Genomic DNA, 54,905 nt, shown 5'->3' with positions numbered 1-54,905 from the left:
TTCCGCACAGCGCCACGGCCTGGAGGAGTGCGGACCGTGCGTCGCCACGCCTGCCGAGCCGAGTGAGCATCTCGCCACGGACCGCGGGAAGCAGGTGCGAGCCCGCCAGTTCTCCGCGTGCGGCGATCGCCTCCACCAGCTCCAGTCCGTGAGCCGGGCCGGAGGCCATCGCGACGGCCACCGCACGGTTGAGTTCGACGACGGGCGACGGGGCCAGCCGGCCGAGGGCTTCGTAGAGGATGACGATCCGCTGCCAGTCCGTCTCGGCAACCGAATGAGCCACGGCGTGGCACTCAGCGATGGAAGCCTGGAGACCGTACGCACCCAACCCGCGTCCGGATCCCGCGGCCCGGGCCAGCGCCGCACGTCCGCGGCGGATCGCGGCCTGGTCCCACCGCCGTCGGTCCTGGTCTTCCAGAAGCACCGGGCGGCCCGACGCATCGAGCCGGGCCGGGAACCGCGCGGCGGTGAGTTCCATCAGCGCAATCAGCCCGAACACCTCGGGCTCCGGCGAGATGCGCACCAGTACACGGGCCAGGCGGCGGGCTTCGCCGGCCAGGTCCGTGCGGATCCATTCCGCGCCGCCCGAGGCGAACGAGCCCTCCGTGAAGATCAGGTAGATGACGTTGAGCACCGAGCTAAGACGTTCAGCCCGCTCGTGCGGCTCAGGCACCGCGAAAGGCACCTGGGCGGCGGCCAGCGTCTTCTTGGCACGGGTGATGCGTGCCTGGATCGTCGCCACCGGGACCAGGAAAGCCTTGGCAATCTCGTCGCTGCCCAGGCCGCCCACTACCCGTAGCGTCAACGCGATCCGGGCTTCCTTGGCCAGCACCGGATGGCAGGAGATGAACATCAGGGCGAGCACGTCGTCGTCGATCGCATCAGGGTCGAACAAGGCGTCCGCTCCTGGCTCCTCCGCCGAGAGGTCGCTGGCCAGCAGGGCGTACTTGTCGTCCCGTGCCGCCCGCCGGCGGAACGTATCAATCGCACGACGGCGGCCTGTGGTGAGGAGCCAGCCGGCGGGTTCGGCGGGTATCCCGTTGACGGACCAGGAGACGAGTGCTTCGGCGAGTGCCTCCTGGGCGAGATCCTCGGCCAGCGGGAAGTCGCCTGTATAGCGGGCCAGGGCGCCGACGATGCGGGCGGATTCCATCCGCCACACCGCCTCGACGGCGCCCCGAGCCTCAGCACCGCTCATTAACGGTCAGATCTGTCGGTCAGAGCTGCCTGCTCACAGCTGCCCGGTCTGCTCGCGCCAGGCGCGTTCCTTCTGGATCCATTCGTTGTCCTGCGGGAACTCGTCGATGGTGGGCACGCGGCGGATTTCGGTCTTGCGGCCGGCCGTGAGCGGCGCCCGCTTCGCCCACTCGATGGCTTCCTGCTTCGAGGCCACATCGAGGATGTAGAAGCCGCGGAACAGTTCCTTGGTTTCTCCGTAGGGGCCGTCGGTGACCACCGGTGTTTCGCCGGTGAAGTCGACCACAACTCCCTCCTTCGGATCCTCCAGGCCCTCGGCCGCCAGCAGGACGCCGGCGCGGATCAGTTCGTCATTGAACTTGCCCATGGCGTTCATCGCCTCGTCGAAGTCGACGTCCGTGAACTTCGCGAGGGACTCGTCGGTTTCCCGCATGATCAGCATGTACTTGGCCATCTCAATCTTCTCCTTGGTTGTGGAAGGTCGCCCTTCGACCTTCTCATCCATAGGTCGAATGGCGCGAGGCCGGATCGACACAAACCCAGGACTTTTTCCAACCGCTGAGCGGGCCCGCTGACTCTGGACCGGGGTGCTGTGGGGGTTTACGGTGGTTTCGTCCGGTGGACCGCACTCGACCCATCTGACTCCACCTGAAAAGGAGAAGCCATGGCCGGCGAACCAGCGTTCTTTGAAATCGGCGTCGAAGATCCCGAACGGGGCAGGGCGTTCTACGGCGCGCTCTTCGGCTGGGACTTCAGCCCCGGACCGTCCGACGAGGGGGGTCCATCATCGGCACCCCGGCATCCCGGGCGGGCTGCACGGCGGAGACAAGGGTGCGGTGCCCTACCTGTTCTTCCGGGTGGACGACATGGACGCCGCGCTGGCCCGGGTGCGTGAACTTGGCGGCTCGACGGACAGTGCGGAACTGGGCGACGAGGACCCGGCGGAGTACGGAAGATTCAAGCTCTGCAAAGATGATCAGGGCTCAACCTTCGGCCTGCACCAGCCGCCGGCGCCGTAACACGGCTAGTCTGGGCGCATGGAGACACCCACCACCGCGCTCGTAACAGGGGCAACCGCAGGGCTGGGAGCGGAGTTCGCCCGCCAGCTCGCGCAGGAAGGCCACCACATGGTGCTCGTGGCCCGCGACGCCGCCCGGCTCCAGCAGATCGCTGACGAACTCGAGCGTGATTACAGCGTTTCCACAGAGGTGCTGCCCGCCGACCTGACGGACGACGCCGGTGTGGCCGCCGTCGTCGGGCGCCTCACGGACGCTGCGCGGCCGGTTGAGGTCCTGGTGAACAATGCAGGGATCGGGCTGCTGCACTCGTTCGAAAAAAATTCCCTGGAGGACGAGAAAAGACACCTTCGCCTGCACGTGCAGACCCCCATGGAGCTCTGCCATGCTGCGCTGCAGGGGATGCTGGAGCGGCGCTCCGGCAGGATCATCAACGTGGCCAGCGTGTCGGCTTTCGCCAACCGCGGCAGCTACTCGGCTGCGAAAGCCTGGCAGGTCATCTTCAGCCGCTGGGCCAACCTTGCCTACGGACCGAGAGGCGTGCACGTCACCGCGCTGTGCCCCGGATTCACGCACACCGAATTCCATGACCGCATGGGCATGGACAAGTCGGTCGCCCCGCACTGGATGTGGCTGCGGGCGGACTGGGTGGTCCGGGACGGCCTGGCTGACAACGCCCGCGGCAAGGGCGTTTCGATCCCCACCAAACGCTACAAACTGGTGGCCGCCATCTCGCGTGTGCTGCCGGCGCGGTTTACGTCCGGGCCGCCGCGGCGTCCCAAGCAGTAGCCCTCCGCGGCGCACGGACGGCCACCACCACGGCGATACCGATCACGGCGCCCACAAAGGTCTCCACCGCGCGTTCGGTGACCAGCAAGCCCGGATCCGCGGGCGCCGCAAGCTGCGTCATAAGCAGGATCACCGGCGTGAAAAAGACCATGGCCCTGCCGTAGTGCCGCGCCATGAACAGCTCGGTGGGGAACTGGAACGCGATCACCAGCAGCGCCAGCACCGCGGCCGTGTGGCCGGGGAAATACTGCAGCGGGGACAACGGCCCAGGAAAGAGTACGACGGCGACCAACGCCAAACCGACGAACGTCCCCACGATGCGGTGGATCCCGCGGTGGACGCGGCTGGGCAGGTCGGCCCCCGCGAGCGGGACGGCGGCCGCGGCCATGGCCCAGTGCGGGTGGCCGCTGCCGCTCAGGACGCCGCAGGTTCCGGCGGCACCGACGGCCAGGACATAGCGGGCGGCGTGCACCAGCGCGGCCTGCCGGAGTTCACTGCTGGGACGCGGAACATCACGCACGGCGCCCGCCTCCCAGGCCCGGACCCGCAGCCAGCCGGCGAAGCCCACCAGGATCGAGAATGCGGCCGAGGCCGCGCCGATCAACACCGCCGTCAGGAACGGCACGCTCGTCGGGACCGAGGCGCAGGCGCCTAATGCGAGGATGCCGAAGAACGGTCCGTTGGGCTTGAGCCGCACCTTGTCAGAGAACAGGGATCCGAGGCCGGCCAGCAAGGCCTCCACGAGCACCAGCCACCAGGAGTGGATGTGGTTGACGGACAGGAACACGCCCACCGCGATGCCGCTGACCAGGACCAGTGCCGCCTGGGCCTGGTGCTTGAGGCGCAGCTGATGGGATTCCGAGCGTCCGTACATGCCGGTCAAGGCACCGAATACTGCGTACATGGTCAGCTCGGGACGGCCGATGGCCAGGAGTACCAGGGAGGGCACTGCCACGCTGAGGGCAACCCTTACGGCCGAGAGCCGGTCGTTGTTCGCCGGGCCCAGCGCGTGCAGCGTGCGGGCATGGGCCATGACTCTGCGCACAGCCAACACCACCTATCCTTTAGACCGTTGTTCGAAAATTAGCAGACGCCCGGAATGGCCACCATTAGTTGGGTCACAGCGCGTCGCTTGGGCGGGCCGGGCCGGGCGGGGCCGGGCCGGGCACGGCTAAGGCCCGCCCTGCGTGCTTCCCCCAAGGAAAGTGCGCGGGACGGGCCTTTGAGCGCGGGCTACAAGACGGCCCGGACAGGCCGGTATGTTGTTCGGTGCTTAGGCTGTGGTGCCTAGACTCCGGCCGGAACCTTAGCGGCCGCGGCATCGGTGACGTCCTGGGATTCGAACGGCATGTCGGCCAGGTCGATCAGCGGGTTCTCATCCTGGGTGGCCACGAGTTCCTTGGCCTCTGCCTGGGTGTCCACGCTGGGCATGGAGCCGGGCAGCGGACGCTTGGCTGATTCCTTCAGGAAGTAGATGGCCACAGCCCCGACGGCTGACGTCGCCATGAGGTAGTAGGCCGGCATCATGTCATCGCCGGTCGCCGTGATCAGCGCGGCCACGATGAACGGCGTAGTGCCGCCGAAGATGGCAACTGCGAAGTTGTAGGCGATACCCATGGCGCTGTACCTGTTGGCTGTCGGGAACTGTGCGGGCAATGCCGAGGCGAGGTTCGCAACATAGAACGTCACTGGGAACGCGATCAGCGAGAGGCCTGCCAGCGTGGACCAGACGTCACCGACGCCGATCAGCAGGAACGCCGGCGTAGCCAGCACTACGGTGCTGATGGCGCCGATCCAGAGGACCGGCCGGCGGCCGATGCGGTCGGACAGCTTGCCCGTCAGCGGGATGCACAAGGCCATGATGACCAGCACGGGGATGGTCAGCAGTGTGCCGTGGACGGGATCGTAGCCCTTGGACTCCGTGAGGTACGTCGGCATGTAGGACGTCAAGGCGTACCCGGCGGTGTTGGCAGCGGCCACAAGGATCATGGCCACGATGAGCGAGCGCCAATAGGCCTTGACGATTCCGACCGGACTCTTGGCGGCGTCCACGTCAGCTGCAGCGGCGGCCTGCCCGATGGATTCCTGGGCATCCAAGGTGGCCTGGAACTGAGGGGATTCCTCGATCTTGTTCCGGAAGTAGATGGCGATGAGGCCCAGCGGGCCGGCAATGAGGAAGGGTATGCGCCAGCCCCATTCCTCCATGGCTGTCTGGCCAAGGGTCAGCTGCAGGACAGAAACCAACGCCGCACCCAGGGCAAAGCCGAGGTAGCTGCCCATGTCCAGGAAGCTTGCAAAGAATCCACGGCGCTTATCCGGGGCGTATTCGCTCACGAACGTGGTGGCGCCTGCGTATTCACCGCCGGTGGAGAAGCCCTGGACAAGCTTCAGGATTACCAGCAGCGCAGCGGCCCAGATGCCGATCTGGGCGTATCCGGGCAACAGCCCGACGGCGAACGTACTGGCAGCCATAATCATCAGTGTTGCGGCGAGTACTTTCTGCCGCCCGATCTTGTCGCCGAGCCAGCCGAACACAACACCGCCGAGTGGACGGGCAATGAAGGTGGCAGCGAACGTTCCAAGCAGGAACAGCGTCTGGACGGACTTGTCGGCCTCGGGAAGGAAGACAGGTCCCATGGTGGTGATCAGGTAGCCGAATACGCCGACGTCGAACCACTCCATGGTGTTACCCACGATGGTTCCGCCGAGCGCTTTTTTCAGCATGGGCTGGTTTACAACGTTCACGTCGGACTCTTTGAGCCTGCGGCGTGCAAGGATCTTCGGTTTACGCGCACTTGGGAGTGCGTTATTTGGTGCTGCTTCGTTGGGTCGGCTGGCGCTGTTCACGCCTGCTGAAGAGTCGGTCGTGCTTCGGTCTGTGGGCATTTGGGCGACTCCTATGGAGGTCATTTGCTTGCGACTTGTAGCTGCCCCGCTCTGGGCAGGCTTTCAATTTTACGCGGATTCCATGGCAAATGAGAGTTTTATACCGTAAAGTGCCTTCCTTAGAGAGGGTTTCCAGCGGTTTTCAGGGATTTCTTTTGGCTGCTCTCGCCCCGTCATCATTGGGATTCGGACGGTTCGCCGCCATCGTTACCGAATCTTTTTGTTCACGACCCATTTTTTGTGCCATTTTTCCCCTGATTCGCGCGGAAAAGTGACGGCCGCCACGGCCGTTCGGGCACCAGTTCCGGCTGCCACCGTGCCCCTAGTACAGGCCGGAAACCGGGGGTTCACAACCGAGCCTGAAGCTGCCTATTGTTGATTCATGGGAACACTGATTTTTGAGTAGGCGGACGCCTGCGGCCTGGTACCACCGGCCCCGTCCATGCTGATCTCGTCAGACACACTGATTCTCCTCAGAAAGGTTCCACCAAATGACTGAAAACAACACTCCCAGCCAGCCCGAATCCGCGCAGGACGATGCCGAAGCCAAGGGCATCCGGGCCGGGCTGACCGAAGCGCAGCGGGCCATGCTGGCCAGCAAATCCAGGGGCGGCGACTCCGGGCTGCAGAGCGTCGGCAAGAACCACAAGCCCACCCATGTCAGCGGCAAGCAGGGCCCGGCAGAGAAGAAGGTCCGCTGGTAAATCCAGCGCCAGGACAGCACGCCAGACCTACTATTGGTAACCACTTCATTTCATTGCGGAAGGAAGAAAAAATGGCTGAAAAACATGCTGGAACAAAGATCGAACCGGAGGTCGCGGACCATCTCGCGGCAGCCATGGACACCCCGTCCATGCCGGACCCGGCCGCCATTGCGGTGACCACCGCGATGGCCGGCGAACGCCACTGGCCGGACGGAAACGGCAAGCGCCGGCACCCCAAAGAGCGGGGCACAGGCCACGGCCGCGTGGGCCAGGAAGCTGCCGTGACGGCCGTGCACCGTACGGGACGCCCGCAGATGCCTCACTCGTCCTAGAAACACCCTGGTGATGACGCGCATCTGATCTGACGACACACAAACGGCCTGGCGACACCCGAATTCGGGCGTCGACAGGCCGTTTGCGTGTCCCCGGGAAAATTTGCGCGTCGCCAACACAGCGCCACTAGCCCTCCGGCACCACTTCGTCGGCGTTCTTGTCCAGCCGCCAGCCCCGCCACACCGGATGCCTGAGCTTGCCGCTCCCCGTCCACTGGCCGAAGGTCACCTCGCCGACCAGCCTTGGCGTCACCCAATGGGCGTCCGAGGCATCCTCGCGGGGAACGTCGTCGAACGGTGACGTCTTGCGCGCCAGACCGTCCACCTTCTGCCGGAGCTCTTCCAGTTCGCGCATGCTGAACCCGCTGCCCACCCGGCCCACATACCGCAGCTTGCTGCCGTCGGGGATGCCCACCAGCAACGAACCCACCGAACCCTGCCGCCCGCCCTTGCCAGGCCGCCAGCCGCCCACCACCACTTCCTGGGTCTGCTCCAGCTTTATCTTGATCCACGTCCGGGTCCGCTGCCCGCTGACGTAGCGGCTGTCGGTCCGCTTGGCCATCACGCCCTCGAGGCCCAGCTCCCGCGCGCTCTCCAGGATGTGTTCGATCTTCTCGTCCAGGACGGCGGACAGCTCCACGGGACACTCCGACGGGTGGTGGAACTCCTCCAGCCGCTGCCGCCGCTTAGCGAAAGGCAGCAGGCGAAGGTCCCCGCGGCCGTCGGACAGCAGGTCAAAAAGCATCAACCGGACAGGGATTGCTGCGCGGGCCTTTGCGACGTCTGCCGGCCGGGTCAGTTTCATGCGTCCCTGGAGCAGTCCGAAATCGGGTCTGCCGGAAGGCCCGACGGCGATAATCTCACCGTCGCCGACGAACGGGCCCGCCGGCCAGCAGGCCCGGTCCGTCAGCTCAGGGTAGGTTGCGCTGACGTCGATTCCGTTGCGGCTGAAGACACGGACCTTCTCTTCGTCCGCGACCAGCAGGGCACGCACGCCGTCCCACTTCAGTTCGAACTGCCAGTCGCTGCCGTGAAGGTCGGCGGCGGTCCCGGACGTTGCCATCATGGGACCGAAATCCTGGGCACGCAGTGGGGAAGGCCCGGACGCGGCCGGGGAAACGTCCGCGGCAGGCTCAGCCCCGGAAGCGTCCGCCGCCGAATTCTCCGGCGCGTCCTCCACCGGTTCATCCGCGGAATCCGCCGCCGAATTATCCGCCGCGTCCTCCACCGGTTCATCCTCCACCGGAGCCCGCCGCGGATGAAAAGTGCGGTGGTCCTTGTCCATCAGGTGGATGAGCCATTGTCCTTCGGAGTCCCTGCCCTGCCCGCGGCCGGTGTGGATCAGGGCGAACTTTTTGGTGCCGCCCAGGCCGCCGCCGTCCGCGCCGGTCAGCGTGGCGATGACCTCCCGGCCGTTGATCCACTTCTCCAGTTCATACGTGCCGTGGTCCCAGATGGTCACTTCGCCGGCGCCGTACTGGCCCTTGGGAATGATGCCCTCAAACGTGGCGTAGTCCAAGGGGTGGTCCTCGGTCTGGACGGCCAGGTGGTTCTTCCCGCCGGACTCAGGGACGCCCTTCGGCAGGGCCCACGACACCAGCACCCCCTCGTGCTCCAGCCGGAAATCGAAGTGCAGCCTGCTCGCGTGGTGCTCCTGGATCACGAAGGTATCCCCGTTTCCCGAGGCGCCGGAGAACGGCTCGGGCGTCGCGTCCGGGTCCCGCATCGACCGGTAGCGCTCCAAGCGGGCGTGCGCGCCGCCGTCGTCCGTTCTCCCTTCCGGAGGGATCCCGCCGTCCCTCGGGTGCCCGGCACCGCGGGCGACGGCGGCGAACGGGTCCTTGCCCGCGTTCACCCGGCGCAGCACGGCGTTGTAGTCGAGGTGCTGGAGCTTGGGGGACCCGATCTCCTGCCAGGTCCGCGGGGCGGCCACCGTGGGCGTGAGGCGGCCGCGCAGGGAGTACGGCACGATGGTGGTTTTGGCGGCGCTGTTCTGGCTCCAGTCCACCAGCACCTTGCCTGTGCGCAGCGTCTTTTTCATGTCGCTCACGGCGAGATCCGGGTGGTCCGCTTCCAGGGCGCGGGCCAGTTCGTGCGCAAAGTCCGAGATCTGGTCGGAGGTCTGCGTTCCGTCCAGGCCCGCGTAGAGGTGGATGCCCTTGCTGCCGCTGGTCACCGGCACAGGTTCCAGGCCCACGTCCTGCAGGATGGCGCGTGCCAGCCTGGCAACCTCGGCGCATTCCTCAAGTCCGGCGCCGTCGCCGGGATCGAGGTCCAGGACCAAGCGGTCCGGGTTCAGCTGCTTGCCGTGGGAGTCCACCTGCCACTGCGGGACATGGATTTCCAGCGAATTGATCTGGCCGAACCAGGTGAGCGTGGCGGGATCATTCACCATCGGGTAGTAGATGGTCCGGTCCTTGTGCGTGATGGCGGCGCGGGGGAGCCAGCCCGGCGCTGAATCCTCCAGGTTCTTCTGGAAAAACACCTCGCCGGGATGCCCGGCGGTGCCCACCCCGTTGACCCATCGCTTGCGGGTGGCGGGCCGGTTGGCCGCGGCGGGAATCAGCACATGGGCCACGGCGGCGTAATAGGCCAGGACATCGGCCTTGGTGGTGCCGGTCTCCGGGTAGATGATTTTGTCCAGGTTGGTGAGGGTGAGTTCCCGCCCGGCAACCCTGACGCGCTCCTTAGGGCCGGCCATGGGTCTTCACCTCCGGCCCCGCGTGATGTTCACTTGAGGGATGAGAGCCATCTGGAAAGGTGCCATCGCGTTTGGCCTCGTCAACGTGCCCGTGAAGGTCTACAGCGCCACCGAGGACCACGACATCAGCCTCCACCAGGTCCACAATGCCGACGGCGGCCGGATCCGGTACCAGCGCCGCTGTGAGGTGTGCAGCAAAATCATCGACTATTCGGACATCGACAAGGCGTTTGAGGACGAGGGCCGGACGGTGGTCCTGTCCAAGGACGAGCTCAAATCCATCCCGGCGGAGAACAGCCACGAGATCGAGGTGGTCCAGTTTGTTCCGTCGGAGCAGCTGGAACCGATGATGTTCGAGAAGAGCTATTACCTGGAGCCGGATTCCAAGTCGCCCAAGGCCTATGTCCTGCTGCGCCGGGCGCTCGAGGATACGGACCGTGTGGCCATCGTCCAGTTCGCCCTGCGCGAGAAGACACGGCTGGGGGCGCTGCGCATCAAGGACGAGGTGCTGGTGCTGCAGTCCCTGCTGTGGCCCGACGAGGTCCGGGACGCCAGCTTCCCTGCGCTGGACACGTCCATCCGGATTTCCGCCCAGGAACGCGAAATGTCCGCCGCCCTCGTGGAGTCCATGGCCGCGGATTTCGAACCCGAGCACTTCACCGATGACTACCAGGTGCAGCTCCGGAAGCTCATCGAGGCCAAGCTGGAGAAGGGCGATTCGCTCGACACCGACGAAACGTTCGGCGCCGAAGCGGGCGGGGGCGGCAACGGCGAGGTCATCGACCTGATGGAGGCGCTGAAGCGCAGCCTGGAGCGGAAGCGCGGCAGCGGTAAGCCTGCCGCCTCTGAGGATGCGGATTCCGAGGACGCGGACGACGCCGGCACAGGAGAAAGTGCCGACAGTTCCGGCGGGAAGGCTCCCGCCAAAGCCGGTGCCAAGACTGCGGGGACGGGGACATCGAGTGCCAAGACGGCTGCGGCGAAATCCTCCGGGACCAAAACCGCCGCCTCGAATCCTGCGGCGAAGGCCACCACCACGCGGGCGCGCAAGGGTGCTTGATGCGGTCCGCGAAAAAGCGGACCGGGAATGCGTAGGCCGCGAGCACGCTGTGTTGGTGGGGATGGCAGCCGCCTAGGAGTTCCGCAGGGCGGAGATAAGCTCGCTCTTCTTTTTGGCTGAGTAGCCGGTGAGGCCTATTTCCCTGGCTTTGGCCTTGAGCTGCGGGACGGTCCAGTCCTCGTAGTCGCCGGATTTCCCGCCCTTGCGGCCCACCGCGGAGCGGCCTTTCTTGGCGGCCGCGTTCGAGATACGGGCGGCTTTCTGCTTGGACGCGCCGTCCTCGCGCAGTTCCTCGTAGAGTTCAGGATCTTTCAGGCTCGGGTTCTTCTTGCCGGGCATGTCGTCCTCCTTCACCGGGGCCGGGAAATCCTGGACGCCGTGGCGCCGTAATGGCTGGTCAGGCTTCCACGCTAATTCCGGGGTTGGGGAAACACAAGGAAACCCTAAGTTTGCTTGCTTCCGCGCCGAGTCCTAGCCCCAGACGCTTTACAGCCCGCCCCGCTGCGGCCACAATGGGTCGCATTGCAGCCCTGTGCAACAGCGTGCTGTCACTCGAAGCCTGTCAAGGGAAAAGCCTGCCAAAGGAGAGGGGCGCCACCATGAATGACAACGTGGACGTAGACGAGGCAGACCGGGCTCTGAAGCAAAAGCACCGGGCCATGTGGGCTTCAGGGGATTACCCCGCGCTGGCCAGTGAGATGCTCCTGGATCTCGGAGCCATCCTGGTGGATGCGTGCGGAGTCAAAGCCAAGCAGCGTGTTCTGGACGTCGCTACGGGTTCCGGCAATGCGGCCATCCCCGCTGCCATGATGGGTGCCCAGGTGATTGCCAGTGATCTGACTCCGGAGCTGTTCGATGCCGGGCGCCGGCAGGCTGCCGACCGCGGCGTAGAGCTGGAGTGGATGGAAGCAGACGCCGAGGCCCTGCCGTTCGAGGAGGACAGATTCGACGTGGTGACGTCCTGCCTGGGTGTGATGTATGCGCCGCACCACCAGGCCGGAGCGGACGAAATCGTCCGGGTGTGCAAACCCGGCGGCACGATCGGCCTGCTCAGCTGGACGCCCGAAGGCTTCATCGGAAGGATGTTTGCCACCATGAAGCCGTTCGCGCCGCCGCCCCCGCCCGGAGCCCAGCCGCCGCCGCTGTGGGGCAGTGAAGACCACGTGCGGGAACTCTTCGGCGACAGGATCACCGATATCCAGGCGAAAAAGCGCACGCTGGCCATCCGCAGTTTCCACCAGCCGGAGGACTTCCTGCGGTACTTCAAGTCCCACGACGGTCCCACCATCTCGGTCTACAAGTTCATCGGCGACGACCGGGAGAAGGCACAGGCACTGGACAAAGCCCTCACCGAACTGGCCGATTCGTTTGGCGAGGCCCACGGTGATGCCGTATGGCAAATGGAATGGGAATATCTGCTGTTGACCGCCAAGGAGGCCCGGTAGTGCCCGGGAACCTTGTGGCCACATCCACCATCACTATTGGTGCTCCGGCGGAGCGCGTCTGGAAGGTCATCACCGATCCGGCCGCCGTGAAGGAATTCATGTTCGGCGCGGACCTGGAGACGGATTGGACGGAGGGCAGCCCCATCGCGTGGCGTGGCGAGTGGGAAGGCAAGCCCTACGAGGATAAGGGCAAGATCCTCGAGGTGGATCCCGGCCGGAAACTGGTCCACACGCACTTCAGTCCGCTGGGCGGTCAGGAAGACAAGCCGGAAAATTACCACACGCTCACCTGGACCCTCGAGGACCAGGACGGTGCAACAACGCTCACGCTCTCACAGGACAACAACGCCAACGAAGACGCGGCGGAGCACTCCAAGGGCATGTGGGACATACTCGTGGCGGATGTCAAGAAGATCGCCGAACGCGGTTAACCACCCCAACTAGGTCGCACTTAACGTCGTGAAACCGCCGAATGACGACGTTATGTGCGACCCAGTTGGGTGGGGCCTTAAGAACCAGCGGCCGCCGTCGCACCTTCCCCAAAGAGGGGACAGGCGCGACGGCGGCCGCGGGCGTGAAGCCGCTACTCGGCGTCGTGATCCGTTTCCAGGATCTGGACCAGGCGCGCCAGGGCGTCATCCGCGCCGGTACCTTCGGCGCGGAGCACCACAACGTCGCCGTGGGCGGCACCCAGGCTCATGAGGGACAGGATGCTCGCGGCGTCCATTGCCTCATCGACAGGCTCGCCCTGGCGGGCGATGGTGATGTCCAGGTCGAACTCGCCGGCGGCCTCCGCAAAGATGGCGGCGGGGCGGGCGTGCAGGCCTACGCGGCTGGCGACGGTTGCGGTGCGTTCTGACATTCTTGCTCCTTTGTCTTTCGGCGCCTGTTGGTTCAGCGCCGTGGATCGTTGTTTGGTAAGGCGGGGTCAGACCGTTGCGGGAACGGTCTCCACGGTAGCAGCGGGCTCGCGGACGGCCCAGCGCTTGAGGGCGATGACTGCCAGCGCGCTGACCACGGTTCCGGCCAGGATGGCGACGATGAACATGATCAGGTTGCCGATGGCGAAGAACACGAAGATACCGCCGTGGGGTGCCTGCGACGTAACGCCGGTGGCCATGCAGAGGGCTCCGGTGAGGGCACCGCCCACCATGCTGGCGGGGATGACGCGCAGCGGGTCCGCCGCGGCGAACGGGATGGCACCTTCGGAGATGAAGGACGCGCCCAGCAGCCAGGCCGCTTTGCCGTTTTCACGCTCAGCCAGGCTGAAGAGCTTCTTGTCGAGCACGGTGGCCAGGGCCATCGCCAGCGGCGGGACCATGCCGGCAGCCATGACGGTTGCCATGATCTGCCACGGCGCCTGGTTGGTGGCGCTGCCGGCGCTCAGGCCGGCAACAGCGAACGCGTAAGCAACCTTGTTGACCGGGCCGCCGAGGTCGAAGCACATCATGAGGCCGAGGATGATTCCGAGGACGACGGCGGACGCGCCGGTCATGCCCGACAGCCAGGAGTTCAGTGCGGTGGTGAGTCCGGCGATGGGGCCGCCGAGAACCAGGAACATCAGGCCGGAGGCAAAGATTGAAGCCAGCAGCGGGATGATCACCACGGGCATCAGGCCGCGGAGCCAGCGCGGCACCTGCCACGTCCCGATCAGATGGGCCATGTAGCCCGCGAGCAGGCCGCCCACGATGCCGCCGAGGAAGCCTGCCCCCATGAACCCTGCGACGGCGCCGGCAACAAAGCCGGGCGCAATGCCTGGACGGTCGGCGATCGCGTAAGCGATGTAGCCGGCCAGTGCGGGAACCAGGAAGCCCATGGACAGGGCGCCGATCTTGAACATGACCGCGCCAAGGTAGATCGCGAGTCCGCCTTCGGGCAGGTTGCCGAAGTTGTTCTCCACCACCACCTTGTCAGCGACGCCCGTGATGTCGTAGCCGCCCAGGAGGAAGCCCAGGGCGATCAGCAGGCCGCCACCGGCGACGAACGGGATCATGTAGCTGACGCCCGTGAGCAGGGCCTTCTTCAGCTTCTGGCCGATGTGCTCGCCCTTTTCCATGGCCGCATTATCAGCCTGTTCCTCGGCACCGAAATGCGGAACCCGGCGTGCGTTCGGGTTGTCAGCCGCGGCGAGAGCCTCCTGGACCATCTTGGCGGGCTCGTCGATGCCGCGCTTGACGGGGGCGTTGATGACGGGCTTGCCGGCAAAGCGCTCCTTGCCGCGGACATCCACGTCCACCGCGAAAATCACGGCGTCAGCGGCGGCAATGACCGCCGGGTCCAGGGGCTTGGCGCCGGAGGATCCCTGGGTCTCCACCTGCAGGTCCACGCCCATTTCCTGGGCAGCGGCAACCAGTGAATCGGCGGCCATGTAGGTGTGGGCGATGCCGGTGGGGCACGCGGTCACTGCCACCAGGCGCTTCGGCCGGGCCGCAGACGCGCCGGCCCCGGCAGCGGCGGCATCAGGAACAGCATCGGTAGATGCTGGAGCGGCGTGGGATGCCGGCTTGTCCGCCAGGGCGCCGTCCACCAATTCCACGATTTCCTCGCGGGAAGACGCCGCACGCAAGGCCGCAGTGAAGTCCTTCTTGATCAGGGACCGGGCTAGCTTGGACAGCAGCTTCAGGTGCTCCTGGTCTGCGCCTTCGGGGGCGGCGATGAAGAAGATCAGGTCCGCAGGGCCGTCCTTGGCGCCGAAGTCCACCTTGGGGTTAAGGCGGGCCATGGCCAGTGTGGGTTCGAGGACGGCGGCTGAGCGGCAGTGCGGGATGGCAATGCCGCCCGGGATGCCGGTCGCTGTCTTCTGCTCGCGGGCGAAGGCGTCGGCGAAGAGGCCTTCAACTTCTGACGCGCGGCCGGTGGCAGCAACTTTGCTGGCCAGGTGCCGGATCACGTCCTCGGGCGAGGTGCCCAGGTTCTGGTCGAGCTCGACCAGTTCGATGGTGATGAGCTGAGTCACTGTCAATCCTTTCGAAGGGCCGTGATGGTTACGGCTTCCGGGGTGGTTTGGTGGACTGCCGGGACAGTGGAACCCGGCAGCGAAGCGGCGGCGGCACCATGTGCCACAGCCTGACGGAGGCAATCGGCCGGGGCGGCGCCCTGGCCGTGGGCGAGCAGATAGCCAGCCAGCGATGAATCGCCCGCGCCGACAGTACTGACCGCGGCGACCGGCGGATGCGTGGCCAGCCACGCGCCGTCGGCCGTTACAAGGACAGCTCCCTTGGATCCGAGAGTTGCCAGCACAGCACCCACACCGGAACGCACGACGGCGGCGGCGGCCGCTGCGGCGGCCACCGGATCCGCTTCAAGTTCGTCTGCGGTGGACGCCGTGGCGAAGCCGGCTGCAGCAGCCAGTTCCGCCAGTTCCTCGGCGTTGGGTTTGAGGAGGTCCGGTTTCCCGGACACACCGTCCGCCGAAGCATCAGCTACGGCAGCGACGAGCGGAGCGCCGGACGAGTCCACGGCGATGAGCGGCGTGCCGCCGTTGGCTGCCGCCCGCAACCGCCGCGTGACGGTGGCGTAGAAGTCGGCCGGGAAGCCGGGAGGCAGGGAACCGGCCAGGACCACCCAGCTGGCGCCGCGGGCGCGTTCCAGCAGCAGGCCGATCAGGGCTTCCTGCTGGACTCCATCCATGATGGGGCCGGGCTCGTTGATCTTGGTGGTCACGCCACCCGGCTCGGTCAGCGCCACGTTGGTTCGCAGCGGCTCGTCGATGGGGAGGGCTGCAAACGGCACGCCATCGTGGAGCAGCCCGGCGAGGACGGGATCACTCGCGGCGCCCGGGAGCACCGCGATGGTCTCCAGGCCGGAGGCAACCAGGGCGCGGGAGACGTTGACGCCCTTGCCGCCGGATTCCTGGCTGACCGAGACGGCGCGCTGGACTTCGCCGCGTTCCAGGGGTCCGGGCAGGGCCACCGTGCGGTCCAGGCTGGGGTTGGCCGTGAAGGTGACGATCACGCGATCACCACGTCGACGCCGGCCTCGGTCAGGGCTGCCGCCAGTTCGGGGCTGGGCTCGCTGTCTGTAATCAAGGTGTCCAGATCTTTCAGGGAGGCGAACTGGACCAGGGTTTCTGCGTCCAGCTTGGAGGAATCGGCCAGCACCACGATGCGGCGTGCCGAATGGACGAAGGCTGCCTTGACGGCGGCTTCTTCAGGATCGGGCGTGCTGAGGCCAAAGGCGGGGTGGATGCCATTGGTGCCGATGAAGGCGATGTCCGGGCGCATCCGCTGCGCGGCCTCCACTGTTGACTGCCCCACGGCGGCCTGGGTGAGGCCCCGCACACGGCCGCCCAGGATCTGGAGGGCGATTCCGGGAGTGCTGGACAGTTTGGCTGCGATGGGAACGGCGTGCGTGATGACCACCAGTTCGGCTCCAGTTTCGCCGGCGGAAGGTTCGACGGCGGCGCGGCGGGAGAGGAGGTCGGCCAACGCTTCGGTGGTGGAACCGGCGTCGAGCAGGATGCTGCCGGACGTGGCCTGGGGGATGAGGGCCAGGGCAGCCTGCGCGATGCGCATCTTCTGGTCCGGGCGCTGGATGGTCCGTTCGGTGATGCTTTCCTCGGTGGTGCTGAAGCGGTCGGCCGCAACTGCTCCGCCGTGGACCCGCCGCACCGTGCCGGTGGTTTCGAGGGTGGCGAGGTCGCGGCGGACGGTTTCGGTGGTGATGCGGAAGCGCTCCGCCAGCATGGTCACGCTGACCCGGCCCGTGCCGGCGACTAGCTCGGCAATCTTCTGCTGGCGCTCCTCGGCGAACACGTACCCTCCATTGCGTAAAGTGCTGAATCCCAGCGGCTGTGAAGTCCAGTGACTGGCATCACATGATGTTGAATTACTTGACTTTATCTTCGCTTATGTTGGTTTGTCAATGGAAACCCACATGAAACAAAGTTCGCAGGCCGGGTTTTCGCGCGGAAACGGAAAAGCCGGGCCGGACCTGTGTGGTCCGGCCCGGCGTCCGGGTGGTTGTGGAGCCTAGATGCCGCCGTCGCGGCTTTCGTTCCGGGTGATGCGCTCGCCGGTGTTGGGATCAACCACCGAACGGGTTTCGCTGACGCGGCGGCTGCGGCCCGGTGAGGCCAGGATGAGGGAGGCGATCAGTCCGATCACACCAACGGCCATCAGGATGTAGCCCACCATGACCTGGTCTATGAAGGGGATGAGTCCCGGGGCGACGGCCCAGGCCAGGATGGCGCCGAGTGCAATAAGGAAGATGGAGGAACCGATTCTCATGACTTGCTCCTTGTTGTCCGCTGATCTTGGAGGGGTGGTACACGCGCGGCAGCATCCTGTGCGACGCACTTGCTAAGCATGCTTTCCAGCGTCAGGCTACCTTATGTGTCCGGTGTTGGGCGGAACGCTGGCTTCAAATCCCGAGCCGCGCCCGGCTCCCCAGTGCCGGTAGACCCAGTCGAAGTTCTCCGCGGCCTTCCGGGAGAGCGATCGGCGCCCGCTCGTCCGCCGTGGTCGCCCAGGCCGCCATCGACGCCGCCAAATCCCAGGAGACCGCTGTCCCGGCACAGCACATCGGGGAGCTGATCGTCGCGGCCCTCGCCCAGGAAATCATCGCCCTGGACAAAGACTTGGATGCCTTGATGCGCTGATCAGTGAGAAGGTCACCGAACACCGGAACGCCGAGACCCTGCTCAGCATGCCCTGCTTCGGACCCGTCCTTACCGCTGAGTTCCTCGGCGCCACTGGAGGTGACCTCACCGTCTTTCGGACTGCGGATCGGTTCGCCCGCGTCGCCGGACACGCACCAGCACCCCGGGACTCCGGGAGGATAACCGGCAATGAGCCGCCCGGGCCCGCCGCTACGACCGCCGGCTCCTGCGTGTCTTCTACCTCTCCGGCCTCTCGGCGCTGAAAAGCTGCCCCGCATCGCGGGTCTACTACGACCGCAAACGCACCGAAGGTAAAACCCACATCCAGGCAATGCTCTCCTTGGCCCGCCGCAGACTAAACGTCCTCTGGGCCATGCTGCGCGACGGCACCACCTACACACCGGTCCCGGTCTCGACAGCACGGCTGGCCGCCTGACAAGCGGCTACAGGCCGTGGTGAACGCGATCATTCGAATGCGCGAAATTAGGTTGCGGGATACCGTTTCCGGGGGCGGTCATGCGGTCGGGATGAACGAATGTCCTGGGGTGGCTCCGCCGCGGTTGAGGGCGGGGGGTCTGCGAAGAGGCCGATCAGTCCGTCGACTTCCCTGGTTGCTGTGGCGGGGTGCCGGAAGTGCTGGTGGGGTTCAATGGCATAGCGGGTTCGTCGTCCGTCCCGGCTGCGGTGCAGGTATCCGCTGGCTTCGAGATCCTTGAGGATTTGCAGGGTCGATCGTGGTGTGATCCCGACCTTCTCGGCGATGTCTTTCACGCGGGCGTCAGGGTCTGTTGCCACCGCCAGCAGGACGTGGCCGTGGTTCGTGAGAAAGGTCCATGTTGGGCGCAAAGGTGTTGGCGGTGCTGCAGGAAGCGGTGGTTGCAGGCCACTTTCCGGAACTGGCGGCGGGATTGTCATGGTTGCTCCTCGCTGACGTCTCCGATGGCGCCCGCATGCCTGTCGGGACGCAGGCGCTGGGCCTTCGTGATGATCGTTCCACCATCTTGCCTGATTGGAGTTACGAGGATGAAAGCGCGGATTCGCCGTGCGGCGGCCTTGGTGCTTTTCAGCGAGGCGCCTCCGGTGGTCCCTGCTTGTGTGAAAAGACAGGGAACCGCCCGGACTTGGAAATCGCTCGCGGTACTTTCGAGCACCGGCCGGACCCGGGCAGCGATCGCCTCTGCTTCTGCAGTCTGCCGGATGGCTGCGAGCCGGTGGGTGAGGGGGTTGAGGCTGAATCCGGTCCGTTCCACGGGCACCAGGAGTATCAGGGGCCTGCCCTCCATCATGGCCAGCGCCGCTGCGCGCCGCGCAGTCTCAGGGGCTCCTGCCCCATCAAGTATCAGTGCCGCCACCGGGCGGACCGGTTCATCTTTCATGCGCGTCACCCTTTGTGGGTGAGTGCGGGTCCGCGTCTGATTTCTCGGCGTCGCCCTGTTGGTGTGTTGAGGTGGCTTTCGTGCCACGGCGTCTGCCCCATAGTGGTTCCAGGGCCACGATCTCCTCGGGTGATGTGGTTCCGAAGGGGGAGTGCGCCGGCCCCTCGGGAGCCCGGCGTTCTTGGCCGCGGGTGGCCCAGAGGCTGACGCCGATGGACACACCGAGGATGGTGGCGATGACGGCCAGGGACAGTGGGGTGGGGATGTAGTAGATGTCGATTTTGAGGAGCATTTTGATGCCGACCCAGATCAGGACGAGCGCGAGTCCGATCTTGAGGTAGATGAAGCGGTGGATCATGTCAGCGAGCAGGAAGTACATGGCCCGCAGGCCCAGGATAGCGAAGGCGTTGGCGGTGAAGACCAGGAACACTTCGTCGGTGACGGCGAAGATCGCGGGGATGGAGTCCACGGCGAAGATGATGTCCGTGACCTCGATGAGGACCAGCACCGCGAGTAACGGGGTGGCCAGCAAGATGCCGTTTTTGCGGATCAGGAACCGCTGGCCGTGGAAGTCGTTCGTCATGGGCACGCGCCGGCGGAAGAGTTTCAGTGCCCGGGACTTTGCCGGGTCAAGCATGTCGTTGCGGTGGCGGATCATCCGGTAGCCGGTGATGAGCAGGAACGCCGCGAATATGTATAGCACCCACTCGGCGCTGGCGATGATGGCGGAGCCCGCCGCGATGAAAATGCCCCGGAAGATCAGGGCGCCCAGGACCCCGAAGAACAGCACCCGGTGCTGGTACTCGCGGGGGACGGCAAAGTACGTGAAAATGATCGCCCAGATGAACACGTTGTCCACTGCGAGGGACTTCTCGATCAGGTATCCGGCGAAGTACTGCTGGCCAAACTCCGCACCGTAGACCTGCCATATCAGGACGCCGAAGCCAACACCGAAGGCGACCCAGACGGCGGACCAGAGCGCGGCTTCCCGGACACGGATGACGTGCGCTTTGCGGTGCGCGAACAGGTCCACGGCAAGCATCAGGACAATAAAGGCAAGAACGGCCAGCCAGGCCCAAAAAGGAACATTCATCAGGGAGTACCCGCTTCCAGTCAGTTCAAACCAACTGGAGGTCTTTCCCGGTCCCAAGGGACCTGTCCCGCCGGGCCGCTCAGGGTCGGCCGTACTGACGACGGGACATTCGGGGGATACTCCCCTCCACACAATTAGTGAAGCATGCTTCATCTATTACGGCAACGGGTGGTCGTTGGCCTGGCTAGCCCCGACGCCCCAGGGATTACTGCAGACTTGCCGGCTAAGACACTAGAACACTGGCTACGACAGTCGCAGCGGCAATGCAGGTGCTCCTGAACGGCGGGTGACGGACGCCCTCGTTGCCCAGCTTCGCTCAGACAGCGCCGAGGTAGTTCGCGGGCCTCGCTGTGCTCGGGCAGTACAAGCTCTTTTGTCTTTTTTGCTGCTGTCCGTTGGATCTTACGTGACCGCTCCATCGGCGCAACCGTCCTGCGGACGGCCGCGCAGCAGATGGATTGGCTTCGGCGCTGCGCTGATTTCCTCACACAATCCATCCGCTGCTTGCCCTTCGGGTTGCCCCGGTTCCGTCGTGCACAGCTACGCGATGCTCCGCCAGCAGGCAAAAAACATGGTGGGGAGAGGGAAGCCGGCAGGTCAGGCACCTGCCCCGCCCGAGTGAAACGGAGCATCACCTCATGAATACAAAAACGTCGACCCGCACCGTCACCGCCGACACCGCGGAAGCGGTCTCCGCCCCGGCCCTTCCCGCCGATGCCGAGCAGGGGACGGATACGACTGGACGGACACCCTCGAAGGCACCGCCTGGTCCCTGCCGCCGGACTGGGCCAGCGAAGGCTGGGACGCCGGATCGTGGCCCTACATCATCTTCACCGTCGCCCGCACCCACGACAGCCATGGGGAACTGTTCGGCTACGGCACCTGCGTCGAGGGCGACACCTCCACCCACTGGTTCCGCTCCCAAAACGCCTGCTTCGAAGCCATCACCGCCGAGGTGTTCTTCCACTGGGCATCCGGTCAGTCCGACGGCCCCGACAACCTCCCCGCCACGGCCGCGGAACTCCCCGACCAGGACCGCAAGCCCTACCCCGGCTGGACGGACTAAAAGCCCCCAAAGTTCCCCCGGCCAAGCGTTCGGGGGAATAGAGCAGCACGCCAGCATCCGTTGACAACATCATTGAGATTCCTTCTGGATTTGTTTCGTTCGCCGAACTGCGGGGACTCTCAGCCACCGAGGGGAAGGCGATCGACATTCTGATGCGCTTCGGCCCACTGACGGCGGGGAGTTCGGCGAGCGGTCGGGCTTGGCCCCCGCATCCGTGACCGGCCTGATGCAGCGGCTCGAGGCCAAGGGTGTGGCCCGGCGCGTCCGGCATGAGGAGGACCGACGCAAGGTGCTGATCGAACTGGTGGGGGACCAGGCCTCTGCCGCGGCGCCCTATTTCCTGGATTTCATGGGCGGGCTGGCGGCCCTGCTGGAAGGCTACAGCGACGAGCAGTTGCGGACCATCGCCGACTTCTCATCCAAGGCTGCTGCGGTCCAACAGGATGCGGCCGGGCGCCTCGGGTCCGGGGCAGAATAGAGAGCCAAGCAGGGCGGGCGGCTTTTCCGGCATATTCGCGGCAAGAGCCGATGCGAGCCGCTGGCCCGCTGGACTGGCTACGCTGATCCGATGGAAACAGTTACGTGGTCCAAGCCGGAAAGCGAACGGGACGGCACGCCGCTGCTGGTCATGATGCATGGCTACGGCACCGATGAGTCGCGGATGGTGCGGCTGTTCGAATACCTGCCGGCCGAGTTCACTTGTGTTGCCCTGCGCGCACCCATGGTGATCGGCGACCACTACGGCTGGTTCCTGCTGGACTACTTCCTGGCCAACGATTTCGCGGATGTCATCGCAGCCACCAACACCGTCCAAGCGTGGATCAACTCTGTCAGGGGCCAGCACGTCAGCGTGAGTCTGTTGGGTTACTCGCAGGGAATGGCCATGGCCAGCACGCTGCTCCGGCTCCATCCCTCGGATTACAGGGCCACGGTTGGGCTTTCCGGTTTTGTGCTGGAGAACGAGCTGCTGTCCCTGACCGAATCCTTCACGGCCCCGCCGCCCTTCTTCTGGGGGCGGGACAAGGCGGACCTGGTGATCAATGAGGACGCCACGGCCTACACCGGACAATGGCTGAACGAAAACACCCGGCTGACCGCCAGGACGTATCCGGGCATGGGCCACGCCATGAGCAAGACGGAGATGGTGGACGTCAGCGCCTTCCTGCGCCACTACGTGCTCGGCTGAACTGCGTAATCGGTTCAAGCGCGTCGGTTGAACCCTGTGCCTGCCCGGGCGTGTGCCCCGTATCGCAATATGACAAAAAACAGTTGCGCGCGAAATTTGTAAGCGCTTACACTCGTCGGTGGCCCACTCTTTGCGGGCCGTTGAAACCGTCGGAAAGGGCAGCCGGACAGATGCCATGTGCCAGGCCTCCATCCAGGCCTCCTGCCCGCCCTGCGCCGCGGTGCCTGCGGCGCCAAGTTGTCAGGCCGCGCCAAGGCGCTCATGATGGAAGAAGACGTTAAACAGCAGCCCATCGGCCCGCCGTGGTTTTACCGTGGCCCTTAGCCGTCTCTGCTGACCGGGCGGCATCGTGGCCGCCCCTCTCCGCTCCTTGCTTGGACCCTATCCTTGCTGCCCGCCGCTTTTCTGCCAGCTCTTCCACGTTCCGCCTGTTTGCACAGCCCCCGCTTACATAGCCCCACTACTTACCGCCCCGTGACATACCGCCCCGTGGCATCCCGCCCGTGACATCCGGCCTGTTGCCCGCCGTCTGAAAGGACACCGCGCATGACTGACGTTCTGAAAACCCAAAGCACCAGCTGGACCACTGCCTCCGCCATCCTGTTCGACCTCGACGGCGTGCTGACCCCCACGGCCACTGTCCACGAACAGGCGTGGAAGGAACTCTTCGAGGGCTTCCTGGCGTCCCGTCCGGATGTGCCCGGCTACCGCGAGGACGATTACTTCGATCACATCGACGGCAAGCCCAGGTTTGACGGCGTCCGGGACTTCCTGGCGTCGCGTGGCATCGTGCTCCCCGAAGGCGCGCCCAGTGACGGCACCGCCGGTCAAGGTTCCATCGAGAACCCCGGGCAAGACGCCACCGTCCAGGGACTGGGCAACCGGAAGAACAAGGTCTTCAACGACATCGTCAGCGCCGGCGTCGAACCGTTTGAAGGCTCGGTGCGCTTCCTGGAAGCCGCCGTGGACCGCGGACTCAAGGTCGCCGTCGTCTCCTCATCCCGGAACGCTCCGGCTGTGCTTAAAGCCGCCGGCCTGAACGGGCACTTCGAAATAGTGGTTGACGGTGTGGTGGCTGCGGCCCAGGGCCTGCCCGGCAAACCGAGTCCTGCCACGTACCAGTACGCCGCGGAACTGCTGGGTCTGCCCAGCGAAGAGTGCGTGGTGGTTGAGGATGCAGTCTCGGGTGTCCAAGCCGGACACGCGGGGCAGTTCCACTCGGTGATCGGCGTGGACCGCGGCGCCGGCCGGCAGACCCTGCTCGACGCCGGAGCCACGAGCGTGGTCAACGACCTCGACGAACTGCTCTAACAGCCATCGCCGCCTGACGCTCCCCCGGCCTCAGGCACGAAGCACTTCCCCGCAACGCACAACGCCGAAGGACCCCAACACCATGGCTCTTATCACCGCGGACCGTGAACGGTTCCCCAACACCCCCTGGCAGCTTGTGGAAACACGCCACCAGCCGGGCAGCGCGGGCACCCTTGAGACGCTCTTTGCCCTGGGCAACGGCCATCTGGGCATCCGCGGTGCGCACTGGGCGGCCTCGGATGCAGACCTTCCGGGCAGCTTCATCAACGGCCTCCATGAGATCTGGGACATCAAGCATGCGGAGAACGCGTTCGGCTTCGCCCGGACCGGACAGCGGATCATCTACATCCCTGATGCGAACAACTTCACGGTGATCATCGACGGCGAGAGCCTGACCCTCGCGGAATCAGCCGTGCTGGACTACCGCCGCTCGGTCGACTTCGCCACCGGCATCTACGAATGCCGGATCACCTGGCTGTGCCGGTCCGGCGCCACGGTGACCACCACCGAACGCCGCGCCGTGGGCTTCGCCTCACGCGGCAGCCTGGGCATCTCGCTCGAAGTGGCTTCGGACCGCGAGGTTTCCGCCGATGTGACGTCCTCCGTCATCAACCGCCAGGACCAGCCTGTGGAGGACCACTCGGCGCATGACCCGCGCCGGGCAGGCCGGCACGCAGGCCGGGTCCTGCTGCCGGTAAGGACCGACGGCGGCGACGGCTCGCTCCGCCTCTCCTGGGAAGCGGCGGAATCCGGGCAGCGCGTGGGAATCGCCGTGGACCACTGGACTTCCGCCGGCCACCAGCCCTTTGAGACCGCTGCAGGCGAAGACGACAGCAGCGTCCGGTACGTCCTTGCCGTCCGCGCCGACGAGCCGTTCCGGCTCGAAAAGAGCGTCAGCTATGCCGCCGGCCGCGGCGTCCAGGACTCGGATCGGGACGCGGCTGAGGCCGCCGAAGCCGGGCTCCGGTCCGTGGAGGACATCTTCACCGAGAGCCGCGAGCATTACCGCGCGTACTGGGACACCTCGGACATCGTGGTGGGCGGCCAGCCCGAACTCCAGCAGGCCATCCGTTGGAACCTGTTCCAGCTGGCCCAGGCCACTGCGCGGGCCGACATCGCCGGCATCCCCGCGAAGGGCGTCACAGGATCGGGTTACGAGGGGCACTACTTCTGGGACCAGGAGGTCTACCTCCTGCCCTACCTCACCTACACGAACCCCGACGGTGCCCGCCAGGTCCTGGAGTTCCGGCACGACATGCTGCCGGCCGCCAAGATCCGGGCCAAGGAGCTCAGCGTGGAGGGCGCACTGTTCCCGTGGCGCACCATCAACGGCCTGGAAGCCAGCGCCTATTACGCCGCCGGCACGGCGCAGTTCCACATCGCGGCGGCCATCGCCTTCGCCACCAACCGCTACCTGTGGGCCAGCGGCGACGAAACCTTCCGTGAGGGTATGGGTGCCGAGCTCCTGATCGAAACCGCCCGGATGTGGGCCGCCTTGGGCTTCTTCGGCAAGGACGGGGCCTTCCACATCCACGGCGTTACCGGCCCTGATGAGTACACGGCGGTTGTCAACGACAACCTCTACACCAACGTGATGGCCCGCTTTAACCTGCGGGCCGCTGCGGCGCTGGACCACCCGGAGATCGACGACGCCGAACGCGAGCTGTGGGAGCAGGCCGCGGCCCGCATCCACCTGCCCTTCGACGAAGACCTGCAGGTCTACTCGCAGGACAACGACTTCATGACCCTGGAGCCGTGGGACTGGACCATCCCCCGGTCCAAGTACCCGCTGCTGCTGAACTTCCACCCGCTGGTGATCTACCGGCACCAGGTGCTGAAGCAGGCAGACACCGTGCTGGCCATGTTCCTGCAGTGGCAGGACTTCTCCGCCGAGGAGAAGCGCCGCGCGTTCGATTTTTACGACCCCATCACCACCGGCGATTCCACCCTGTCCGCCTGCGTGCAGGGGATCATGGCCGCCGAGGTGGGGCACCCAGAAGCTGCCCTGGAGCACTTCACGAACGCCGTTTTCATCGATCTGGACGACACCCATGGCAACACGATCGACGGCGTGCACATCGCCTCCGCCGGGGGAGTCTGGAGCTCGCTGGTCTCCGGTTTTGCCGGGCTTCGGGACCAGGGCCAGCTGCCGTTCTTCGATCCGCGGCTGCCGGCCGAGTGGGAGGCACTGTCCTTCCACCTGAAGATCCAGGGCCGGTTGCTGCTGGTGGAGCTCGACGCCGGGGCACTCACGCTCAGCGTCCGCAGCGGCGGACCGCTCGACGTGGATGTCCGCGGCCAGGTTCACGCCATTGGTGCGGACCCGGTCCGGGTTGCCCTGGACCCCTTTGAGGCTCCGGAGCGTACTGTCTTCCCCAGCGGGCCCCCGACGGCGAGCCTCCCCATTGTGGGATTCCGCGCCTGACTTGATTGCGCGCCTGAGGTGATTGCGCGCCTCAGGTGAAGGGGCGCGTCAGTCTCCCGCCGCCGTCGTGCGTTCCACTGCAACTTGCCTGTCCAGCGGGTGGGCCAGTTCGTCGGCGGGCATCCGGGCGGCGATCATGGCGATCACCGCCAGGACGGGGCAGACGACGCCGGCGGCCAGGAAAATTGCCCAGATGGGGAAGACCTCGGCTGCCGGTCCGGCAAGTGCCATGGAGATGGGCATCAGCGCGAGGGACACAAAGAAGTCCAGGCTGGAGACGCGTCCCAGCAGGTGGCTGGGCACGCGTCGCTGCAGCAGGGTGCCCCAGATGACCATGCCCACGCTGCCGGTGGCGCCCCAGACGAACATTGCGGCGGCCACGGTCCAGAAGCTGTCCAGAATGCCGACGGCGGCGAGCGGCAGGCTGCCCGCGCCCCAGGACACCATCATCACCGTGAGGTAGCGGCGCGGCAGCTTCAAGGAAGCCGTGACCAGCGAGCCGACGGCCCCGCCCACACCCATCACGGCCAGCAGGAAGCCGAACATTCTCGAGTCGCCGCCGAGCTGGTCGCGGACCACAAACGGCATCAGCACTTCGATGGGACCGATCAGGAAGAGCACGGAAACGCAGGCCCACAGCAAGGTCCAGAGCAGCCACGGTGTGCGGATGGTGTAGCTGATGCCCTCGCGGAGGTCGTGGAAGAAGGACGTTTTCGCGTGGCTCGTTGCCCCGGCGTCTGCGTCTGACCCGGCGTGAGCCCCGCCGTCGGCCCCGTTGTGGGGCGCGTCCAAGGCATGGCGCCCCAGGAAGTTCAGGACGATGAACGCCAGCAGGTGGCAGGTGGCCACTCCGGTCACGGCGTGCGACGGCGAGAGCGCGGCCACCACCACGCCCGCGACGGCGGGTCCGGCCGCCTGCTGGAGGATGGGCCGCATGGTCCCCTCCATGCCGTTCGCGGCCAGCAGGTCTTCGGGCGGCAGGATGCGCGGCAGGATCGCGGAGTAGGCAGGGAAGAAGAACGCGGCGCCCACGCCCAGCACAAAGCTGCCCACGGCGAGATGCCACAGCTGCAGCCACCCTGCCATGGCGAGCCCGCTGATCGCCGCGATAACGGCGAGGTTGGCGCCTTCGACGGCAATGATCAGGAGCCGCTGCGGCACGCGGTCTGCGGCGATCCCGCCCGCGAGGACAAAGGCCACCAGCCCGATGCTGCCGGCAGTAGCAACCAGTGACAGCTCCAGCGGGCCGCCGCCGAGGTGGATCACCTGGTAGACCATGGCGACAGCCCACATGCCGGATCCGAAAATGGAGATGGCCAGCGCCGCTATGAGGACCCGGTACTCGCGGTGCGCAAAGGGCCGCAGGGCTTGGAGTGTGGGCATAGGGCAAGTCTAGGCTGGGCGGGATTTTGGCGGAACTCAACGCCGGGGCCCGGCGCCGGGACCGCTTACTCTTAAGCACCCTTAGTGTTAAGGCAGGGCCGCAGCCAAAAACTGCCGGCGGACACAAGCAGTACCGAAGCAGAGGTGACCATGGCCAAGCGCAGCAATCCCGCAGTACGTATCGCACAGGAGACCGCCCACAACGCGGTGTTCGACGCCGACGGCAAGCCGAAACCCGGAGTCCACAACATGCTCCTCCGGGCAGTCGAAATCCAGCGGCCGCTGGTGCTCGCCTACGTCCGGCGGCTGCAACGCAAACACCCGCGCGCCAGCGCCGCCAGGCTCGCGGAGATCCTCGAACGCGACTACCTGCGGGCGGTGACCGGCGGCGGTGCGATCGTCGGGGCAACCGCCGTTGTGCCCGGTGTCGGAACCGTGGCCTCCCTGGGCCTCTCCGCCGTGGCGACCGTTGGCTTCCTCGAGGCCACGGCACTCTATGCCACCTCGCTGGCGGAACTTCATGGCATCCGGCTGACCAACCCGGAAAAGGCCAGCACCATGGTCATGGCCATCATGCTGGGCGAAGAAGGCACTGCCCTGCTGGGAACGCTGAGCGGCCAGGCCATGGGCAAGGGAGCCAGCGCCACGCAGGCATGGGGCAACGTGCTGACCAAGTCCATGCCATCGGGCTTCGGTGCCATTCGGAACAAGATCCAGAAGGCCTTCCTCAAGAACCTGCTCAAACGCCAGGGCACGGCGCTGCTTGGCCGGGCGCTTCCGTTCGGCATCGGCGCGGTGGTGGGCGGTGCCGGTAACCTCATAATGGGCCGTGCCGTGGTGGCCAACGCCAAGGAAGCCTTTGGCCCCATGCCGGACACCATCCCGGGGGAGCTCAAGGCTGTGGCGGCGGAACCGGAAAAACTTACTTTGGAAGGCAACAACCTTGGATCTTAACGCTGACCTCGGCGAATCGTTCGGCTCGTGGAACATGGGGGACGACGCCGCCATGTTCCGGCTGGTGACCAGCGCGAACGTGGCCTGCGGGTTCCACGCGGGGGATCCCGTCACCATGCTGGACAGCTGCCGCGCCGCCTTCGAGCTTGATGTCACCGTCGGTGCGCACGTGGGCTACCGGGACCTGGTCGGCTTCGGCCGCCGGTCCCTGGACATGTCCTTCGACGAGCTGTTCGGCGACGTCCTCTACCAGCTGGGCGCGCTCGACGGCGTGGCGCACGCCGTCGGTGCCTCCGTTGACTACGTCAAGCCGCATGGCGCCCTGTACAACCGCCTGGTCCACGACGCCGAGCAGGCCTCCGCCGTGGTTGCCGCCATCCAGGCCTACGACCCCGGCCTGCCGATCCTCGGGCTGCCGGGCTCACAGCTGCTGATCCAGGCCAAGGAAGCCGGCCACCCGGTCTTTGTTGAGGCCATTGTGGACCGCGCCTACCAGGCGGACGGGAGCTTGGTGCCGCGCTCCCAGGCTGGTGCTGTCCTCCACGACGTCGACTCGATCGTTGAGCGCGCAGTGCGGCTCGCGACGAAGGGCGAAGTTGTGGCCGTGGACGGAACGGTGGTTCAGGTCCGGCCCGACTCCCTGTGCATCCATGGCGACACCCCCGGGGCCGTGGAAATGGCCGCCGGTGTTCGCGCCGGGCTCGAAGCGGCCGGCGTGCAGCTGGAGTCCTTCGCGTAACCGCCCCGCGTTGCTTTTGAGGGCCAGGTCAGCCGAACACCAGGTGCGCCGCGCTGAAGATGACCAGCCCGGCCAGTGAGCCCACCACGGTGCCGTTGATACGGATGAACTGCAGGTCCTTGCCCACCTGGAGTTCGATCTTCTGCGACGTTTCCTGGGCATCCCAGCGGGCCACGGTATCGGTGATCACGCCGGCGATGTCGGAGCGGTAGGTCCGCACCAGGTACCCCGCGGCGTCGCCGATCCAGGCGTTGACCTTGCCGGCCAGTTCGGCGTCGTTGACCAGGCGCGAGCCGAAGTCGCGGACGGCAACCTTGAACCGGACCGTCAGTTCACTGTCCGGATCGTCCACCGCAGACAACAGGGCGCTCTTCACGGTTCCCCAGGTGCGGGAGGCCAGCTCGCGGACCTCGGGGTCTCCCAGAACCTGTGCTTTGATGTCCTCGGCCCGGGCGATCATCGCGGGATCATGCTGAAGGTCCTGCGCGAGATCGTTCAGGTACTTGTCGATCTGCTGCCGGACCTGGTGGTTCGGATCTGACTGGACGGCGCGCGAGAACTTGAGGATCTCCACGTACACCTTGTCGCCCACCAGCCCGTCCACGAACTGCGGGACCCAGGTGGGGGAGCGGTCCGAGACCAGCCGGCTGACGGTTTCGTGATTGTCGTCCACCCAGTCCGCGGCGCGGTCCACCAGCAGGTCCACCAGCTTGTGGTGGTGCCCGTCCGCAAAAATCCGCTCCGCCATCCTGCCCACCGGCGGTCCCCACGGCGGAGCCAGCAGGTGCTTACGCACCATTCCCTCGATGACCGCTTGGACGTCGTCGTCGTTCAACACCTTGAACGCGCCGCGGATGACGGCGGCACCATCCTTCGCCACGCGCTCGGCGCCGCCCGGTCCGGCGAGCCACTGGCCGGCCTTCCGGGCGAGGTCCACCGAAGCGAGCTTCTCCTGGACCACCTGCTCGGACAGGAAGTTGGTCTCCACAAACTCACCCAGCGACGCCCCGATCTGGTCCTTGCGGCGCGGGATAATGGCGGTGTGCGGGATCTTGATGCCCATGGGGTACTTGAACAGCGCGGTCACGGCGAACCAGTCGGCCAGCGCGCCCACCATGCCGCCCTCAGCCGCGGCGCGGACGTACTGCAGCCACGGATACTCTTTCTGCAGCGCGAACGCGAACACAAAAATGACGGCCATGGCAACGAGGAGTCCCAGCGCCACCAGCTTCATTTTCCGCAGCGCTGCCGCCTTTTCGGCGTCCCCGGCGCTGAGTTGATGACCGACGACGGCGGCCCTCGCCTTGGGCGACCGCGGCGCGGGGCCTGCGGGCCGGGACGGGTCCTGGCGGGTAGTTGGCTCAGAGTTCACCTGCATGTGCCCAGCCTAGCGCCGAGCCGCCGGGTGGCGTCCGCTAGCGTGTCCTCATGACATTCGAGGAGTCTGAGCCGGAACGGCCACTGGTTTTTGCCCACCGGGGCGCCAGCGCGGCATTTGCCGAACACACGCGCGCCGCTTACCTCCAGGCCATTGCCGACGGCGCGGACGGGGTGGAGTGCGACGTCCACTTGACGCGGGACCAGCACGCCGTGCTGCTCCATGACGCCAACCTGGACCGGACCTCGGACGGAACCGGACCTGTTGCTGACCGAACGCTGGCGGAGCTGCGGCTGCTGGACTTCTCATCGTGGAAAGGCGCCCGGATCCCGGAGGAATACGGCGCAAAGTCAGAGCAGTTCCTCACGCTCCCCCAACTCCTGGACATCCTGCGCGGCGCTGGTCGGCCGATCGGCCTGGCAATCGAGCTCAAGCACCCCAGTCCTTACCAGCTGAAACTCGAAGACCGTGTGCTGGACGTGCTCCGGGGCGAAGGCTGGGACCCCGGAACTTCTTCGGTGGACAACATCCAGGTGACGTTCATGAGCTTCAGCCCGGATTCCGTAAAGCACCTGCTCCGGAGTGTGCCGGCCGAATTCATCTGCCAACTGGTGGACGACATCGACGTCGACGAACTCCGTGACGAACTCAGCCTCGGCCCCCTGGCTGGCGGCGCCATCGCCAACCTGATGAAGGCGGCGCAGCTGGAAGGAGAACGCATCCTGGACGAGTGCGACGTGGGACTCGCGGGGCCCGGAATCATGTACGTCCGCGAGCACGCCCGGACCGTGCAGCGCTGGCTGGAGTCCGGCCGCCGTTTCCGCGTGTGGACCGTTGATTCGGAGCGGGATGTGGCGCTCTGCCAAGGGCTGGGAATCCACGAGATCACCACGAACAAACCGGCCAGGGTATTGGCGCAGCTGCAATCGAGCGGGCAACAGGTCCAGCTGCCGTCCTGAGTCGCTGCTGTTTAGCCCCCCGGGGCGGCGCTGTGATTGAGTGGACCCATGCCTTTTCGCTGGTCCGCCCGGGCCACCCAAACAGTCTCCGCGGCGGCCATGAGCGCGCTGCTGATGACCAGCGCCATGAAGCACTTCCGGGAGCCGCGGTTCTTCGAACAGGTGGTCCCGGATTATCTGTGCCGCGAGACTCCAGGTGCCGGCGAGTCGCCGGCGGGGCGCGCAGTGCCAGCTCCCGACGGCGGTCGGCGGCCCCTGGCGGTGATGTCACGGGAGGAATGGATTGCGGTGAGCGGACTGCTGGAGGCGGGTGCCGCCGTCGGCCTCCTGATCCCGGTGACACGGCGGGCAACCGCCACCGCCGTGACTGCAATGTTCACGGTATTCCTGGCCGGCCACGTGGACGCGCTTCGCCGCGCCTATGGCTCCGCCGGGTCCCCGACGCAGCGCAAGGTACACACCGTCCGGTTTCCGCTTCAGCTGCCGCTCATCCTGTGGGCTTGGAGCCTGCGGAACCCGGGACGACGGCGGTGAAGCTGCTCGCCTCGCCCGCCGTGCGGGTGGGAATCTCGATCAGCATCGCCACCGGCCTCTACGGAGTGTCTTTCGGCGCGCTGTCGGTCACCTCTGGACTTGATTTCTGGCAGACTATGGCGCTCAGCCTGCTGCTTTTCAGCGGCGGTTCCCAGTTCGCGTTCATCGGTGTGGTGGCGGGCGGAGGCTCCGGAATTGCCGCCATGAGCGCAGCCACGTTGTTGGGCATGCGGAACGGCATCTACGGCATGCAGCTCAACGCCCTCCTGCATCCGACGGGCTGGCGGAAGTATGTTGCCGCACAAGTCACCATTGACGAGTCGACCGCCACCAGCAGCGGGCAGACCGACCCCGACGAGCAACGCCGCGGTTTCTGGACGGCCGGCATTGGCATCTACGTACTCTGGAACCTTTTCACCGCCGTGGGGGCCCTCGCAGGAAGCGGATTGGGTGATCCCAAACAGTGGGGCCTGGACGGTGCGGCAGTGGCCGCATTCCTGGCCCTGCTGTGGCCGCGGCTCAAGGGGCGGGAACCGGCGGCGATTGCCGTGGTGTGCGCCCTGGCCACTGTGCTGGCCGTGCCGTTCGTTCCCGCGGGCGTGCCCATCCTGATCGCCGCGGTGGTGGCTGCAGTGATCGGCTGGTTCAGCCACGGACGCAGTGATGAAGGCCTGGAGCCGGACGTGGATCCCTACGACGAGCACCACGGGCGCCGGGACAAAACCCGGGATGCGCACCTGGACAACCAGAGGGACAGCCGCAGGGACGGCCACGGGCAGACGGGGCAGGCGGGCGCATGAATCTCTGGATCTGGTTGTTGCTGGCGTGCGTCCTTGCCTACGCGTGGAAGCTGGTGGGCTATTTCGTCCCGGCGAAGCTGCTGAAGGACCCCCGGATGTCGCGTATCGCCGGCACCATGACCATCGGACTTCTGGCATCCCTGACCATTGTCAACACTGTGGCGTCCGGCCAGACGCTGGCCGCCGACGCGCGGCTGGGAGCCCTCGCCGCCGCCGCCGTTGCGTTGGCTTTCCGGGCGCCCTTCCTGCTGGTGGTGGTGGTGGGAGCCGGTGCCGCAGCCCTGCTGCGGCTCATCGGATGGAACTGACCGCCGATCTCGTGAAACCGACGCCGGAGCACTGGTGGTGCGGCTCATATGCGTTATAGCATGGGCCTGGCTATGCAGTTGGCCGTGGACTCTCATGAGAGCGCTGACCATGGAAATAAGGCTGCACCCAGCCGGTGCGAGACCCAGCAAAACCCGCCGTCCAGCACGTGATCGATGGCGCGCCGGGCTTCCGGTCAAGCGCTTCTTTACCCGGTTCCGGTCTCTGGCAGACCTGCCGCCGGAGGACCTGGTTGTACTCTCCGAGCGGATGAGACTGGCTCTGGACGTCAGTCAGGAAGCAAACATCACCGCCCTGCGCGCGGCCGTACGGGCCGAACTCCGAAACCGGGAAACGGAACCTGACGATTGATGGCCGGCCGGTGTATCGGCGTGAGACTGTCGCTACGGCCTAAAGGAGTCAGTCAAGATGAACGAACAGCCAGAGCCCAACACCCCGGATCCGGATAGCGGAACCGGCAACCCCCAGGCTGCAGACCCGAAGCCGCGGCCGGTCTATGACACCACTGTCTCCGAATCGACGCGGGAACTGCGGGATACTTCCCGGCGCCGCCGCGATGCGGAGGAGAAGCTGCAGCAGCACCTGTTGGAGGCCAAGGAGCACGTGCCCCATCACTACGATCATGAGCCTCACAAGCACGGCCAGGAGCCTCCCCCGGCGGAGGGGAAAGGCAGCGTCGGGCCGCAGGAGAACACGCCCGAAGAAACCAAACATCAACAAAAGAACCCCGGGGGCGACGCCAGCTGATTGGGCTCATCGTCAGCACGGCACAGCCACCCTCGTGGTCCGGGCCGTAGGCCGGTCAGGCGGTTTGCTCATCCTCTGGCGACCCGGTCCGGCGGGCGCTTTCCTCGACGGCCAGCTCGTACCACGCCTGTGCACCGAATACCGGGGTGGGAGTGTCGAGGTTTTGGTAGAGGGCGTCCAGCAGATTGGCCAAGTCCTCCGCCGCCAGCGACGGCAGGATCTCCTCGGGGCCGCGGGGGTCGTGGATAACCTGGGACAAGCGGGTCTGGTTCATCGGCGGACGATGGCGTTGGATTGGCTGCGCTGGGTGTGTTTCACGATGCTCCCTCCGAAGATTCAGAGGCTGGCTGCGTAACCCTACTTGAGTCTAATCCAACGTTTGGACACCAACAATGGGACGCCCGTGGTGGTGGTCCGGCGGGAGTGCGCGGGCTGTCAGGTGAACTGTGGACCCTGTAGCTGCGGGGCGGGCAGCGGCACATGCGCGGGCAACGGGCGGTGGGGCCGTTCAGTGCGGATGGCGTCCTCGATCAGTGCCAGCGGGCGGCGCCAGGCGTCGGAACCGGGCTCCATGGTGTCCACGACGCCGATCAGCATGGCGAGCAGGCGGAACATGTCAGTCATGGAAATATCCGCACGCAGGGTGCCTTGACCTTGGCCGCGGCCCAGCAGGACACTCATGGAATCCATCAGCGACCCGGAGATGCCGGTGAGGAGTTCGCGGCGGCCCGCAACGGCGCCCAGCAGGTTGGCATCAGCACTGGCTGCGGCCATGATGGCCTCGAGGACGCGCAGCAGTCCCGCAGTTGCGTCGATGTCCGCCAACGCGTCCGCCATGACAGGGTCCACCGACTCCCGGAGCTGCCGGTTGAGGGCGGCCAGGACCAGCTCCTCCTTGTCGGCGAAGTTCCGGAACAGGGTGGCCGGGCCAACGCCTGCTGTCAGCGCGATGGTCTGGAGGGGAACCTCCGGCCCATGCTCGCGGAAGCACTGGCGCGCGGCCAGGATGATCTTGTCCACGTTCCGGGCAGCGTCTGCGCGTAGTGGCTTGCGGACGACAGCAATGCTCATTCGTTCAGGTTAGCAATGCCGCAGGCAGCCTTCACGGTTACCGGAGGGTAGCAACGTATGTGACGCTTCGCCGGCGTCACCAGACCCGTTTCGGGTTGGGCCACATGGCAGACTTGCCCTATGTTGCTTGCATTTTCAGTCGCCCCGTCCGGTACACCTGCAGGGGGATCGCGTCCCACCGACGCATCAGTGCACGACGCCGTTGCGGCCGCCGTGCGGATCGTCCGGGAGTCGGGCCTGCCCAACCAGACGGACTCAATGTTCACCACCATCGAGGGCGAATGGGACGAGGTGTTCGACGTCGTAAAGCGCGCCACCGAGGCCGTAGGAGAGTTTGGCAGCCGCGTCTCACTGGTCATCAAGGCGGACATCCGGCCCGGTTACGAGGGCGAACTCAGCGCCAAGGTGGACCGCCTCGAAGAGGCCCTCTCAGACGGTTCCTAGGCTGGTTCCTGCGCCTGCTCCTAGACCGTCGCATGCCTGCGTGCCAGACTGTGGCCATGTTTGAGCACAAGACCCAGCCAGGGTGGATGGCCGTGGAAGACTTCCTCACAACTACCGTGGTGCATCCCGACCCTGCGCTGAAACAGGCGGTGCGCTCCGCCGTCGACGCCGGGATGCCGCCCATCGAAGTGACGCCCAACGCCGGCAAGCTGCTCAAGCTCCTGGTCCAGCTGTCCGGCGCCTGCCGGGTGCTGGAGATCGGCACGCTTGCAGGGTTCAGCACCATCTGGATGGCGCAGGGACTGCCCGACGGCGGCCGGCTGGTGACGTGCGAATACGTCGCCAAACATGCGGACATCGCCAGGGCGAATGTGGAGGCTGCCGGCCTGGGGGACAAGGTGGAGATCCGGGTGGGCGCTGCCCTGGACACCCTGGCCGCGCTGCAGTCGGAGGGCCAGGAACCGTTCGATTTTGTGTTCATCGATGCGGACAAGGAAAACGACGCCGCGTACCTTGAGTGGGCCGTGCGCCTGGGCAGGCCGGGAACCGTGGTGGTCCTGGACAACGCCGTCTGGGAGGGCGCGGTGCTGGATCCTTCCATGGACCAGATTAATGCCCCCGGGATCATCAGCGCCCTGGAACTGCTGGGCCAGCATCCGCAGCTCGATGCCACCGTGATCCAGACTGTCGGGTCCAAAGGCTGGGACGGTTTCGCCCTGGCCCGCGTCCGCTGAGTGCTGAGTGCTGAGTGCAAGCGTCTAAGGGCAGGCACCTGACCGCGAGCCCGTGACCCGGCAGTGCGCGGACCGGATCCTTCCCCGAATATTGCTAAGTATGCTTAGAATGACTGTCCGGCCGATGTCCCGTCCGGAACCGCCTGCAGTGGAGGAACACGATGAAAGCGTCACCCACGCTTGCCAGCAACCTTCAGATGGTCCTCACGGTGTCCACGGACACCCGGCTGGATGAGCTGACCGGCGGGCTGATTTCCACGAAGGATGCCGTCAAACTCGTCACAGCCAGGCTGGAGCGAACGGTGAAGACCACGCGGGATGTCCACGATGAGGTGGATGAAGAGGATCCCACCAGCGCCGACCTGCTGCATGCCGCCATCGAACGCCTGGAACAGCTGGCGTGGATGGTCAACGCAGAAACCATGACGCCGTCCGCGGCCGTCACTGAACCGGCCAAGTAGCCTGGCGCGGAGAGGCGGCAGCATGCCTGCATCATCCCACCAGCCCGTCCGCATGGTCTCAACTCAAGCGGAACTGGCTTGGACGGTTCCCCTGCTCGACGCCGTGGCCTCCGCGGCCGGCAACGTCCCCGTGCTGCTGTCATTGGCCCGGGACGCGGGAGGCAGCTGGCCACTGCCAGGCGGCGGACATACTGCCCGTCTCTGGGAGCTACTCGCTTCCGTCTCCGCCGTTGACGTTGCCGCAGGCCGCGTTTTTGAACCACACATGGATGCCCAAGCGATCCTTGCCCAGGCGGGAAAGGACCAGACAGGGAACTCTCAGCCGCGCCTTGATCCGGCGGGCCTTGTTCCCGCCGACCGGGCGGGTGCGTGGGGAGTGTTTGCCGCCGAGGGGCCGGGGCTCCGTCTCGATGCCAAGACCGGCGACACTGGAATCCTGCTCAGCGGGTCCAAGCCGTGGTGTTCACTGGCGCCACTCCTGGACCGGGCCGTCATCACTGCCCACACCGAATCCGGAGGCCGGGCCGCTTTTGCCGTGGACCTCCGGCATCCGGGCATGACGTGTGAGGAGCCGGCGTGGGTGGCGCGCGGGTTGCGCGAGATTCCCAGCGGGACGGTCCATTTCAGCCATGTGCCCGCACAGCAGCTTGGCAACGACGGCTGGTATTTCAGCCGGCCCGGCTTTGCCTGGGGCGGCATGGGCGTGGCCGCCTGCTGGCTTGGGGGCGCGGTGGGTGTGGCGCGGGACTACAAGGATTCCTTGGCCGCCGCAGCGGAGTGTGGCCGCGAACCTGACCAGATCGCGCTGGCTGCCCTGGGCGAGGCAGACAGGATCCTCACCGCCGCGCTCCAGTACCTGGCGCGAACGGCAGCTCTCATTGACGACGGCTCGCTGTCCAACCACGGCAGTCTGTCCGCCGGGGAAGACACGCGGGAGGCCGTCGAAGGCAAGCCAGCAGTAGACCGGAGCGCGTGGAGTGAAGCGCTACGCGTGCGCGGAACTGTAGTGGCCGCCGTCGAGCGTGTCCTGTCCCTGGTCAGCCGGAACCGCGGACCGGCGCCGCTGGCCTTCGATGAACCGTATGCCAAACGCATGGCGGACCTGACGCTTTACGTGCGCCAGCACCATGCCATGCGGGACGATGCCCAGCTGGGAAGGCTGACGCTGAAGGGGGAGTATCTGTGGTGACTTTCTCGCACACTGACCAGGGGACCGACGAGGCCCGCTGGGCGGCGAGCGGGCTCGCAGCTATGGCGGAGTTGCCGTTGGGTCAGCACGAATTGGCTGCCATGAGGTTCGTTGTGCTGGCAGCGCACCCCGACGACGAGACACTGGGCGCGGGTGGCCTGCTGGCGCTGCTGCACTCGCTGGGCGCCGACGTCGAGGTGCTGCTGTGCACGGCGGGGGAAGGTTCGCACCCGGACTCGGCGACAACCACGCCTGACCAGCTCGCCGCCGTCCGGCTTGAGGAGTTTGCGGCAGCGATGGGGGTCCTGGGGCTGGCCGGACGCTGGCGTTTCCTCGGGCTGCCGGACCGGGGCCTGCAAGAACTGACGCCGGAAATCGCCGTCCGGCTGCGCGAGGCCATCGGCCGGCTCCCAGGACCACCGCAGCAGCTGGCAATTGTGGCACCGTACCGCGACGACGGACACGCGGACCACAACGCCATCGGAGCGGTGGCCGCCGACGTCGCCAACGAAGGTAGACACGCCCTGCTGGAATATCCCATCTGGTACTGGCTGTGGGCTTCCCCGGAGGGCCCGGCCTGGCAGTCCTGGTCGCGCGTCTCGCTGAGTACTGAACAGCAGGCGGCGAAGAGATCGGCCATGGGCTCACACACGAGCCAGATACGTCCGCTGTCTGGACTGCCCGGGGACGAAGTGCTCCTCGGCGAGAGCCTGCTGCAACATTTCAGGCGCGCCTTTGAGACATTCGCCTGGACGCCGCCCCGGGCCAACTCGCTTCAATCCCTGCCCCATACCAGCGCAGACGCGCAGCGGATCTTCGACGCCGTGCACTCGAAGTCCGAAGACCCCTGGGAGTACACCACCAGCTGGTACGAGAGGCGCAAGCGCGCCCTGACGCTCGCCGCACTACCCCGGGAGAAGTACCAGTCGGGCCTGGAAATCGGATGTTCCATCGGAGCCCTGACCGCCGAATTGGCCACGAGATGCACGAGCCTGCTTGCCGTGGATGCCAGCAGCACCGCGCTTGAGCTCGCGGCCCGGCGGCTCGCACCGTTTCCCGGGGTCTCCACACGGCAGCTCACCCTCCCCGCTGACTGGCCCGGCGGCGGCTACGACCTCGTAGTGGTCTCCGAGGTGGGCTACTACCTGTCGCCTGCGGAGTTTGAGCTGCTGCTGCGGCGGATCCAGGAATCGATGGCGCCGGGCGGAACGCTGCTGCTGTGCCACTGGCGGCACCCGGTTTCCGGATGGGAGCTCGACGGCGACTCCGTTCACGTGCTGGCCCGGAACCGGCTCCGGTGGCCCACCGCCGGTCTGTACCAGGAGCGCGATTTTGTGTTGGAAACACTCATAGCTCCCGGACCTCCGGTGCCCTGACGTGGACGGGATCGCGCAGGTTGCCGTGGTTATTCCTGTCCATAACGAGGAACCGCACCTGGCACGTGCCCTGGCAGCCGTCAGTGCCGCAGCCGATGCCCTGCAGGACAGCCAAGCGGACACGGACATCGCCGTCGTGGTGGTCCTGGACAGCTGCACTGACGGCTCGGGCACCGTAGCGGCGCGTTTTGCCGCGGCAGACCGCCGCATCACCCTGCTGCCGGTCGCGTTCCGCAGCGTCGGGAGGAGCCGGCGTGCAGGGATCAACCTGCTCCTCACGGGACGCCTTCCGGACCGTGCGGGGGCGGGCCGCCCGCCGACCGCCGAACGGGTATGGCTGGCCAATACTGACGCCGATTCCTGCGTCCCGGAAAACTGGCTCCTGCGCCAGGTGGAGCTGGCTGACCTCGGCGCAGATGCAGTCCTAGGGACGGTGGAACCGGACCCGGAGGGCATGGACAGCGAACTCCTGCGGCGCTGGCACGCCCGGCATCCGCTGGGGGAGGGCCACCCCCATGTGTACGGTGCGAACTTCGGGGTGCGGGCCTCGGCCTACATTCGCGCTGGCGGCTTTCCCCGTCAGCGCTCGCAGGAGGACCGGGCGCTGGCCGCACGGTTGCGCCGCCACGGGTACCGAATTACTTCCACGGATACGGTCCGGGTAGTGACCTCCGGCCGGACCGAGGCCCGGGCACCGCAGGGATTCGGCGCCTATCTGCTGGCCCTTGGCATGGAATCCGCTGTGGCGTTCGAACGCTGAGAAAAAGCATAAACGGTGGAACCACATGGACGCTTAGCTGCGGACAAAATGAGGGGGCCGACGACGACTGGGGGGACTGGCCTCGGTCTCAGAAGAGGCCACCTCGCCGCCGACCCCGCCTGACACCCGGACCACGGAGGACCCGGGAAAACTGAAGGAATCTGCTGGTAATGATTTTCCTCCAAGTGGGGTGCCCTGCCTAGTCCCGCGTGGCGCTGTCCCGTTCCTTAGTCGCGTCCGATCCTGACTGGTTCGCGCCGTTCCGATGGCGCTCCCGCAGCTCGCGGCCGCGCCGGATGTCATCTTCTTCCTGCTCCTGCATCTTCTCGCTCCTCTTGGTGTCCCGCGGCGGCAGTTGGATAGTCTCCTCGGCTTCGATTCCTGCCTGGAGTTGGCGTCCCCGCTCCATCTCGGCGTCGAACTCTGCCCCGAACAGCAGTGACATGTTCAGGATCCACAGCCACAGCAGCATAACGATCACACCGCCAAGCGCGCCGTAGGTCTTGTTGTAATTGCCAAAGTTGGCCACGTAGAAGGCGAAGCCAAGCGAGGCCAGCAGGAATACCACCAAGGCGATAAACGAGCCAATGCTCATCCACCGGAACTTGGGCTGCTTCACGTTCGGCGTGGCGTAGTAGAGGACGGCGATGAGCACAATGACCAGTGCCACGATCACCGGCCATTTCGCGATGTTCCAGGCAGTGAGGAAAGCGTCGCTGAGTCCGATGGCTCCGCCTACTGCCTCCGAAACCGGTCCGCTGAGCACCAGCATGCCGGCGAGGACGGCCACTGTTACGACAGCCAGCAACGTCACGGCCAGCATGGTCCCGCGCAGCTTCAGGAACGGACGGCCCTCGTCCACCTCATAAGTCCGGTTCATGGCCCGGCCGAACGCCCCCACATAACCGGACGCTGACCACAGCGCGGTGGCGACACCGATGACCAGTGTCAGCCCGGCAGCGGGCGCTGAGGCAAGCTCTTGCACGGGTCCGCTGACGGTATTCACAGTGTCCGCGGGCGCGATGCCCCGGACAATTTCCAGCAGGGCAGTGGTGGTCTTTTCAGCATTGCCGAAAAGGCCGATCAGGGAAACGAGCGCGAGCATTGCAGGAAACAAGGACAGCACGGCGTAGTACGTAAGGGCTGCCGCCAGGTCGGGGCATTGGTCCTTGCTGAACTCTCGAAGCGTCTTTTTGGCAATGTACTGCCACGACGGTTTGGTGACGTCGGTTGGGCTGTCCGGTTTCCGGGAATCGTCGGGTGCCGGAGCGCTGCCCGCCTTGGCGGTGCTGGTTTCGGGTGCGTCGTGAGTGGCCATGGGGTTTCCTCCCGGCCTGTCTGGTGTGGCGTGCCTGTGGGCGGGCGCCGACGCTAGTGGGCTGGCGCCGTCACGTGTTCTGCACGTTCTCCCTGGCGTCGGCGGCACGGTCCTTGACGTCCGTTGCCGCAACCTGGCCCTCAACCTTAAGGTGCTCGGCGGCGTCCGTGGCGGTTGCCTTGACGTTCTCCATGGCTTCCCGGGCGGGTTCCTTCAGGCCTTCGGCCATGTCCTTGGCGGCCTCGGTCAGCTCGGTGGTTAGCGGTTCAGCCGCGGTCTTGAGGGCATCTGCTGCTTCGCGTTCCTTCTCGCTGGCAGGGATCAGTGAGGACAGGAGCAGGCCCGCCCCGAACGCGATCAGGCCTGCGGCCAGCGGATTCCCCTGGGTCTTGGCCTTCACTTGGTGCGGGGCGTCACCGAGGGCTGCGCCTGCCTCACTGAGCGCGTTGCCTGCGCTGTCGGTGCGGGCGTGGGCGCCACCGTGCACACGCGCGGTGACATCGTCGGCTGTTCCCATAACTTTCTCCTTCACTCCGAACACGGCGTCCCGCACTTTGTCTGTCTGACGATGGACGATGTTCGAAGGCGTCACCTTGTCTGCCACCGCGTCCACGTTTGTGCCCAGGCGGGCCCGGGTTGCTTCAATATCTGAACGGATAACGTCCGGGTTGTCGCTCATGGTTTTACCTCACCGGGTTTTAGGGTTGGGGGAATTTCCTGGAGTGTTTCAGCGGTTTGGGGCATGCCCTTGACGGTTTTGAGCTCCCTGCGGCCCACGGACGCCAGCACCGCGGCGATGATGCCCCAGATGACTGAGACGACGACGGCGGACCAGCCGAGTCCCATCAGCTCGCCTAACGCGATCCAGAGGGCGATCGACAGGAACAGCAGGACGAAGTGGCCGGCTACGCCGGCGCCGGCGAGCATGCCACCGCCCCTGCCCGCCTTGCTGGCGGATTCCTTCAGTTCGGCCTTGGCCAGCTCCACTTCCTGGCGCATCAACGTGGACAGGTCGCGGGTCACGTCACCGAGCAAGTCGCCCAACGATGTGTTGTCCGCCTTCGCGTGCGCCGCCGATGGGGGAGGCGCAGGTAGCTGGCTGCTCATCACAGCCTGCCAGTCTGACCGTCTGCGGAGCGGTCCCGGGTCAGGGGGTCGTTGGCCATTGGATCGTCGGCGAGCTCCCGTTCGCCCAGGGGATCGTCGGCGAGGCGGTCACCGGAGGAGTGCTGTTCCGCGAGTTGGGGGCTGTCCAATGGACTGGCGGGACGCGAAGGGTCCCTGTAGTTGCTCCCTGGCGCGCCGCCGTCGAACCCTGCCGTGGTGGTGGCCGGTCCGGGCAGCTGTACCGGCGGGGGCGGGACAGTCCCACCGACCGACGGCGTGTAGCCGCCAGGGCCCGCGGCATGCTGACCACCGGTGCCCTCGTACGGGCCACCGGTGCCGTATTGCCCGGTCGCGTCGTATTGGCCGCCGGCTCTGGTCGTGTCAGACTCCGGTGCGCCTGCGCTCAGGCTGCGGCTGAGCCGTCCGGCGAGGACACCGGCGCTAGCGGCCAGGAGCAGGAAAGTCCCGGGCCGCTGCCTGGCGAAGCTCTTGACTTCGTTCAGGAGCGATCCGGGGTCGCGGCCGTCCAGCCAGGAGGCGACGGACGAGGAACGTTCCGCGGCCTGGCGGACCAGGTCGGTGGCCACTCCGGGCTGGTCGGACGCCTGCGCCATGGCGTGGAGTTCGTCCGAGACAGACCGGAGGCCGTTGGCTACCTTCTGCTGCTGGGCGCCGGCCTGCACGGTGAGGTCGCTGCGCGCCTGATCAAGGAGGTCCTTGGCATTAGCCTTGGCCTCCGACGTGACGTTCGCCGCTTCCGACTTGGCGGTTTTCGCCACACTCTGTGCGGAATCCGCCGCGGTCTGCGCAACATCTTGTGCTTCTTCCCGGACAGCATCCGTGCGGGACGTCCCGGAGGGATCGCCCGTCGGCGGCGCTGCTGTGGGTAATGTACGGGGCAACGTGCCGGGCGCGCGTTCTCCTGTGGTTCCGCGGGCGGCCGGTGGAGCCGGGTAAGCCGAGTCCTCGGGCCATTGGTTCTCTGTCATCTTCGCTCTCTCTTTCCAAAGAAGGCCTCTTGTTGATCAAGAACCAGCGATACTGGCCGTAAAATAGTAAGCATGATTAGTAACGGAAGGTAAGTACCCTTCCTACCTGAATTTCAAAGGGGTTCGTATCGCCTGCCGCCCCGGCATCGCAGGGACCCCGTCACAACGAAGTGGAAAGGGTGGGTAGTCGTGGATACAACATCTTGGGTTTGGGTGATTGTTGCCATCGTCGTGCTGGTCCTGATCGTGCTGTGGCTGGTGACCGGGCGTCGCCGTCAGGCCATGCAGCTGAAGCGGGACGAATCGCATCGCGAAAAGGCTGCCGAAATGCGCCGGAAAGCCGAGGACGTCGAACTCGAGGCGCGCGAGAACGAAGCCCGGGCCAGCCGCGCCCGTGCCGATGCGGAACAGGCGCAGGTTGAGGCGGCGCGGCTGAAGCAGGAGGCCGAAACGAAGGCCAACGACGCCAGGTTGCTCCGGGAGGACGTGGCCGAGCGCACGCAGAAGGCCGACGTCTTGGACCCTGACATAAATCACGACGGCGACGCTCGCACCGACGCGACCCGCACCGACGCCATGCGGTCCGACACCGACGTGCATCCGGACGACGCCACTCGCACCGACGGCACCCGAACCGACGGCACGCGGGCGGAGGCGCTTCGGCCGGAATCCGACGTGAATCCGGAAGGCGACGAGCGAACCGACGCCACTCGAACCGACGCCACCCGAGCGGAGGCCCTTCGACGGGACCAGGAAAGGGCGGGTCGGGACAGGCCGCTCGCAACCTAGCCAGGGTCGCTGCCGGGACCGGTCTGGACTGAGACCGGGCCGGACCGCCGACGCAGGGCGGTCAATTATGGTTGATCCATGACTGAAGCGGCACACGGGTAATGGCAAAGCGCGGCAAGTCAGGCGGCCGGAACGGCCAGCGTTCGACGGCGGGTGTCATCGAGGTGCCCAAGGGAACCCGTCCCGATGGCCCTGTTGAGGGCGTCTACTACATTGATACGGGCGATTGCGAGCTCATTGCGGACCAGGACAACTCCAATGGGTGGCTCCTGAAGATCAACGGTGTCATGAGCTCCCACATCGACCTCGCCGATCCGTTGTTCCTCGACTTTGAGTACATGCGCTGGATGGCGGCGCTGATTGAGTCACGTTGGCCGCCGAAGTCCGGAAAGGGCGGCGCCAAGTCGGGTGCGCCCACTGCGGGCGGGACCGAGCGGCTGCGCGGGCTGCACCTGGGCGGCGGGGCCTGTTCCCTGGCCCGGTACTTCCACACTGCCTATCCGGACGCCCGGCAGGTGGTGGTGGAGCTCGATGGCAAGCTGGCCGAGTACGTCCGCGGCTGGTTCGACCTGCCCAAGGCGCCACTTCTTCGGCTGCGCGTGGGGGAGGCCCGCGAGGTCACCGAGACGCTCACGCCGGACAGCCGCGACTTCATCATCCGCGACGTTTTTGCCGGTTCACTCACGCCGCGGCCGCTCACCACCGCCGAATTCAATGACCACATCAAGCGGGTCCTGTCGCCGGGCGGCATCTATATAGTGAACTCAGGCGACGCCCCGGACCTGAAGAATGCGCGGGAAGACGCCGCCACCATCGCGGCCGCGTTCACACACACCGTCATCATCGCCGACCCCTCCATGCTGAAGGGCCGCCGTTACGGCAACATGGTGATGGCTGGCAGCGACACCCCGCTGGACGGGGACCCGCAGCTTGCCCGCCGGCTTTTGGGCGGTGCCGTCCCGGCCCACATCTGGAACGACGCCCAGGTGCGGGCCTTCGCCGCGAACTCCCCGGTGCGTCACGACCCGCGCACGCTATCGATTGCTCCGTAGGCGCCCTTTTGGGGCCTGAAAACGGCGCCTACGGCGCAGTCGATGGCTTCTGAGCGCGACCCAGCAGGGCGTCCCGGTGCGCCGCCGTCTGGTCGCGCAGTGCCTGCACAACGGCGGCCACGACGGGGCGGCGCATCGAATCGGGCCGCAGCACCATCCAGTAAGGGAGCAATTCGGCGAAGTCGTCGGGGAGCAGCCGGACCAGGTCGCTGTGCAGATTGCCCATGAAGCACGGCAGGAATCCGATGCCCGCGCCGGCACGGGTGGCCTCCACATGGACAAACACATTGGTGGACGTCAGCCCTTCGCGCATGGCCGGCACCAGCCGCCGGGGAGCGTCCAGGTCGTCCACCTGGAGCATCGAATCCACAAAGTACACCAGCGGGTGCTCCGTCAGCTCAGCAACGCTCGCCGGCGTCCCGTTCTCGGCAAGGTAGGCACGCGAGGCGTACATCCCCAGCATGTACTCGCCCAGTTGGACGGCTTCGGCCCGGTGGACCTGCGGTTCGCCCACCACTACCTCGATGTCCAGCCCGGAGCGCTGCTGCAGCGCCCGGCGGGTCATCGTCACCACTTCCACGCTCAGTCCCGGGTGTTTCCGGCGCAGCCGTGCCACGGCGGGCGCGGCGATGTAGGCGCTGAAGCCGTCGGTCGCCGTCATGCGCACGACGCCGGTAATCGGGTCCGGTGCCTGGCCTGCCGGGCCCAGCGCACTCACCGCTGCCTCGACCTGTTCGGCGACCCGGACGGCCTCCGTGCCTAGCTCCGTCAGTTCCCAGCCGCCGGCCGCCCGTGCCAGGACGCGGCCGCCCAGCGCCTTCTCCAGGGCGGCTATCCGACGCGAAACGGTGGTGTGGTTCAGCCCCAACACTTGCGCCGCCGTCGTAAATTTGGCGGAGCGGGATACCGCGAGCAGGACCAGGAGGTCATCGGGATTTGCCTTCATGTCTGCAATTGTGCACACAGCAGGTGCCGGATTGGGCATTGAAGACGCATGTTTGTGCAGTAATACTCAGTGGAGCCATTAGTGCTGTGGATCACAGCGCGTGTCAAAGTGGACACTAAGGAGAAACTCATGAGCGTAGAGCAGCGCTCGGCAGACAATGCCGCCGGATCCGCACCCAAGGGATCCGGGCTTAAGAAGATTGTGGCCGCCTCGATGGTGGGCACGGTAGTGGAATGGTACGAATTCTTCCTCTACGCCACCGCCGCCACCCTGGTCTTCGGGAAGTACTTCTTCCCCGCCACCGGCAACGAGCTGGACGGCATCATCCAGGCGTTCCTCACCTATGCGGTGGGCTTCGTGGCGCGCCCCCTCGGCGGCATCGTCTTCGGCCAGATCGGCGACAAACTGGGCCGCAAACCCACGCTGCAGCTGACTATCGTGATCGTCGGCGTGGCCACCTTCCTGATGGGCTGCCTCCCGGGCTTTGCCGACATCGGCTACCTGGCTCCGGCCCTGCTGGTGGCCCTCCGCTTCATCCAGGGCTTCGCGCTCGGCGGTGAATGGGGCGGCGCGGTGCTGCTGGTTGCCGAACACAGCCCCAACAAGTCTCGCGGATTCTGGTCCAGCTGGCCGCAGGCCGCAGTGCCGGTGGGCAACCTGCTGGCGACGCTGGTGCTGTTCATCATGTCCACCGCCCTGAGTCCCGAGGCATTCCTCGGCTGGGGCTGGCGTGTGGCCTTCTGGCTCTCCGCCGTGATCGTCTTCGTTGGCTACTACATCCGCACCCACGTCACCGAGGCGCCCATCTTCCTGGAGGCCAAGGCCCTCGTGGAGAAGGAGCAGGCCGTCAGCTACGGCGTCTTCGAGGTCGTGCGCAAGTACCCCAAGGGCATCCTGCAGGCCATGGGGCTGCGCTTCGCGGAGAACATCATGTACTACCTGGTGGTCAGCTTCGCCATTGTCTACCTCAAGAGCGTGCACAAGTACGACACGTCCTCGCTCCTGCTCGCACTCCTGATCGCCCACGTCATCCACTTCCTGGTCATCCCGCAGGTGGGACGGCTCGTGGACAAGCTGGGGCGCAAGCCCGTCTACCTGATCGGGTCCATCGCCGGTGCGGCCTGGCCGTTCTTCGCCTTCCCCATGTTCGATACCCGCAACGCCGTGGTGATTGTCCTGGCCGTGACCATCGGCCTCTGCCTGCACGCGTTTATGTATGCCGGCCAGCCCGCCATCATGGCCGAGCTCTTCCCCACCCGGATGCGCTACTCGGGCGTTTCGCTGGGCTCGCAGGTCACCTCGATCTTCGCCGGTTCGCTGGCGCCGCTGCTGGCTACCCAGTGGCTCAAGGACACCGGTTCCTGGCTGCCCACGGCAATCTACCTCGTGGTTGCCTGCGCGATCACAACGGTGGCGGTGCTGAGCCTGAAGGAAACCAAGGGCATCGCGCTGGAGGAAGTGGACAAGGCCGACGCCGCCCGCGAGGGACTGCTCCCGGCGGCCTCACGCTGAACTGCCTGAGCAGTTCACCGCAGGGAAATTGAGCGCGCACACGATGGGAAACAGATCTGCAATGGAAAACACACTGAACGGCCGCAAGGCCGTGGTGACCGGCGGCGCCAGCGGGATCGGCGCTGCCTGCGTCCGGGAACTCGCCGCCCGCGGGGCGAAAGTGGTGGTGGCCGACGTCGACTCCGCCGGCGCTGCCGCCCTCGCCGATGAAGTGGGCGGCACCGCCTGGGCCGTTGACCTGCTGGACGTTGACGCGCTCGCCACCCTGAGCCTGGACTGCGACATCCTGGTGAACAACGCCGGGATCCAGAGCATCAGCCCCATCGAAGCGTTCGATCCGGCGGACTTCCGCCGGATCATCGCGCTGATGCTCGAGGCCCCGTTCCTGCTGATCCGGGCCTCGCTGCCGCACATGTATGCCAACGGCTTCGGCCGCATCATCAACGTGTCATCCGTGCACGGAATCCGGGCCTCCCCGTTCAAAAGCGCGTACGTTTCCGCCAAGCACGGCCTGGAAGGGCTGAGCAAGGTGACGGCACTTGAGGGCGGGGGGCACGGAGTCACGTCCAACTGCATCAACCCGGGCTACGTCCGGACCCCGCTGGTCGAGAAGCAGATCGCGGACCAGGCCAAGGTGCACGGCATCCCCGAGTCCGAGGTCCTGGCCAAGGTGATGCTCACCGAGTCCGCCGTGAAACGCCTGGTGGAACCGGAGGAAGTTGCCTCCCTGGCGGCCTGGCTGGCGTCCGATCACGCCGGCATGGTCACCGGGGCCAGCTACGCAATGGACGGCGGCTGGTCGGCGCGCTAAGCCCCCAACAGTCCGTCCGGGGCCTGGAGTTTTTGTCCAGATAACGTGGGCCCACGGGCCTGATGGGCGCGTTATCTGGACAAAAACTCAGTCCTGCCGCCTCACGTGGCGGTGATCGTAGAAGAAGACCCCAGCCGCGGCGCCGAGTTCTACGGCTGGACCGCGGTGGGACATGATGATCCCCTCGTGCCGGCCGTTGAACGGATCGTCGCCCACCACGGCATCGCCCACGCGATAGGGGCACCGCGGGCGGAACGCCGCGAGGACTCGGGCGTAGGCGCGGTGGACGAGGGTAGAAAGTCTGACGGGCCGCCCCATGCTGGCCAGGTCCTGGACATGTGCTTTCACCATGCGAGCCACTCCTTGAAGCGGCATGGAGCCGCCCACTTTGGTGCGGTAGCCGGAAAGCTCCCAGCAGAGGATGGTCCTCCTATTCCTGGCTGGCACCTTACATTTACGCTAGGCGCTATTCACACCAGTCACACCAGTAACATGTACTCGACTTCGAGGACGGGTCCTACTTAGGGGATTTAGGGGTCGGCGCTGGCCGGGAATCATCGTTGTCCGGGAATCAGCGCTGGCCGTTGAGGATGTCGTCAGCGTTGTTGTACGCCCAGGCGACGAGCGGGACGAGCAGGCCGGACAGCTCATAGCCGCGTTCGGTCAGGCTGTAATCCACGCGGGGCGGGATGACCGGCTGGGCCTTCCGCAGCACCAGGCCGTCGCGCTCCAGGGTCTTGAGGGTCTGCGCCAGCATTTTCTCGCTGATTCCCTCTGCCCGGCGCCGGAGTTCGCTCCAGCGCTGCTCACCTTCGGAGAGCGCCAGGAGGATCAGCACGCCCCATTTGCTGGTGATGTGGTCCAGGACGGTACGGCTGGGGCACCCAGCCGGGAACACGCCGTCGGCCAATCCTTCCGGCAGGTGTGCCCGGAGATCTTCCGGCAGGTTGGCGGGCCATACAGTCGCTTCCATACTTATAACTTACCAAAAGGTGAGTACCTTACCTGAAAGTGCGCACTGTCTTTCAGGAAGTAATTGGCGGGGCGGCTGGTTGTGGGAAGTGACCCCCTAAGAAATGGTGAAAGGAACCACCCATGAGCATCATCATCACCGGAGCAACCGGACAGCTTGGCCGCCACGTCGTCGAGGCCCTCCTGGAGCGCAACGTTCCGGCAGCGCAGATCGTGGCCACCGGCCGTTCCATCGAAAAGCTGGCGGACTTCAAGGCGCGCGGTGTGCAGGTCAAGCCGATGGACTACTCGGACCCTTCGTCCGTGGCGCTGGCCCTGCAGGGCGCCAGCAAGGTTCTCCTGATTTCCGGCAGCGAGGTTGGCCAGCGCGTGGACCAGCACCGCACGGTGATTGAGGCAGCTGCAGCGGCGGGCGTGGAGCTGATCGCCTACACCAGCATCGCCAACGCTGACACCACCGGCATGAAGCTGGCCGCAGAGCACCAGGCAACCGAGGCCATCCTGAAGGACTCAGGGGTTCCATTCGCCATTCTCCGCAACGGCTGGTACCTCGAGAACTACACCGACCAGCTGCAGGGCACCCTTGCCCAGGGCGCGCTTGCCGGCAGCGCCGGTGAAGGCAAGGTCAGTGCCGCGGCCCGGGTGGACTACGCCGAGGCAGCGGCGGCCGTGCTGGTTGCCGAGAATCAGGCCGGCAAGGTCTACGAGCTCGGCGGAGACCACGCCTTCACGCTTACCGAACTGGCCCAGGAAATCAGCGCCGCGGCCAACAAGCCCGTGGTGTACCAGGACCTTCCAGCCAGCGACTACGCAGGACTCCTCGCCGGATTCGGCGTGCCGGAGCTCTTCGCCGACATCCTGGCGGACTCGGACCTCGGCATTGCCCGTGGCGACCTCCTGGTCAGCGGCTCGGACCTCCGCACCCTGATCGGCCGGCCCACAACGCCGATGCCGGCCGCGGTCCGCTCGGCGCTCGCCGCCGTCTGAGCACGAGCGCAACTCCCGGACGCTCTCTCATTAATGCACGTTTTGGGCAACGCTCTCTCACCTCATGTGAGAGAGCGTCGCGCCAAATCGCCCCAAAAGTGAGAGAGCGTCGGTGTGGTCCCTAGGACTTGCTGCCGGTCAGGGCCAACGTTCCGCCGAGGCCGATCATCAAGGCCCCGCCTGTGGCCTCCACCGCTGAAACCCGGCGGGGCGAACGGGCAAACCATTGGCGGGCTGAACCCGCGGCGACGGCCCAGAGGCTATCTGACACTACGGCGATCAGCAGGAACACCGCCCCCAGCAGCGCCAGCTGGAACGGAATGGCCCCGGAAGGGTAGTCAACAAACTGCGGCAGCACCGCCACGAAGAACACGACCGACTTGGGGTTGGTCACACCCACAACCAGGCCTTCCGCGACCAGCCGTCGTGGCGAAGTGGCCACTGGCTGACGACCCGCGAATGAGTGGTGCCGACGGTTCCGGATGGCCTTGATGCCCAGATAGACCAGGTAGGCAGCACCGGCCAGCTTCACCACGCTGAAGAGGACCACGGACTGCGCCACGATGATGCCCACGCCGAACGCAACTGCAGCCACCTGCACCAGTTGCCCGGTCGCGTTGCCCAGTACCGTCAGGACGCCGCCCCTCCAGCCGAGGGCCAGCGAACGGCCGATAACGAACAGCACGCTGGGACCGGGGACGGCGATCAGCACCACGGATGCCAGCGCAAACGCCAGCAGGTTTGAGAGCGGAACCATGCCTGATCTTAGCTCCGGCGGGCTGAGGCGACCACCTGCAGCGGTGAGGTTTCGTCCACAAGCTCGGCCCGGCGTCGTCCGTTACCTCTGACCCACAGCCGGTAGGCGAGGACCAGCAGCCCCAGCCACACCGCGCCCACGTACAGTGCCACGCGGGTGTCCTCGAAGGCGCCCAGGACAGCGATGACCAGCGCCATAAACGCGATGGTCAGGATGGAGGCCGCGGGCCACCATGGGGAGGGGAATTCCGACGCCGGCGGGGCCTTCCGCGCGATCTCCCGCTTCATCGCGACATGGGAAGCCAGGATCATGACCCACACCCAGACGGTGGCGAACGTGGCAATCGAGGCGATCAGGATAAAGACGTCCTCGGGAATGACCGCGTTCAGAACCACGCCCACCAGGAGGATGCAGGCCATCATCACCACGGTCATCCACGGCACGCCATGGCGCGAGACCTTACCGAAAACTGCCGGCGCGTGGCCTTGGCCCGACAGCCCGAACAGGATGCGGCCGGCGCCGAAGATGTCGCTGTTGATGGCGGAGAGCGCGGCGGTGATGACCACCGCGTTCAGGATATGCGGTGCCGCGGGGATGCCCAGGCCGCTGAAGATCTGGACGAACGGGCTGCCGTTGGTGCCGATCTCGTTCCAGGGGAAGAGGCTCATCAACACGCCGAGGGTCAGGACGTAGAACAGCAGGACGCGGACCGGTACCGTGTTCACGGCCTTGGGGATGACCTTCTTGGGATCAGCGGCCTCGCCGGCGGTGATGCCAAGCGTCTCGATCCCGCCGAACGCGAACATCACGACGGCGAACGAAGCCAGGAGCCCCTCGAAGCCGTTCGGAAACAGCCCGCCGTGCTCCACGAGGTTGCCGAGGCCCGGCGCCACGGTGGACCCGCCGGCCTGGAAACCGAACGCGATAATGGCGGCGCCGCCGGCGATCATGGCGATGATGGCCACCACCTTGATCAGCGAGAACCAGAACTCAAGCTCGCCGAAGACCTTCACGCTGAGCAGGTTCAGGGCTGCCAAGAAACAGATGATGGCCAGAATCCAGATCCAGCGGTCCACCTGCGGAAACCAGAAGCCCATATAGATACTGAAGGCTGTGACATCCGCGATGGCCACAATCGCCATCTCAAAGACATAGGTCCAACCGGTCACAAACCCTGCCAGCGGACCGAGGTAGCGGCTGGCGTACTGGCCAAACGATCCGGAGACGGGGTGGCGGACGGCCATCTCGCCGAGGGCGCGCATGACCATAAACACCGCCGCGCCGCCGATGATGTAAGCGAGCAGGACCGCGGGGCCGGCCTTCTGGATGGCGGAGGCCGAGCCGTAGAACAGGCCGGTTCCGATCGCCGAGCCCAGGGCCATAAAACGGATGTGTCGGACGTTCAGCCCCCGGTTCAGGACCTGCGCGACGCCGGATCCCGGCCTGGGCGTTTCGGCCGGGCTTGCGTCTTGGGCGGCTGTGTCTTGCCTGGTGGCGGCGTGCTGCATACAAATACCTTCTCGTCATTGGGAGGGGGACCGCCAACCAGCAGATCACTTTGGCGCCTTACGTGATGAGATTCACTGGCGGTTCGTGTCTTCCATCTCAGACTTGGGGCTGGCATTTGAACTTCGCATGGCGTCTAGTCCAAAACTATTGACATCATGTCTGGTTTTCTTTACTTTTGAGATGTCAGCTTTGTTTTACATCCGGTGGGAATGGCGGGAGCGGAAATGTCCTTCGAAGAGAAGAGTGCCTGGATCATGGGGGTGGTGGCCACGGGCTCTTATGGCGTGTATCTGGCCATCGTCCTGGGCATGGCCGGCACAATGCCCGTTGCCGAGGTTCCGTACGTGGCTCCGCTGCTGTGGACCATCGGGGCATCCATTGCTGCGTCCATCGCCCTGCACATACTCTTGGGCATCTTTTCGCCCAAGGAGGCCGGGAAGAAGGACCAGCGCGACAGGGAGATCTACCGTTTCGGCGAGTACATCGGGCAGTCGTTTGTGGTCATCGGCGGGGCCGCGGCTCTGCTCCTGGCGATGGCTGAGGTGGACCACTTCTGGATCGCAAACGTCATCTACCTGACGTTTGTGTTGTCCGCGATCCTGGGCTCCGTGGCCAAGATCGTCGCCTACCGCCGGGGGTTCCAGCCGTGGTGAAGCCAACGCGGGTGACCAATTCCATCCGCCGCCTGCGGTTCGAACGGGGCGAGATGACGCAGGCCGAACTCGCCGACCGTGTGGGCGTCACGCGCCAGACAGTCATCGCCATAGAGCAGGGCCGGTACTCGCCGTCCCTGGAGATGGCGTTCCAGATCGCCCATGTGCTCAGCGTGCCGCTCGAGGACGTGTTCCAGTACCCGCAATACGAAGGAGACGCATCATGAAAGCTATCGTGCAGGACGTTTATGGGAATGCCGACGTGCTCCAACTAAGGGATATTCCGCTGCCGGTGCCCGGCGATGGGGAAGTACTGATCAGGGTCCGCGCGGCCGGCGTCGACCAGGGTGTATGGCACCTCATGACCGGGCGGCCGTACCTGCTCCGCCTCTTCGGCTTCGGGCTGAAGAAGCCCAAGTTTCCGGTCCGCGGCCGTGAGGTTGCCGGCGTCGTGGAGGCCGTGGGGGCTGGCGTCACACGCTTCCAACTGGGCGACGAAGTGTTTGGCACCTGTCAGGGGTCCTTCGCGGAGTATGTCTGCGCCAGGGAGGACCGTGTGGCCGCGAAGCCGGCAAACCTCACGTTTGAGGAGGCCGCGGTGGCGCCCATTTCGGGTGTAACCGCGTTGCAGGCTGTCCGCGATGCCGGACAGGTGGCTACCGGCCAGAAGGTGCTGATCATCGGTGCTGGCGGGGGAGTTGGGTCCTTTACGGTGCAGGTGGCGAAGGCATTCGGGGCGGAGGTAACCGGCGTCTGCAGCACCGGCAAGGTGGAGCTTGTCCGTTCCCTCGGCGCTGATCATGTCATCGACTACACCCAGGACGATTTTGCCCGCGCCGGAATGCTTTACGACGTCATCCTGGACACCGCCGACAACCGGCCGCTCTCAATCCTGCGGAAGGCACTCACGCCGCGCGGGACGCTGGTGATCGTCGGCGGCGAGGGTGGTGGGAACCTGACAGGGGGGTTTGAGCGTTCGATGGGTGCGCCGCTGGTGTCGCTGTTCTCCGGGCAGAAATTCAAGGGGCTTGTTTCGACGGAAAACTATCGCGATCTCGAGGCGCTGACCATGCTCATTGAAGCCGGCAGTGTGAAGCCTCCCGTGGACAAGGTCTACGCGCTCGCTGAGGCGCCAGCCGCCGTCGAATACATGCACGAAGGGCGCGTCCGCGGCAAGGTGGTTGTCAGCATCTGACGCTCCTCACCGTCCCCAATTACCAGACGCGAAGGGACACTTAAGCCCCTCGGCGCGAGGGGACACCTAACCGCCCAGCTCCGCCGACACTCTTCGACAATGACGTCAGCAGGGTTATGCACATAGCTCTTCAGCCTCGCCGTTATTGTCAGCCCCTCGCGGGATGATTTGGGTATGGATAGCAGAGCGGCTGTGGCGGCGGCGGAGGCCCTTTCGGTGTCTTTCGCTGAGCTTGCTTCTGCGCTCCGGGACGGGACCGATTCCGG

At 65.9% G+C, this 54,905-nt stretch carries 59 protein-coding genes and 1 pseudogene (1 of these 60 running past the window's edge); 33 read left to right on the top strand and 27 right to left on the bottom strand.

What is annotated here, in order from left to right; genetic code table 11:
- On the bottom strand, window positions 1-1,198 hold the 5' portion of the coding sequence (locus tag CXR02_RS16645; protein WP_104062993.1) for an RNA polymerase sigma factor. Its footprint begins 50 nt before the window's first position; the window shows 1,198 of its 1,248 coding nt (coding positions 1-1,198); its start codon is at window positions 1,196-1,198; its stop codon lies beyond the left edge, outside the window.
- Window positions 1,199-1,231: 33 nt separating this feature from the next.
- Window positions 1,232-1,651 carry a YciI family protein gene (locus tag CXR02_RS16640; RefSeq protein WP_104062992.1) on the bottom strand — a complete coding sequence of 140 codons (420 nt, stop codon included), beginning with the start codon at window positions 1,649-1,651 and terminating at the stop codon, window positions 1,232-1,234.
- A gap of 382 nt (window positions 1,652-2,033) precedes the next feature.
- Between CXR02_RS16640 and CXR02_RS22665 the strand changes: the two genes are divergently transcribed.
- Complete coding sequence (locus tag CXR02_RS22665; RefSeq protein WP_219816442.1) at window positions 2,034-2,216, top strand: VOC family protein; 183 nt, start codon at window positions 2,034-2,036, stop codon at window positions 2,214-2,216.
- An 18-nt stretch (window positions 2,217-2,234) separates the two neighbouring features.
- Entirely contained in the window at window positions 2,235-3,002 is a 768-nt protein-coding gene (locus tag CXR02_RS16630) for an SDR family oxidoreductase (protein ID WP_104062991.1), read from the top strand.
- Here the strand turns inward: CXR02_RS16630 and CXR02_RS16625 are convergent.
- Window positions 2,968-4,035: an FUSC family protein gene (locus tag CXR02_RS16625; protein WP_104062990.1), complete on the bottom strand. Its 1,068-nt coding sequence runs from the start codon at window positions 4,033-4,035 to the stop codon at window positions 2,968-2,970. The two genes, CXR02_RS16630 and CXR02_RS16625, sit on opposite strands and share 35 nt — an antisense overlap.
- Window positions 4,036-4,289: 254 nt before the next feature.
- The gene (locus tag CXR02_RS16620) at window positions 4,290-5,888 is read right to left on the bottom strand and encodes an MFS transporter (protein WP_104062989.1); all 1,599 of its coding nucleotides are present in this window, start codon (window positions 5,886-5,888) and stop codon (window positions 4,290-4,292) included.
- Between the two features lie 491 nt (window positions 5,889-6,379).
- On the opposite strand from CXR02_RS16620, the gene CXR02_RS16615 reads away from it, so the two are divergent.
- On the top strand, window positions 6,380-6,592 hold the full coding sequence (locus CXR02_RS16615) for a hypothetical protein (protein ID WP_056347939.1): 213 nt from the start codon (window positions 6,380-6,382) through the stop codon (window positions 6,590-6,592).
- A 71-nt stretch (window positions 6,593-6,663) separates the two neighbouring features.
- Window positions 6,664-6,924 (top strand): hypothetical protein, encoded by a 261-nt coding sequence (locus CXR02_RS16610; RefSeq protein WP_104062988.1) that lies wholly within the window; start codon window positions 6,664-6,666, stop codon window positions 6,922-6,924.
- 127 nt (window positions 6,925-7,051) lie between these two features.
- Here CXR02_RS16610 and CXR02_RS16605 read toward each other — a convergent pair whose 3' ends face one another.
- Window positions 7,052-9,625, bottom strand: coding sequence for an ATP-dependent DNA ligase (locus CXR02_RS16605; protein ID WP_104062987.1), 2,574 nt, complete (start codon window positions 9,623-9,625; stop codon window positions 7,052-7,054).
- A 40-nt stretch (window positions 9,626-9,665) separates the two neighbouring features.
- On the opposite strand from CXR02_RS16605, the gene CXR02_RS16600 reads away from it, so the two are divergent.
- A complete protein-coding gene (locus tag CXR02_RS16600) occupies window positions 9,666-10,685 on the top strand; it encodes a Ku protein (protein WP_104062986.1) in 1,020 nt (339 codons plus the stop codon).
- A 72-nt stretch (window positions 10,686-10,757) separates the two neighbouring features.
- Here CXR02_RS16600 and CXR02_RS16595 read toward each other — a convergent pair whose 3' ends face one another.
- Window positions 10,758-11,024 (bottom strand): Rho termination factor N-terminal domain-containing protein, encoded by a 267-nt coding sequence (locus CXR02_RS16595; protein ID WP_104063038.1) that lies wholly within the window; start codon window positions 11,022-11,024, stop codon window positions 10,758-10,760.
- A gap of 260 nt (window positions 11,025-11,284) precedes the next feature.
- Between CXR02_RS16595 and CXR02_RS16590 the strand changes: the two genes are divergently transcribed.
- The gene (locus CXR02_RS16590) at window positions 11,285-12,130 is read left to right on the top strand and encodes a class I SAM-dependent methyltransferase (protein WP_104062985.1); all 846 of its coding nucleotides are present in this window, start codon (window positions 11,285-11,287) and stop codon (window positions 12,128-12,130) included.
- Window positions 12,130-12,561 carry an SRPBCC domain-containing protein gene (locus CXR02_RS16585; protein WP_104062984.1) on the top strand — a complete coding sequence of 144 codons (432 nt, stop codon included), beginning with the start codon at window positions 12,130-12,132 and terminating at the stop codon, window positions 12,559-12,561. The genes CXR02_RS16590 and CXR02_RS16585 overlap by 1 nt, the downstream gene beginning before the upstream one ends.
- Before the next feature lie 152 nt (window positions 12,562-12,713).
- Here CXR02_RS16585 and CXR02_RS16580 read toward each other — a convergent pair whose 3' ends face one another.
- From CXR02_RS16580 to CXR02_RS16560, 5 genes are all read right to left on the bottom strand, one after another.
- Window positions 12,714-12,992 (bottom strand): HPr family phosphocarrier protein, encoded by a 279-nt coding sequence (locus CXR02_RS16580; RefSeq protein ID WP_056348975.1) that lies wholly within the window; start codon window positions 12,990-12,992, stop codon window positions 12,714-12,716.
- Between the two features lie 66 nt (window positions 12,993-13,058).
- Complete coding sequence (locus CXR02_RS16575; RefSeq protein WP_104062983.1) at window positions 13,059-15,086, bottom strand: fructose-specific PTS transporter subunit EIIC; 2,028 nt, start codon at window positions 15,084-15,086, stop codon at window positions 13,059-13,061.
- 2 nt (window positions 15,087-15,088) lie between these two features.
- Window positions 15,089-16,084 (bottom strand): 1-phosphofructokinase family hexose kinase, encoded by a 996-nt coding sequence (locus tag CXR02_RS16570; RefSeq protein WP_104062982.1) that lies wholly within the window; start codon window positions 16,082-16,084, stop codon window positions 15,089-15,091.
- A complete protein-coding gene (locus CXR02_RS16565) occupies window positions 16,081-16,884 on the bottom strand; it encodes a DeoR/GlpR family DNA-binding transcription regulator (RefSeq protein WP_104062981.1) in 804 nt (267 codons plus the stop codon). The genes CXR02_RS16570 and CXR02_RS16565 overlap by 4 nt, the downstream gene beginning before the upstream one ends.
- 216 nt (window positions 16,885-17,100) lie before the next feature.
- Entirely contained in the window at window positions 17,101-17,358 is a 258-nt protein-coding gene (locus CXR02_RS16560; RefSeq protein WP_056348963.1) for a DUF6458 family protein, read from the bottom strand.
- Window positions 17,359-17,573: 215 nt separating this feature from the next.
- On the opposite strand from CXR02_RS16560, the pseudogene CXR02_RS16555 reads away from it, so the two are divergent.
- Window positions 17,574-18,165: pseudogene (locus tag CXR02_RS16555) on the top strand (transposase); the annotation flags it as partial.
- Between the two features lie 47 nt (window positions 18,166-18,212).
- Here the strand turns inward: CXR02_RS16555 and CXR02_RS16550 are convergent.
- From CXR02_RS16550 to CXR02_RS16540, 3 genes are read right to left on the bottom strand one after another with little or no spacing between them, the layout of a single operon-like run.
- Window positions 18,213-18,644: a MarR family winged helix-turn-helix transcriptional regulator gene (locus tag CXR02_RS16550; protein ID WP_104062980.1), complete on the bottom strand. Its 432-nt coding sequence runs from the start codon at window positions 18,642-18,644 to the stop codon at window positions 18,213-18,215.
- Window positions 18,641-19,105, bottom strand: a complete 465-nt coding sequence (locus tag CXR02_RS16545) for a hypothetical protein (protein ID WP_146072561.1) — start codon at window positions 19,103-19,105, stop codon at window positions 18,641-18,643. Before CXR02_RS16545 ends, CXR02_RS16550 begins: the two co-directional genes overlap by 4 nt.
- A complete protein-coding gene (locus CXR02_RS16540; RefSeq protein ID WP_104062978.1) occupies window positions 19,095-20,198 on the bottom strand; it encodes a TerC family protein in 1,104 nt (367 codons plus the stop codon). Before CXR02_RS16540 ends, CXR02_RS16545 begins: the two co-directional genes overlap by 11 nt.
- Before the next feature lie 1,154 nt (window positions 20,199-21,352).
- On the opposite strand from CXR02_RS16540, the gene CXR02_RS16535 reads away from it, so the two are divergent.
- From CXR02_RS16535 to CXR02_RS16520, 4 genes are all read left to right on the top strand, one after another.
- Window positions 21,353-21,742, top strand: a complete 390-nt coding sequence (locus CXR02_RS16535) for a MarR family transcriptional regulator (protein WP_104062977.1) — start codon at window positions 21,353-21,355, stop codon at window positions 21,740-21,742.
- A gap of 90 nt (window positions 21,743-21,832) precedes the next feature.
- Window positions 21,833-22,450, top strand: a complete 618-nt coding sequence (locus CXR02_RS16530) for an alpha/beta hydrolase (RefSeq protein WP_104062976.1) — start codon at window positions 21,833-21,835, stop codon at window positions 22,448-22,450.
- A gap of 546 nt (window positions 22,451-22,996) precedes the next feature.
- Window positions 22,997-23,761 (top strand): HAD family phosphatase, encoded by a 765-nt coding sequence (locus CXR02_RS16525; protein WP_104062975.1) that lies wholly within the window; start codon window positions 22,997-22,999, stop codon window positions 23,759-23,761.
- An 82-nt stretch (window positions 23,762-23,843) separates the two neighbouring features.
- Entirely contained in the window at window positions 23,844-26,186 is a 2,343-nt protein-coding gene (locus tag CXR02_RS16520; protein WP_104062974.1) for a glycoside hydrolase family 65 protein, read from the top strand.
- A 48-nt stretch (window positions 26,187-26,234) separates the two neighbouring features.
- Here the strand turns inward: CXR02_RS16520 and CXR02_RS16515 are convergent, their stop codons facing one another.
- Window positions 26,235-27,569: an MFS transporter gene (locus CXR02_RS16515; RefSeq protein WP_104062973.1), complete on the bottom strand. Its 1,335-nt coding sequence runs from the start codon at window positions 27,567-27,569 to the stop codon at window positions 26,235-26,237.
- Between the two features lie 150 nt (window positions 27,570-27,719).
- Here CXR02_RS16515 and CXR02_RS16510 point away from each other — a divergent pair, with 150 nt between their 5' ends.
- Window positions 27,720-28,523 (top strand): hypothetical protein, encoded by an 804-nt coding sequence (locus CXR02_RS16510; protein WP_104063037.1) that lies wholly within the window; start codon window positions 27,720-27,722, stop codon window positions 28,521-28,523.
- Window positions 28,513-29,262, top strand: coding sequence for a LamB/YcsF family protein (locus tag CXR02_RS16505; protein WP_104062972.1), 750 nt, complete (start codon window positions 28,513-28,515; stop codon window positions 29,260-29,262). Before CXR02_RS16510 ends, CXR02_RS16505 begins: the two co-directional genes overlap by 11 nt.
- A gap of 28 nt (window positions 29,263-29,290) precedes the next feature.
- Here CXR02_RS16505 and CXR02_RS16500 read toward each other — a convergent pair whose 3' ends face one another.
- Complete coding sequence (locus CXR02_RS16500) at window positions 29,291-30,640, bottom strand: DUF445 domain-containing protein (RefSeq protein ID WP_104062971.1); 1,350 nt, start codon at window positions 30,638-30,640, stop codon at window positions 29,291-29,293.
- A gap of 50 nt (window positions 30,641-30,690) precedes the next feature.
- On the opposite strand from CXR02_RS16500, the gene CXR02_RS16495 reads away from it, so the two are divergent.
- The 5 genes from CXR02_RS16495 to CXR02_RS16470 all read left to right on the top strand — a co-directional run bounded on the left by CXR02_RS16495 (window position 30,691) and on the right by CXR02_RS16470 (window position 34,007).
- Window positions 30,691-31,599, top strand: a complete 909-nt coding sequence (locus CXR02_RS16495; RefSeq protein WP_104062970.1) for a glycerophosphodiester phosphodiesterase family protein — start codon at window positions 30,691-30,693, stop codon at window positions 31,597-31,599.
- 48 nt (window positions 31,600-31,647) lie between these two features.
- Window positions 31,648-32,133, top strand: a complete 486-nt coding sequence (locus CXR02_RS16490; protein WP_104062969.1) for a hypothetical protein — start codon at window positions 31,648-31,650, stop codon at window positions 32,131-32,133.
- Window positions 32,130-32,933, top strand: a complete 804-nt coding sequence (locus CXR02_RS16485) for an AzlC family ABC transporter permease (protein ID WP_258061051.1) — start codon at window positions 32,130-32,132, stop codon at window positions 32,931-32,933. The genes CXR02_RS16490 and CXR02_RS16485 overlap by 4 nt, the downstream gene beginning before the upstream one ends.
- Window positions 32,930-33,241: an AzlD domain-containing protein gene (locus CXR02_RS16480; protein WP_104062968.1), complete on the top strand. Its 312-nt coding sequence runs from the start codon at window positions 32,930-32,932 to the stop codon at window positions 33,239-33,241. Before CXR02_RS16485 ends, CXR02_RS16480 begins: the two co-directional genes overlap by 4 nt.
- A gap of 427 nt (window positions 33,242-33,668) precedes the next feature.
- A complete protein-coding gene (locus tag CXR02_RS16470; protein ID WP_104062966.1) occupies window positions 33,669-34,007 on the top strand; it encodes a hypothetical protein in 339 nt (112 codons plus the stop codon).
- 55 nt (window positions 34,008-34,062) lie between these two features.
- Here CXR02_RS16470 and CXR02_RS16465 read toward each other — a convergent pair whose 3' ends face one another.
- Together CXR02_RS16465 and CXR02_RS16460 are read right to left on the bottom strand one after the other, a co-directional pair.
- Window positions 34,063-34,281, bottom strand: a complete 219-nt coding sequence (locus CXR02_RS16465) for a hypothetical protein (protein ID WP_104062965.1) — start codon at window positions 34,279-34,281, stop codon at window positions 34,063-34,065.
- A gap of 161 nt (window positions 34,282-34,442) precedes the next feature.
- Window positions 34,443-35,078: a TetR/AcrR family transcriptional regulator gene (locus CXR02_RS16460; protein ID WP_104062964.1), complete on the bottom strand. Its 636-nt coding sequence runs from the start codon at window positions 35,076-35,078 to the stop codon at window positions 34,443-34,445.
- Window positions 35,079-35,198: 120 nt separating this feature from the next.
- On the opposite strand from CXR02_RS16460, the gene CXR02_RS16455 reads away from it, so the two are divergent.
- The 6 genes from CXR02_RS16455 to CXR02_RS16430 all read left to right on the top strand — a co-directional run bounded on the left by CXR02_RS16455 (window position 35,199) and on the right by CXR02_RS16430 (window position 40,042).
- The gene (locus CXR02_RS16455) at window positions 35,199-35,522 is read left to right on the top strand and encodes a thiamine-binding protein (protein WP_104062963.1); all 324 of its coding nucleotides are present in this window, start codon (window positions 35,199-35,201) and stop codon (window positions 35,520-35,522) included.
- A gap of 56 nt (window positions 35,523-35,578) precedes the next feature.
- Complete coding sequence (locus CXR02_RS16450) at window positions 35,579-36,256, top strand: O-methyltransferase (protein ID WP_104062962.1); 678 nt, start codon at window positions 35,579-35,581, stop codon at window positions 36,254-36,256.
- A gap of 161 nt (window positions 36,257-36,417) precedes the next feature.
- Window positions 36,418-36,717, top strand: coding sequence for a hypothetical protein (locus CXR02_RS16445; protein ID WP_104062961.1), 300 nt, complete (start codon window positions 36,418-36,420; stop codon window positions 36,715-36,717).
- Window positions 36,718-36,739: 22 nt separating this feature from the next.
- Window positions 36,740-37,906, top strand: coding sequence for an acyl-CoA dehydrogenase family protein (locus CXR02_RS16440; protein WP_104062960.1), 1,167 nt, complete (start codon window positions 36,740-36,742; stop codon window positions 37,904-37,906).
- Window positions 37,900-39,282 (top strand): PIG-L family deacetylase, encoded by a 1,383-nt coding sequence (locus CXR02_RS16435; protein WP_104062959.1) that lies wholly within the window; start codon window positions 37,900-37,902, stop codon window positions 39,280-39,282. Before CXR02_RS16440 ends, CXR02_RS16435 begins: the two co-directional genes overlap by 7 nt.
- Window position 39,283: 1 nt before the next feature.
- A complete protein-coding gene (locus tag CXR02_RS16430; RefSeq protein ID WP_219816441.1) occupies window positions 39,284-40,042 on the top strand; it encodes a glycosyltransferase family 2 protein in 759 nt (252 codons plus the stop codon).
- Between the two features lie 199 nt (window positions 40,043-40,241).
- Here CXR02_RS16430 and CXR02_RS16425 read toward each other — a convergent pair whose 3' ends face one another.
- The 4 genes from CXR02_RS16425 to CXR02_RS16410 all read right to left on the bottom strand — a co-directional run bounded on the left by CXR02_RS16425 (window position 40,242) and on the right by CXR02_RS16410 (window position 43,456).
- Window positions 40,242-41,360 (bottom strand): YihY/virulence factor BrkB family protein, encoded by a 1,119-nt coding sequence (locus CXR02_RS16425; RefSeq protein ID WP_219816440.1) that lies wholly within the window; start codon window positions 41,358-41,360, stop codon window positions 40,242-40,244.
- A gap of 70 nt (window positions 41,361-41,430) precedes the next feature.
- Complete coding sequence (locus tag CXR02_RS16420) at window positions 41,431-42,039, bottom strand: DUF3618 domain-containing protein (RefSeq protein WP_104062958.1); 609 nt, start codon at window positions 42,037-42,039, stop codon at window positions 41,431-41,433.
- Window positions 42,036-42,467, bottom strand: a complete 432-nt coding sequence (locus CXR02_RS16415) for a phage holin family protein (RefSeq protein WP_056348911.1) — start codon at window positions 42,465-42,467, stop codon at window positions 42,036-42,038. The genes CXR02_RS16420 and CXR02_RS16415 overlap by 4 nt, the downstream gene beginning before the upstream one ends.
- Window positions 42,467-43,456, bottom strand: coding sequence for a hypothetical protein (locus CXR02_RS16410; protein ID WP_104062957.1), 990 nt, complete (start codon window positions 43,454-43,456; stop codon window positions 42,467-42,469). The genes CXR02_RS16415 and CXR02_RS16410 overlap by 1 nt, the downstream gene beginning before the upstream one ends.
- Window positions 43,457-43,645: 189 nt before the next feature.
- Between CXR02_RS16410 and CXR02_RS22460 the strand changes: the two genes are divergently transcribed.
- Together CXR02_RS22460 and CXR02_RS16400 are read left to right on the top strand one after the other, a co-directional pair.
- On the top strand, window positions 43,646-44,245 hold the full coding sequence (locus tag CXR02_RS22460) for a hypothetical protein (RefSeq protein ID WP_181037268.1): 600 nt from the start codon (window positions 43,646-43,648) through the stop codon (window positions 44,243-44,245).
- Window positions 44,246-44,346: 101 nt separating this feature from the next.
- Entirely contained in the window at window positions 44,347-45,297 is a 951-nt protein-coding gene (locus tag CXR02_RS16400) for a spermidine synthase (protein ID WP_104062956.1), read from the top strand.
- A gap of 28 nt (window positions 45,298-45,325) precedes the next feature.
- Here CXR02_RS16400 and CXR02_RS16395 read toward each other — a convergent pair whose 3' ends face one another.
- Window positions 45,326-46,243, bottom strand: a complete 918-nt coding sequence (locus tag CXR02_RS16395; RefSeq protein WP_104062955.1) for a LysR family transcriptional regulator — start codon at window positions 46,241-46,243, stop codon at window positions 45,326-45,328.
- 129 nt (window positions 46,244-46,372) lie between these two features.
- Between CXR02_RS16395 and CXR02_RS16390 the strand changes: the two genes are divergently transcribed.
- The gene (locus CXR02_RS16390) at window positions 46,373-47,755 is read left to right on the top strand and encodes an MFS transporter (protein WP_104063035.1); all 1,383 of its coding nucleotides are present in this window, start codon (window positions 46,373-46,375) and stop codon (window positions 47,753-47,755) included.
- Between the two features lie 61 nt (window positions 47,756-47,816).
- Window positions 47,817-48,566 (top strand): 3-hydroxybutyrate dehydrogenase, encoded by a 750-nt coding sequence (locus CXR02_RS16385; protein ID WP_104062954.1) that lies wholly within the window; start codon window positions 47,817-47,819, stop codon window positions 48,564-48,566.
- A gap of 87 nt (window positions 48,567-48,653) precedes the next feature.
- Here CXR02_RS16385 and CXR02_RS16380 read toward each other — a convergent pair whose 3' ends face one another.
- Window positions 48,654-48,917 (bottom strand): hypothetical protein, encoded by a 264-nt coding sequence (locus tag CXR02_RS16380; RefSeq protein WP_104062953.1) that lies wholly within the window; start codon window positions 48,915-48,917, stop codon window positions 48,654-48,656.
- A gap of 220 nt (window positions 48,918-49,137) precedes the next feature.
- Window positions 49,138-49,539 (bottom strand): helix-turn-helix domain-containing protein, encoded by a 402-nt coding sequence (locus CXR02_RS16375; protein ID WP_258061044.1) that lies wholly within the window; start codon window positions 49,537-49,539, stop codon window positions 49,138-49,140.
- Between the two features lie 122 nt (window positions 49,540-49,661).
- Here CXR02_RS16375 and CXR02_RS16370 point away from each other — a divergent pair, with 122 nt between their 5' ends.
- Window positions 49,662-50,525 carry an SDR family oxidoreductase gene (locus CXR02_RS16370; protein WP_104062952.1) on the top strand — a complete coding sequence of 288 codons (864 nt, stop codon included), beginning with the start codon at window positions 49,662-49,664 and terminating at the stop codon, window positions 50,523-50,525.
- Window positions 50,526-50,646: 121 nt separating this feature from the next.
- Here CXR02_RS16370 and CXR02_RS16365 read toward each other — a convergent pair whose 3' ends face one another.
- Window positions 50,647-51,282 (bottom strand): LysE family translocator, encoded by a 636-nt coding sequence (locus CXR02_RS16365; protein WP_104062951.1) that lies wholly within the window; start codon window positions 51,280-51,282, stop codon window positions 50,647-50,649.
- 8 nt (window positions 51,283-51,290) lie between these two features.
- Window positions 51,291-52,790, bottom strand: coding sequence for an amino acid permease (locus CXR02_RS16360; RefSeq protein WP_181037267.1), 1,500 nt, complete (start codon window positions 52,788-52,790; stop codon window positions 51,291-51,293).
- 225 nt (window positions 52,791-53,015) lie between these two features.
- Here CXR02_RS16360 and CXR02_RS16355 point away from each other — a divergent pair, with 225 nt between their 5' ends.
- Genes CXR02_RS16355 through CXR02_RS16345 form a run of 3 tightly spaced genes read left to right on the top strand, consistent with a single transcriptional unit; the run spans window position 53,016 to window position 54,639 of the window.
- On the top strand, window positions 53,016-53,444 hold the full coding sequence (locus CXR02_RS16355; protein ID WP_104063033.1) for a hypothetical protein: 429 nt from the start codon (window positions 53,016-53,018) through the stop codon (window positions 53,442-53,444).
- Window positions 53,438-53,671, top strand: coding sequence for a helix-turn-helix transcriptional regulator (locus CXR02_RS16350; protein WP_104062950.1), 234 nt, complete (start codon window positions 53,438-53,440; stop codon window positions 53,669-53,671). The genes CXR02_RS16355 and CXR02_RS16350 overlap by 7 nt, the downstream gene beginning before the upstream one ends.
- The gene (locus CXR02_RS16345) at window positions 53,668-54,639 is read left to right on the top strand and encodes an NAD(P)-dependent alcohol dehydrogenase (protein WP_104062949.1); all 972 of its coding nucleotides are present in this window, start codon (window positions 53,668-53,670) and stop codon (window positions 54,637-54,639) included. The genes CXR02_RS16350 and CXR02_RS16345 overlap by 4 nt, the downstream gene beginning before the upstream one ends.
- The last annotated feature ends 266 nt before the right edge of the window (window positions 54,640-54,905 follow it).

Source organism: Arthrobacter sp. 4R501, assembly GCF_002929755.1.
In the GTDB taxonomy this organism is placed as follows: Bacteria; Actinomycetota; Actinomycetes; order Actinomycetales; family Micrococcaceae; genus Arthrobacter.
This window is presented reverse-complemented; position numbering and strand designations above follow the sequence as displayed.

Coding starts and splice junctions, on each gene's coding strand:
- CXR02_RS16640 (WP_104062992.1), bottom strand. CDS start 1,651: ATGGCCAAGTACATGCTGATCATGCGGGAAACCGACGAGTCCCTCGCG.
- CXR02_RS16630 (WP_104062991.1), top strand. CDS start 2,235: ATGGAGACACCCACCACCGCGCTCGTAACAGGGGCAACCGCAGGGCTG.
- CXR02_RS16625 (WP_104062990.1), bottom strand. CDS start 4,035: ATGGCCCATGCCCGCACGCTGCACGCGCTGGGCCCGGCGAACAACGAC.
- CXR02_RS16620 (WP_104062989.1), bottom strand. CDS start 5,888: ATGCCCACAGACCGAAGCACGACCGACTCTTCAGCAGGCGTGAACAGC.
- CXR02_RS16615 (WP_056347939.1), top strand. CDS start 6,380: ATGACTGAAAACAACACTCCCAGCCAGCCCGAATCCGCGCAGGACGAT.
- CXR02_RS16610 (WP_104062988.1), top strand. CDS start 6,664: ATGGCTGAAAAACATGCTGGAACAAAGATCGAACCGGAGGTCGCGGAC.
- CXR02_RS16605 (WP_104062987.1), bottom strand. CDS start 9,625: ATGGCCGGCCCTAAGGAGCGCGTCAGGGTTGCCGGGCGGGAACTCACC.
- CXR02_RS16600 (WP_104062986.1), top strand. CDS start 9,666: ATGAGAGCCATCTGGAAAGGTGCCATCGCGTTTGGCCTCGTCAACGTG.
- CXR02_RS16595 (WP_104063038.1), bottom strand. CDS start 11,024: ATGCCCGGCAAGAAGAACCCGAGCCTGAAAGATCCTGAACTCTACGAG.
- CXR02_RS16590 (WP_104062985.1), top strand. CDS start 11,285: ATGAATGACAACGTGGACGTAGACGAGGCAGACCGGGCTCTGAAGCAA.
- CXR02_RS16580 (WP_056348975.1), bottom strand. CDS start 12,992: ATGTCAGAACGCACCGCAACCGTCGCCAGCCGCGTAGGCCTGCACGCC.
- CXR02_RS16560 (WP_056348963.1), bottom strand. CDS start 17,358: ATGAGAATCGGTTCCTCCATCTTCCTTATTGCACTCGGCGCCATCCTG.
- CXR02_RS16550 (WP_104062980.1), bottom strand. CDS start 18,644: ATGACAATCCCGCCGCCAGTTCCGGAAAGTGGCCTGCAACCACCGCTT.
- CXR02_RS16545 (WP_146072561.1), bottom strand. CDS start 19,105: ATGAAAGATGAACCGGTCCGCCCGGTGGCGGCACTGATACTTGATGGG.
- CXR02_RS16540 (WP_104062978.1), bottom strand. CDS start 20,198: ATGAATGTTCCTTTTTGGGCCTGGCTGGCCGTTCTTGCCTTTATTGTC.
- CXR02_RS16530 (WP_104062976.1), top strand. CDS start 21,833: ATGGAAACAGTTACGTGGTCCAAGCCGGAAAGCGAACGGGACGGCACG.
- CXR02_RS16525 (WP_104062975.1), top strand. CDS start 22,997: ATGACTGACGTTCTGAAAACCCAAAGCACCAGCTGGACCACTGCCTCC.
- CXR02_RS16520 (WP_104062974.1), top strand. CDS start 23,844: ATGGCTCTTATCACCGCGGACCGTGAACGGTTCCCCAACACCCCCTGG.
- CXR02_RS16515 (WP_104062973.1), bottom strand. CDS start 27,569: ATGCCCACACTCCAAGCCCTGCGGCCCTTTGCGCACCGCGAGTACCGG.
- CXR02_RS16510 (WP_104063037.1), top strand. CDS start 27,720: ATGGCCAAGCGCAGCAATCCCGCAGTACGTATCGCACAGGAGACCGCC.
- CXR02_RS16500 (WP_104062971.1), bottom strand. CDS start 30,640: ATGCAGGTGAACTCTGAGCCAACTACCCGCCAGGACCCGTCCCGGCCC.
- CXR02_RS16495 (WP_104062970.1), top strand. CDS start 30,691: ATGACATTCGAGGAGTCTGAGCCGGAACGGCCACTGGTTTTTGCCCAC.
- CXR02_RS16490 (WP_104062969.1), top strand. CDS start 31,648: ATGCCTTTTCGCTGGTCCGCCCGGGCCACCCAAACAGTCTCCGCGGCG.
- CXR02_RS16480 (WP_104062968.1), top strand. CDS start 32,930: ATGAATCTCTGGATCTGGTTGTTGCTGGCGTGCGTCCTTGCCTACGCG.
- CXR02_RS16470 (WP_104062966.1), top strand. CDS start 33,669: ATGAACGAACAGCCAGAGCCCAACACCCCGGATCCGGATAGCGGAACC.
- CXR02_RS16465 (WP_104062965.1), bottom strand. CDS start 34,281: ATGAACCAGACCCGCTTGTCCCAGGTTATCCACGACCCCCGCGGCCCC.
- CXR02_RS16460 (WP_104062964.1), bottom strand. CDS start 35,078: ATGAGCATTGCTGTCGTCCGCAAGCCACTACGCGCAGACGCTGCCCGG.
- CXR02_RS16455 (WP_104062963.1), top strand. CDS start 35,199: ATGTTGCTTGCATTTTCAGTCGCCCCGTCCGGTACACCTGCAGGGGGA.
- CXR02_RS16450 (WP_104062962.1), top strand. CDS start 35,579: ATGTTTGAGCACAAGACCCAGCCAGGGTGGATGGCCGTGGAAGACTTC.
- CXR02_RS16445 (WP_104062961.1), top strand. CDS start 36,418: ATGAAAGCGTCACCCACGCTTGCCAGCAACCTTCAGATGGTCCTCACG.
- CXR02_RS16440 (WP_104062960.1), top strand. CDS start 36,740: ATGCCTGCATCATCCCACCAGCCCGTCCGCATGGTCTCAACTCAAGCG.
- CXR02_RS16425 (WP_219816440.1), bottom strand. CDS start 41,360: ATGGCCACTCACGACGCACCCGAAACCAGCACCGCCAAGGCGGGCAGC.
- CXR02_RS16420 (WP_104062958.1), bottom strand. CDS start 42,039: ATGAGCGACAACCCGGACGTTATCCGTTCAGATATTGAAGCAACCCGG.
- CXR02_RS16415 (WP_056348911.1), bottom strand. CDS start 42,467: ATGAGCAGCCAGCTACCTGCGCCTCCCCCATCGGCGGCGCACGCGAAG.
- CXR02_RS16410 (WP_104062957.1), bottom strand. CDS start 43,456: ATGACAGAGAACCAATGGCCCGAGGACTCGGCTTACCCGGCTCCACCG.
- CXR02_RS16400 (WP_104062956.1), top strand. CDS start 44,347: ATGGCAAAGCGCGGCAAGTCAGGCGGCCGGAACGGCCAGCGTTCGACG.
- CXR02_RS16395 (WP_104062955.1), bottom strand. CDS start 46,243: ATGAAGGCAAATCCCGATGACCTCCTGGTCCTGCTCGCGGTATCCCGC.
- CXR02_RS16390 (WP_104063035.1), top strand. CDS start 46,373: ATGAGCGTAGAGCAGCGCTCGGCAGACAATGCCGCCGGATCCGCACCC.
- CXR02_RS16385 (WP_104062954.1), top strand. CDS start 47,817: ATGGAAAACACACTGAACGGCCGCAAGGCCGTGGTGACCGGCGGCGCC.
- CXR02_RS16380 (WP_104062953.1), bottom strand. CDS start 48,917: ATGGTGAAAGCACATGTCCAGGACCTGGCCAGCATGGGGCGGCCCGTC.
- CXR02_RS16375 (WP_258061044.1), bottom strand. CDS start 49,539: ATGGAAGCGACTGTATGGCCCGCCAACCTGCCGGAAGATCTCCGGGCA.
- CXR02_RS16370 (WP_104062952.1), top strand. CDS start 49,662: ATGAGCATCATCATCACCGGAGCAACCGGACAGCTTGGCCGCCACGTC.
- CXR02_RS16365 (WP_104062951.1), bottom strand. CDS start 51,282: ATGGTTCCGCTCTCAAACCTGCTGGCGTTTGCGCTGGCATCCGTGGTG.
- CXR02_RS16360 (WP_181037267.1), bottom strand. CDS start 52,790: ATGCAGCACGCCGCCACCAGGCAAGACACAGCCGCCCAAGACGCAAGC.
- CXR02_RS16355 (WP_104063033.1), top strand. CDS start 53,016: ATGTCCTTCGAAGAGAAGAGTGCCTGGATCATGGGGGTGGTGGCCACG.
- CXR02_RS16345 (WP_104062949.1), top strand. CDS start 53,668: ATGAAAGCTATCGTGCAGGACGTTTATGGGAATGCCGACGTGCTCCAA.